This window comes from Streptomyces capitiformicae (assembly GCF_002214185.1).
GTDB lineage: Bacteria > Actinomycetota > Actinomycetes > Streptomycetales > Streptomycetaceae > Streptomyces > Streptomyces capitiformicae.
Genome location: NZ_CP022161.1, coordinates 4494969 through 4552213, shown reverse-complemented (window position 1 = coordinate 4552213; position 57245 = coordinate 4494969). Strand labels below are relative to the sequence as shown.

The following is a 57245-nucleotide window of genomic DNA, read 5'->3' as shown; positions in this document are numbered from 1 at the left end:
CCGAGCGTGCCCCCCGGCGGAGCGGGGCCTGGCCGTTCCGTTGTGGCTCAGTCGCCCCCGCCACCCCCACCGCCGCAACCGAAACCGCCCCCCGAGCCGGTGTCCGAAGCCGAGGAGGAGTCGTCGTTGTCGTGGTCCAGGGCCCTGCCCATGCGGATCAGCGCACGGCCCAGGCCCGAAGGAATCGGCTGGACGCCGACCACGCCACGTCGGACCGGTCCGCTCGGGAGGACGGCGGGGCCGTCGAGGACGTACGCCGGGACGTTCCCGTCCCGTTCCGCCGCCCGCAGTCGCCGCCTCCCCGCACGGGTCAACCGGCGGCGGGATCCCGTCACCAGGCCCTCGGCCGCGAGTCGGCGGCCGATCTCCTCCACCGCCGGGGAACGCTGCAGGGCCGTGTGTACGGCCACGACACTCCTGCTGTGCAGGCACGACACGATCACCGCACGCTCGACCGGATGCCGGGGCCGATCCCCGCCCATGGAACTCACGGCACCCCCGGTCGCACGTATGTGCGAGGCGCGCACCTTGAGCAGCCCGCGCTCGGCCAGCGCGATCACCGCGCTGTCGGCCACCCGATGCGCCCCGCCCGCCAGGAACGCGATGTCGTACGTGTCCAGCGCCCGGGTCCCCGCACCGGCCGCCATGGTTCGCCGAAAGCCCACTCTCATCTCGGACCCACCCCCTGCCCGCCCCTTCGAACACCCCGCCTGCCCGCAGTGTCACCGGGCGGAACGGCCCACAACCCTCTCCCGCCCACTTCAGAGCAACACTTGAGCTTCCCGGCCGACAGCGCCCCAGCCCCGGTCCCCACTAGTGAATACGGAGGTATTCAGCGCGCGCACCTGGCGGGGATCTCGCCCGTCCCGCAGCTGGGAATCTCCCGAGGAGTACCCTGTGCCGGGACCCCGGCCCGATTGCGGCGAGCCGGGGTTCCAATGCTGCGAGGAAGGTATTTCCTCCCCCATTGCCGGACGCGGTCGGCGTCAGTGCTTGTCGTGGTTGTTGTGGTGGTCGTGGTCGATGGTGCGGAAACTTCCCACGATGATTGCGCCCGCGGGCACCCCGGGGATTGCGTTGCTGGAGCTTCGAGGGCCGACCGTGGCAACGGCGGGACCGTTGTCGCAGGTAGCCCCGGTGAAGAATTCGAGAGTCTTGTCGCTTTCATTTCGGATGTTGAAGCTGATGGCGCCGAATGTGTTGCTGATCACGTTGACGACGGTGATGCAGGAGCCCGGCGCGGCGGGATACGAGCGCTCGTTGATGTGAATCCTGCCGTGGTGGTGGTGCTCGTCGTCCTTCCTCCTCGGGTCGTGCTCCTCGTGCGCTCCCGTACCGCCGAGCGGCGCTGCCGCGGGGGCGCCGGCGGCGGGGGCGGGCTTCTCGACGACGACCGGGGCCGACTTGGGCGGGGTCGACTTGGGGGTCGATTCCAGGGCGGAGCTGGCGTAGGTGACACCTGTGGCGGTCGCTACCGCCACGCCGACCGAAGCGGCGATCACTGTGATCGTACGAGTGCGCAATGCACTTCTCCTTCTCTCCGTGACGTCGGCTGGAGCCGCCGACGATCACGAACGTAAATCCGTGGATTTCCGCTGTCATCTCGGAGAAGTCCGGGGGTGGTATGAAAATAGGACTGAATGGCCCTGTCGATAGTCACCCTGGCGGATGACGGACCCAGTGGCCTGGTGGACCGTCAAAGTCCCTGAATCGCCGGGTAATTCGGGGGTGGAGAGCCGCTAACCACGCCGAGCTGACATGTCGTCACCCCATCGGATGTGCCGTTGGCGAAATCCGGGGCCTGATTTGCCGTCAGTCCGGTCGGTCCGCGTCGGTCTGCGTCGGTCTGCGTCGGTCTACGTCGGTCCGCGTCAGCCCGTGCCCGCATCTGACGGCCTGTCGACGGCCTATCGTGGAGGGCATGGCCACTCCCGAGCTCATCCGCATCGTCTCCCGTGACTCCCCCATGGCCCTCGCCCAGGTGGAGCGGGTGCGTGCCGAACTGGCTGTGCTGCGTCCAGGGATCCGGACGGCCGTCGTGCCGGTGAAGACGACCGGGGACAAGTGGCTGGGCGACCTGGCGAAGGTCGAGGGGAAGGGGGCGTTCACCAAGGAGGTCGACGCGGCGCTGGTCGCGGGGGAGGCGGACCTCGCGGTGCACTGCGTCAAGGACATCCCCGCCGACCGGCCGCTGCCGGCCGGGACCATGTTCGCCGCGTTCCTGAAGCGGGACGACATCCGCGACGCGCTCGTGCACCCCGGCGGGCTCACCCTCGACGAGCTGCCGGCCGGCACCCGGATCGGCACCTCCTCGGTACGCCGCGTCGCCCAGCTCGCCGCCTCCCACCCGCACCTGGACTGCGTACCGTTCCGCGGCAACGCCAACCGGCGGCTGCAGAAGCTCGCCGAGGGCGAGGCGGACGCGTTGCTCCTCGCCGTCTCCGGGCTCGAACGGATCGGGCGGCGGGATGTGATCAGCGAGGTCCTGGACCCGGAGACGATGATGCCGCCGATCGGCGCGGGCATCCTCGCGCTCCAGTGCCGCGAGGGCGACACCGGCCTCATCGAGACCGTCGGCGGCCTCGGCGACCCCGACACACACCGCGAAGCCACGGCCGAACGCATGTTCCTGCACGTCCTCCAGGGCCACTGCAACAGCCCCATCGCCGGCTACGCCCGTACCGAGCGGGGCGGTGAACTGTCGCTGCGCGCAAGCGTGTTCACGCCGGACGGCAAGACCGTGCTCAACGCCCATGAATGGGCGGGGCGCCTCGACCCGGCCACCCTCGGCACCTCGGTCGCCGTCGCCCTGTTGCGTCAGGGCGCCCGCGACCTCATCGACACCATCCCGCACTGAGACGTCGGGGCCTTCGGGGCCTTCGGGGCCTTCGGGGGCCAGGGCCTGTCGTCACCTTCCCCTCTGCCCCCCGACGCCACGCACCTACGCGGACATCAGCCGCTGCCGCGGCGGGCGCGGGGCAGCCCTCCGGGCGACGACGGGAAGGTGACGACAGGCCCTGAGCAGATCGGACGAAGTCCGCTGCGGTTCGGCCGCGCCCTGAAGGGGCGCGGGGCGGAACATTCTGCGGCTCCGCCGCGCGGAGGCGCGACCAGCCACGACGGCGCCGCAGACGATCGACGGCGTGTCTCGGTACTTCCAGGCGTGTCTCGGTACTTGCAGCGGAGCGCTTAGCGCTCCTTCGTCTCCTCCAGCACCGTCCGCCCCAGCAGCGCGTACCGCTCCGGTGCCCGGCGCTTCAGGTACTGCGCGTACGCGATGCCGCCGACCGCGATCAGCGCGACGATCCACGGGGTGGCCCGGAGGACGAAGGACCCCGACTCCGGGCCCGCCGCGACCCCCATGTTGGACACCAGCAGCACGACCACCGCGAGCATCGCCACGCCGCCCACCAGTGGAGCGACCAGCGTCCTGAACCAGTGGCGGCTCTCGGGGTGGTGCGAGCGGAAGTAGGCGAGGACGGCGAAGGAACAGACCGCCTGGACGACGAGGATGGCCATCGTGCCGAGGATGGCGAGCAGGACGTACGTACCGGTGTACGGGTCCTTGCCGGCCAGGGCGAACGCGGCGAGGAGGGCGCCGGTCACCGCCGTCTGGACCAGGCCGGCGATGTGCGGGGAGCCGTGGCGGGGGTGGGTGCGGCCGATGGTGTTCTGCAAGCCCGGGACGGCACCTTCGCGGCCCAGCGCGTACAGGTAGCGCGCCGCGCAGTTGTGGAAGGCCATGCCGCAGGCCAGCGAGCCGGTGATCATCAGCCACTGCATGACGACGACCGCCCAGTGGCCGACGTACTGCTCGGTGGGGTTGAAGAACATCGCGAGGGGATTGGCGGAGGAGGCGGCGGCCACCGCCTCCTGCTCGCCGTTGCCGATGATGGCCATCCAGGAGACGAAGACGTAGAAGACGCCGACGCCGAGGACCGAGATCATCGTCGCCTTGGGGATGATCTTCTTCGGGTCGCGGGACTCCTCGCCGTACATGGCCGTCGACTCGAAGCCGACCCACGACCAGAAGGCGAAGAAGAGGCCGAGGCCGGCGGAGGTGCCCTGGAAGGCGTTCACGGGGTTGACCGGGCCGAAGGTGAAGCCGTGCGGGCCGCCGCCGTGCAGGGCGACCGAGATCGCCATCGCGGCGAGGATCGTCACCTCGGTGGCCAGCAGGACGACCAGCAGCTTCTCCGCCACCGACACCCCGAACCACGTCCCCATGGCGTTGACGGCCAGCATCAGGACCGCGAAGGCCCACCACGGGACGGCGACACCCGTCTGGTCCTCCAGGGTCGTCGTCGCGAAGACGGAGAAGATGCCGATGAGGGCCGGTTCGAAGACGACGTACGCGAAGGTCGCGAGCAGCCCGGAGGCGAGGCCCACGGTGCGGCCGAGGCCGTAGGAGATGAAGCCGTAGAAGGCGCCGGTCGAGGTGATGTGCTTCGCCATCGAGGTGAAACCGACGGAAAAGATCGCCAGTACGACCATTGCGACGAGGTAGCTCGCGGGGGCTCCGATGCCGTTGCCGGACGACACCATGAAGGGCACGTTGCCCGTCATCGCGGTGATCGGCGCGGCCGTGGCGACGGCCATGAAGACCACGCCCAGCAGTCCGACCGCGTTGGGCTTGAGCCGGTGAACGGCTCCGTGGCCGGCTGTTCCCGCCTCCGGGGCTACGCCCTCCTGAACCGCCATCGGGTGGCCCCTTCCTGGTTGCCGTGATCGCCGCGCGCCGCACTGCCGCTGGACCGGAACTCTCTAGCCCGAATGAGTCGGCCAAGAGTCTCGGGGCGTTAAATGTTTGTCAACCAGACCTTTAGAAAATTTGCCCGGGGTCCAGGGGGCGCAGCGCCCCTGGCGGGGTCCGGGGCGGAGCCCCGTGTCGGTGCGGGGTCGAAGGGGCGGCAGCCCCTGGGACGGGACGGGTAGGGGCGGCGGGGGCGAGAGAACACCGCCCTCACTCGGGCGGCAGCGTCAGCCCCCACGCGCCCTCCCGTACCGTCCACGTCCGCGTCCGTACCGGGCCCGCGACCAGCCAGTCCGCCCGGTAGCGGAAGTCCGCGCCGGACACGGTCACGCGCTGCCCGACCGCGTGCAGCGGCGCGGCCTCGGCGCCCACCGACGCCGGCCGGACCTCGACCTCGGCACCGCCGTCCGCGTCGGGGCAGATGGACACGGCCTCCACGGGCTGGTCCAGGTCGACGAGGGTCGCCCCGTCCACCTCCACCCGCAGCCGTGCCGGCCCCACCCCGGCGGGAGAGGTGACCCGTATGCGGGACGGACGCGAAGACCGCGAAGGACGAGAAGCTCGCGAAGGCCGCGAGGGACGCGTGGACAGCGTGCGGACCAGGGACTGGGGCCAGGCGCGCAGCCACGAGTGGTGGTGGGCGGCGGAGCCGTCGGCTTCCGCTTCGTCCGGCCCCGGATTCTCCGGATTCTCCGGGCTCTCCGAGGCACCCGGCAGCGCCGGGATCCGCAGCCGCCCCAGCACCACCCCGTCGCTGTCGTCCACGAGCAGATCAAGCCGTCGCTCGACCCCGTCCAGGGCGGCGCGGGCCGCGGCCACCGCGTCGGTCGGTACGCCGAGCGACCGGGCGAGCCCCAGCGCCGGGCCCACCGGGACCAGCGAGAGCGCGCACGCGGCGAGCTCCCGCTGCCGATGCAAAAGAGCCACGGTCCGCAGAAGCGCGCGGTCGTCCCCGACCACCACCGGCCGCCGCGAACCACGTCGGACGAGCGCTCGCGTGAATTCCTCGGGCCCGTCGGGAAGGCACACTTTCGTGCTCGCCGCACCCGCGCTGAGCACGTCTTTCGCGATCCGCACCGCCTCACCGTCCGTGCGACGGGCAAGGGGGTCGATGACCACGAGGAGCTGGTCGGGAGTCGCCACCTCGGTCCTGCCTCGCTTCCTCGGGTAGCATCTTTGTGCAAGAGCCCCTTGCGCTATTGCGCCAGGGGCTTCGTCTATTCCGGGGCATCCGGGTCCGACAGTCAGCGACCGACGACGACCAATGACGGTCGACGACGGTCGCGGTGCACACGATGGATATGAGCCACCGTATGCGCCCCCGACCTTGGACATGCCCCGCCCGGAAGGGGTGTACGCGCGTGCCCGCACTTGTGCTGCTCGGTGCTCAGTGGGGTGACGAAGGCAAGGGAAAGGCGACGGACCTGCTAGGCGGATCCGTCGACTACGTGGTGCGCTACCAGGGCGGCAACAACGCCGGCCACACGGTAGTCGTGGGTGACCAGAAGTACGCCCTCCACCTCCTCCCTTCCGGGATCCTCACTCCGGAGTGCACTCCGGTCATCGGCAACGGAGTCGTCGTCGACCCGTCGGTCCTGCTCTCCGAGCTGAGCGGTCTGAACGAGCGCGGCGTCGATACGTCCAAGCTCCTGATCAGCGGCAACGCTCACATCATCACGCCGTACAACGTGACGGTGGACAAGGTCACCGAGCGCTTCCTCGGCAAGCGGAAGATCGGCACGACGGGCCGCGGTATCGGCCCGACCTACGCCGACAAGATCAACCGCGTCGGTATCCGCGTCCAGGACCTGTACGACGAGTCGATCCTGACGCAGAAGGTCGAGGCGGCCCTCGACGTCAAGAACCAGCTCCTCACCAAGCTCTACAACCGCCGCGCCATCGCGGTCGACCAGGTCGTCGAGGAGTTGCTGGGCTACGCGGACAAGCTCGCCCCGTACGTCACCGACACGGTCCTCGTCCTCAACCAGGCCCTGGAGGAGAACAAGGTCGTCCTCTTCGAGGGCGGCCAGGGCACCCTGCTGGACATCGACCACGGCACGTACCCCTTCGTGACCTCCTCGAACCCGACCGCGGGCGGCGCCTGCACGGGTGCGGGCGTCGGCCCCACGAAGATCAGCCGTGTCATCGGCATCCTCAAGGCCTACACGACCCGCGTCGGCGCCGGCCCCTTCCCCACGGAACTCTTCGACGCGGACGGCGAGGCCCTGCGCCGCATCGGCGGCGAGCGGGGCGTGACGACGGGCCGCGACCGCCGCTGCGGCTGGTTCGACGCGGTGATCGCGCGTTACGCGACCCGGGTGAACGGCCTGACGGACTTCTTCCTCACCAAGCTCGACGTCCTGACGGGCTGGGAGGAGATCCCCGTCTGCGTCGCGTACGAGATCGACGGCAAGCGCGTCGAGGAGCTCCCGTACTCCCAGTCGGACTTCCACCACGCGAAGCCCGTCTACGAAACCCTCCCCGGCTGGTCCGAGGACATCACCAAGGCGAAGTCCTTCTCCGACCTCCCGAAGAACGCCCAGTCCTACGTCAAGGCACTGGAGGACATGTCGGGCGCCCCGATCTCCGCGATCGGCGTCGGCCCGGGCCGCGACGAGACGATCGAGATCAACTCTTTCATCTAGTGCGTTGGCCTGCAGGCGAGGCGGTCGGCCCGGTGAGGTGCCGGCCGCCGTCGCGTATCCGCTACGGCGGCCGGATGGTCTGACGGTGGCTGCTGGTGCGCCACTCACGTTCCTTGCGGAGATCGAGAAGAAGGCCGACGAACTCGTCAGAGCCGCCGAAGCCCTGTATCTGCAACGGGCCTGGGTACCAGGACGCCGACGAGAGGGCGAAGCACGCGTTCGTGAGCGGCGGCTTCTTCGTCTACATGATCACGCCGCGCTCGGAACTCGTCTCCATCTGGCAGATCACACCCGATCCCGACCCGCATGTCTGACCTCCCGGCCGACTCAGCCGGCCTCCGCCAACCGGCGTTCGAGGCTGTCGCGTGCAGTCGTCGCGCGTGGGTCGTCGAAGTCGGCCAGCAGTCTCAGTGCCTCTGCCCAGTGCCTGCGGGTTGCCTGAGGGTCCTCGTCGAGCAAGGCCGAGCCCAGGCCGTCGAGGGCCAGGGCCTCGTGCCAGGCGTCGCCGAGTTCGTGGTGGGTGGTGGCGGCCTGGCGGTGGAAGTCGGCGGCCTCCGAGTGGCGGTCGAGCCGGCGGTAGACCTCGCCCGTACGGTGCCACGCGAGGGCCTGTTTGCTGCGGTCGCCGAGGTGGAGTTCGAGTGTGGCGGAGCGCTGGTAGGAGGTCAGGGCGTCGGTCAACCGGCCGTCGGCCCGCTGGGCGTCGCCGAGGGCGAGCAGCCAGTAGGCCTCCAGGCGGAGGTTGCGGAGGCCGAGGGCGATGTCGACGGCCAGCTGGGCCGAGATCAGCGCTCCCTCGACATCGCCCTGTTCACGCTGTAGTCCGCTCAGCAGGCGCAGGATGTTGCCCTCGCCGCGCTTGTTGTCCAGGGCGCGGTGTGCTCCCAGCGCCTGCTCGAAGGCTGTCGCGGCTTGTGAAAGGCGTCCGGCTCTGTAGTGGGTGGTCGCGAGGTTGGACAGCGCGGTGGCGGCCCAGTGGGCCGAGCCCTGTTCCTCGAAGACGGCGATGGCCTGCTCGAAGTGGTGGGCGGCGGTGTCGAGTCGCCTGCGGTGGAGGTGGTTCAGCCCGATCAGGTTGAGCGAGTGCGCCGTGTTGAGGCGGTTGCCCAGTTCGTTCCAGAGCTCCAGCGCGTTCCGGTGGCATTCGAGACTCTCGGCCAACTGGTTGACCCGTGAGTGGGCCATACCGAGGTTCGTGAACAGGAGAGCCTGCCCCGCACGGTCGCCGGCCCGGCCCGCCGCTTCCAGTCCGACACGGCCCACGCCCAGCCAGTCGGCGCCCGCCGCGGAGGGGAACTGCGCGTGCCAGAGGGCGGCGCACAGCTGCCAGGCGAGCCGGTCGTCCTCGGCTGCGGCCGCCGTACGGACCGCCTGCAACAGGTTGGTGTGTTCACGCTCGGCCCAGTCCACTGCGGCGTCGTAGTCGGCGAAGGAGAAGGGGCGCACTCCCTCCGGAGGCGATGCGAGGTTCAGGCGGTCCTCGTCAGGGCTGATCCAGCTCTGGGCCGCGTCGGCCGTGTGGAGATACCACTCCAGGACGCGGCGCAGCGCGGCTCTTCGGCCTTCCTCGGGCTCCTCGTGCTGGGCCTGGTCAAGGGAGTAAGCGCGTAGCAGGTCGTGAAACTGGTATCGGTCCGGGGCGGTCTGTTCCAGCAAGTGAGCTCCGACCAAGGAGTCCAGCAACTGGCGGGCCCGGATCATCGTGACTCCGGCGAGGGCCGCGGCGGCAGCCAGGCTGAACTCGGGCCCGGGATGCAGGCCCAGCAGACGGAAGAGCCAGGCGGCCTGGTCGGGCAGGGCGCGGTAGGACCAGGCGAAGACGGTGCGGACCGCCTCGGCCTCGTCGTCGTCACCCGTACTCAGGGCGTCCCACAGGGCGGATTCGTCCCGCAGATCGGCCGTCAGGTCCTGCAGCCGCATGTGGGGGTGGCTGGCGGCCCGCTCGGCGGCGATGCGCAGGGCCAGGGGCAGCCGCGCGCACAGCTGGGCCAGCTCGGCGAGTTGCCGCTCGTCGTCCTGCGGCCGATATCCGGCGGTCACGGCTCGCAGCAGCGCGATGGCCTCGCGCTCCGGCAGTGTTCCCAGGGTGAGCCGACGTGCTCCGTCCCGGACGGCGAGGCCGGACAACCGGCTGCGGCTGGTGACCACGGCCAGCGAACTCGCGCCGCCGGGCAGCAGCGGACGGACCTGGGCCACCGTGGCAGCGTTGTCGAGGACGACCAGGATCCGGCGATCCGCCAGCAGTGAGCGGTAGAGCGCGGCGGCCGCGTCGAGGTCCTGCGGTACGGACTGCGCGCGGACCCCCAGCGAGGTCAGGAAGCGGTGCAGGGCCTCCTGCGCGGTGACCGGTCGCCCCGGATCGTAGCCCCGCAGATTGACGTAGAGCTGGCCGTCGGGAAAGCGGTCGCGGACCTGGTGGGCCCAGCGCAGCGCCAGCGAGGTCTTGCCGGCGCCGGCGGTGCCGGCGATCACGTAGACCGAGACGACGAGAGGATCGTCGCTCTCGCCGGTCAGTACCGCGTTCAGCTGGTGGAGCTCCTCGGTCCGGTTGACGAAACCGCGCACGTCGGCGGGGAGCTGCCGTGGTGTGGGGGCTGCGGAGCCGCGGTCCGGTACCGCCTGTTCGTGGAAGTGAATCCCTCCCGCGATGTCCCTGGCCTGTACGACGTCGCGGGAGGACGTACCCGTTATTTCGGAGTGCGTGCTGCCTGGGCGCTTGTCATCGTCGGCGCTGGACACGGTGATCGCTTGCTCCGTCCTCCTCCGCGGCTGCTCCGGGGCTGTGGTGGATCACAGGGTCCTGGGCGGCGGCAGATGCGCCACCTCGCGCTCGAAGTAGGACCTCACGTCTTCCCCCGCCTCGTAGAGCCTTCTGATGTAGTTCTCCCAGCTGCCGACCAGATCATCGTCGGTGTAGCGGACCGAGCCGAGGGTGGCGCCGGCTTTGGAGTAGAGGACCTGGAAGAGGGTGTCGCCGCCGAGGACAACGATTTCCGGCAGTCGGCCTGCGCGCTCCACCGAAGCCACCTGCTCGGCGCCGACCACGCGAATCCGCTCTCCGTACTCGGCGCGCTGGCGATGGGAGTGCAACTCCCATTGCAGGTACGGCGACAACGGCTTCTCGACCACCCGCACACGGTGAAAGCGATGGCCCTTGCGGGTGTCCTCCCGGGCGGTGGCGAGCAGGGCGTCGCGCCGGTCCTCGAGCAGCCGCAGCGCTGTCGCCCACTCCCCTCGGCGCAGGGCGTCACGGCTGGGGCTGCCCTCCTCTTCGAAGTGCTGAAGTCGCTCCAACTTCCAGGAGTCCGCGTCCCGGATCGCCGCGTCACGTTCTCCGAAGTCACGCTTGTAGGCGTCGCGGGTGAGCCGTTCGCCGTGCTCCGGTACGAGAACCGGGGGAAGGAGGTCAAGCATCGGGGATGTCCGCCTTCGCTGCGCTGAGCATGCTTCCGGGAATGACCACCAGCCGCTCGTCCGGCGCGAGAGTCACGCCGTCGGGAAGGCGGGAGCCGTAGGCAATCGTGAGGTCTCTGCCGATGACCGCGATGTCGCCGTTGTCGAGCTGCCAGATGTCAGGGCAGTCGTCCCGGCCGTCCGAATTGCCCAGCTCCTTGGCCGACTTGCCCAGCCGCCGCTCGAATAACGCGGAGGGATCGGCCTCCCATGCGCGAGTCATCTTCAGCCCCCAGTCCATTTGGTTGCACGTTCAGCTACTACAGATTGTATCCGTATCGATACGCAGAACAACCGGGCATCGGGCCACCCCGGGGCTCGTTCCGGCCGCAATGGCGCCGTGAGCGCCCAGGCTCAAGCGGCTGAGGGCTCGTTCGACCTGGAATTCAGCCGACGGCACGCGCCGGCGGGCACAGCTCACCGCCGAGGCCGTACATCTGCGGGACGATCGTCTCCCCGTCGCCCGAGGCCTCGATGGCCACACGGCCGGCTCCGAGCCTGACGGGGGAGACGGTAGGTGCTCATGCTTGGGTTGTCAGCTGCTCGCCGGGGAGCGCATACGAAGGCGGTTTGACGCGATCGTGTGATGGTCGGCTTCTGGGCTTGCGGCGTCCTGGGCCGTTCGGGCCACGGTGATCGTGCGATCTGGGACGCCGGGCACGGCGCTGGCGTGCGGGGCCCCCGCTCCACCGGAGTGATGGTTCGGGGCCTCCCCGTCGCCTCTGGCCGTACCCACATGGCCAGGTCGTGAGGGCAGCGTTCATCAGCGGCCTCCGGCCGCGGGGGCCTCCCGGGATCGGACCACGCACAGGATCCGTGTCGCTGCCCCGGGGTCGAGTACGCCGGGGACCTGGGGGTCCCCCCGGACGAAGTCTGGGGGAGCGTCCAAGACCGTTCGGGGCGCGCGGCTGAGCGGACTCACTCCCACTCAGTCCACAGGAACGGTAGTCAGGGAGCAAGGGCGCGCGGCGGTAACCTGCCGATGCCGAGCGTGAGGGCCCCGGAGGGGCTTCGCAGCCGGGATCCGACCGGGTCGGGTCGTGTCGGGCGGGGAAGGTGAGCAGTTCGGCTTCGGCGGAGAAGACGACGCCTGTCCAGATGCAGCGCCGCCTCTCCGTCTCACGGGTACCGGTGACGGCGGCCGAGCCGATTGCTCCCTGGCTCACCGTGATGGTCCAGCCCTGCGCCCCGGCCATGAACGCGGAGGATCTTCCGGAGGGCCTCTCGGTGCTGGGCCGCTGACCCCTCAGCTGAACACGATCATCGACCCCTGGGCCAGGCTTCGGGTCGCTGCCGCGTGGAGGCCCAGCCAGACGTGGCGTTCGCGGGCGAAGGGGCTGGGGTCGTAGGGGGCGGGGACGGCTGGTTCCTCCAAGTCCGTGGGGAGGAGGGGGGCTTCGGGAGGAGCCGGGGGGTTCGCCGGGTCGATGCCGATGGACGGGGCCACGAACTCCAGTTCACGGAGGAGGGCCTGGGAGGAGCCGAGGGGGCCGCCGCCGGCGAGGAGTTCGTCGTCGGAGAGGGGCTGCGGGAAGTCGACCGGGACATAGGCGCCCGCGTGGTCGTAGTGCCAGACCAGGTGCGACTGCTGGGCCGTCGTCTCGAACATCTCCAGGAGTTGCTCGTAGTCGCCGCCCAACTCGTCCACCGGGGTCACCGCCAGGCCGCACACCTGGAGCAGATACGCCCGGCGCAGGAAGTGCAGCGCGTCGTAGTCGAAACCCGCGACCGGGGCGACGTCCCCGGTCAGCCCCGGCATGTACTGGAACACCGGCACCGGCGGCAGCCCGGCCTCGCCCAGCAGCTTGTTGTAGAGCGCGAGTTCCTCGGCGAAGGGATTGTCGGGCGTGTGGCACAACACGTCGACGAGCGGGACCAACCAGAGGTCACAGGCCAAAAGAGAGCTCCTCACTCACATCGTGGTCAGGGAAGCGTAGTCGCTGGGCGCGGCTTTCAGTCCCCCTCGTGCAGGTCCCATACCCATACACCGCCCACCCACTTACCGGGGCGCCCGACCAGCTTGTCCACCGTCTCCCGCAACTGCTCGTCGTACAACTGCGGGACCAGGACCAGCGCGCCCGCCCGCCAGTACGCGAAGTCCCGGCGGGCCTGCGCCTGCCAGTTCTCGCCGATCACCGGAAGCCGGCCGCTGTAGCGGACGTCACGCAGGAGGTGGGAGGTGTGCCGGGGGGCGGCGCCGTAGATGCCGGTGCGGTCCTTGCCATAGGGGCCGTTGAAGTAGCCGCCGGGCATCCGGAAGCCGAAGTCGGCGGTGGTCTGCCAGTGCAGCGCCTCCGCGTTGCCGGGGTCCGGCAGCGGAACGGGGACCAGGGTCTCGCCGGCCCCGGTGTCGACGTACGACTTCCAGGTGCCGTCCGCGATGAACGCCGGGACCTCGGGCCGCTCCACCGACCTCAGCGGGGCCGGGACGATCGGCAGCAGCGCGAGGGCGATCGCCATGAAGCCGATGTACGGGGTGCCGATGCCCTGCACCGCCGCCAGGCGTTCCCAGGCGAGGGCGACGAGCATGCCCAGCACCGGGGCGCAGATCATCGCCACGCGGCCCTCGATGACCGACTCGAAGAGGGGTTTCTCGGCGAGCAGGGCCCAGGGGCCGGGAAGGATCAGGTCCGTCTGGGGGAGGCGGATCCTCGGGCCCAGGGAGAGGACCGCCGAGGCCAGCGCCGTGAAGGCCAGCGCCTTCACCAACGGGCGTTCCCAGAGGCGTACGACGATGCCGAGGGCCAGGAGGACCAGCGGCCAGCCGTAGAAGGCGTTCTGCTCGGTCGGGTTGAGGGAGAGCGCGTCGGCGCGTTCGCGGTCGCCCGCGAGGAGGGAGCGTTCGGCGAAGGAGAGGAGGGCGAGCGGGCTGTTGCCGGCGTGGTCGCCATGGCCGATGCTCGTGTAGCTCTGCGGGCCGAAGAACTGCCAGGAGAGCGGGAAACCGACCAGGGGGAGAGCGACGAGGGCGGCGATGCCGAGCCCTTTCAGCAGCGGCCGCCAGGCGTACTGGGCCATGTCCCGCCGCACGAGCCCGTACGCGACGGCGAACAGCAGCATGCCCATCGCGGCGAGGAGGAGGGGCTCCTCGCCGAGGAAGATCTGGTACGCCGCCATCAGGCCGAGGACGACACCGTCCCCTACGGTTCTGGTGTTCGTGCACAGGCGTAGCGCCCGGTCCACGATCAGCGGGATCATGAACAGGACGATGAAGTTCGGGTGCGCGTTGGCGTGGCTGACCATCGGGGGCGCGAAGGCGGCGAGGGCCGCTCCGGCGAAGGCCGCGCCCCGATGCCGTACGACTCTCTTGACCAGCAGCCAGTACCAGGCGGCGGCCGTGGCGGCCAGGCCCAGGGTCATCGCCAGGGCGAGGCTGATCGAGGGGCCGAGGGCGAGCGTGACCGGGGTGAAGGGGACCGACAGGCCCAGCATGACCGTGTTGGCCATCAGGTTGACGCCGTCGGGGAAGCCCTGGAAGTCGGTGAAGAGGGGGTTTTGCAGGTGGACGACGTTGTCGGCCGTGACCGCGAAGAACCACTCCCACTGGTTCTGGTCCTGGAGGGAGTCCGGGAGGTAGCGGCCGTTCGGGTCGAGCCAGCGGCCGGCGTAGAGGGTCACCGACATCAGGAGGAAGACGACGACCGCGAACGCGTCGGCGGGACGGGTCGAGCGGAGGGTGCGGCGGGCCGAGCGGGCCTTCAGGGCGGCGAGTTCGCCCAGGACGCGGGCGTAGTCACGGCACCGGATCTTCGAGCCGGGCTGATGCGACCAGCGGATCGGCACCTCGGCGACGGGCCAGTCGTTGCGCCGGAAATGGTGGAGTATCTCCACGTCTATCCCGAACCCGTTGAGGCGGGACGCGGCGAAGGCCTCGCGGGCGCTGTCGCCGTCGAGCAGCTTGAAGCCGCACTGGGTGTCGCGGATGCCGGGCACCGCGAACCCGCGTATCAATAAGTTCCCGGCGCGGCCGAGCGTCTCGCGCAGCCGGTGCTGTCGGCGCCCGATGCTCGCGCCGGGGGCCTCGCGCGAGCCGATCGCGGCCGTGTGCCCGTCGGAGAGCGCCTTGTCGAGCAGCTCCAACTCATCGATGGGCGCGGCGAGATCGGCGTCGGTGAGCAGCACACGACGGCCGCCCGAGGCGCGGACGCCGAGCCGCAGGGCGTGGCCCTTGCCCAGGTTGCGGGGGCCGCCGGTGAGGAGCTGGACGCGCGCGTCGCGGGCGGTGACGGCGGCGACGACCTCGCGCGTACCGTCCGTCGAGCCGTCGTCGACGACGATGATCTCCCAGGTGGCGGCCGCCTGGGTGGCGGTGAGGTGGTCGATGATCGCGTCGAGCGTGGGGGCGAGGCGGTGCTCCTCGTTGTAGGCGGGGATGACCACCGAGAGGTCGACGCTCACCGACGACCCGGGCGTGCCGCTCATCCGCCGCCCGCCCCGGGTTCCACCAGGGTCAGCGAGTGTTCGTCGTACCCGGCGACGATCTCCCGCGCGGTCCGCGCGTCCTGACGGCCCAGGGCGTCGACCAGATCGGTGTAGCCGGCCCACAGCCGGCCCCGGAGATCGCCCGCCCGGCGCAGCCGCTGCACCGCGCACACCCAGGACTGCAGACGCAGCCGGTGCAGGAAGTCGGTGAGGTACGGGTTGCCGAACAGGGTGGTCAGCTCGCGCCAGAACCGCAGGTCGTAGCCGATGAGGATGTCCAGGTCACCGGAGGTCGCCGCCCGCCGAGCCTCCTCGCCGCGCCGCCGCACCCCGGCGAGAGCGGCGGCCGTACGGGGGTCCACCTTGCGGTCGCCGAGCCGGTGGAACATGCCGTCGGTGACCATCAGCCGGGCCTCGACCATGTACCGGTAGTCGGCCGCCGAGTACTCGTGGACCTCGAAACCCCGGTGCTGCACGGCGTCCAGCAGCCCCTGCGCGGACAGGTCCACGAGCGCCTCACGCACGGGCGTCGCCGACACCCCGTACTGCTCGGCGATCTCCTTCACCGTGAACTCCTGCCCCGGCTTGAGTCTGCCGGCCAGCACCTCGTAACGGAGCGCGTCCGCGAGCTGCTGCCGCAGGGTGCTACGGGTCACGGCGCCATTGCCGCCGCCGGTGCCGGTGCCGGGCATCGTGGTCTGGGTCCCCCATCCGCGTACGGGTACGCATCCCTGTGCGTGCTGTGCGTGGTCTCTGTGTTGTCTTACGAGCGTGTCACCTTACGCGTTCGGCTTCGGCGCAAGGTGTTTTGGGCCCGCCGCCTTACGGCCGCCTTCCGGCTGTTGGCGACCGCGTACGCACCTGGGCGCGGGCCATCGGGGCAACTGCCCTTTGGGGCGCTGCCCGAAGAGACAATTACGCCTCTTGCTGCCCAACCATACGGTTCTCGTTGGGAATACAGACAACCCGCTCACCCCGCGCCCCGAGAAAGGACCGACGCGTGACCATCCGCACCTCGACACGCAGGGCCACGATCCTCGCTGTCTTCGGCTCCCTGTTCCTCGGCAGTCTCGCCGGTACCGGCGTCGCGGCCCCGAGCCAGTCCGGCACCGCGCAGGAGGCAGTTGCCGCCAAGGCCAAGGTCTCCGCGTGCAAGGGGACCTTCAAGCACGCCGTCTCCAACGTGAAGTTCGCCCGGCTCCCCAACGGCCGGCTCACCTGGAGCTTCAAGCTGACCGCCGGCGCCAGGAAGAACCTCGGCTCCCTGGTCAGGGTCTCGATGCCGCAGGCCTTCGTCTCCGGCTACGAGATCAACCCGCCCTACGGTCCCCACACCCGCGCGAGCAACTACGACTTCCACTCCAGCATCAAGGGCTACCAGCGCAAGGGGAAGAAGTGGAAGGGCCGCAACTTCACCATCAAGACCAATGACGAGATCAGCTTCTTCTGGCTGATCAAGAGCATCAGCTACCCGAAGAAGGGCGCCTACCGCACGATCACCTGCAAGGTACCCTCGGTCTGACCAGGCATACGGTGCGGGGGAGATGAGGTGAGTCCCATGGAGCCCATGGATCCCGTGGAGCCCGTGGAGCCCGTGGAGCCCATGGAGAACATCCCCGTCCTGGGCGGGCGCCACAAGCTGAGCATCGAGAGCTTCGCCGTCACGACCGAGCGCATGGAGCTCCGTTACCGCCTCACTCCCCCGCTCCCGCAGACCCTCTCCGACTCCGACTCCGACTCCGACGACGGCGACGACGAGGGCCCGTACGTCTTCCTCGCCCTGGAGGCGGACGACGACGTCGGCAACGAGTACCTCGACTCCGGCGGCGCCTTCGGCCCCTCCGCCGACGGCGCCGCCACCGAAGGGTCCCTCTCCGTACAGCCCGGCCCGTACGCGGACGCCCGCTCGGTCACCCTCCGCCTGACGCTGTTCGACGGCACACACGAGGAAACGCGTTCGTTCACCTTGCCGGTCGACTGATGCGGGCGGCGATGGTTCGCGCGCACACCAGGGACTCGGCGTGGGTGGTGTCCACCTCCAGGTCGTAGATCACGCCCTTGTGGACGAGGTCGGCCTGCGAGGCGGCCATGCCCCGGGCCCGGTCTCCCCGGGCGATCTCGCGACCCGCCGCGACCCCGGGCTCGCACTTGACCCCGACCCACAGCACGGGCAGGTCGCCGAGGGCCTTCTGCCAGCGCCGCTGGGACGCCGTTCCGCCGAGGAAGACATCGTCGATGATGATCCTGGCGCCCGCGCGGGCCATCGCGACGACGCCCTCCGTCCAGGCCGCCTCCAGCACCCGGAAGTCGGACCCGATAGTCACCGTGCCGTCCGCCGCGATGCCGATACCGTCGTCCGACGCCTGCATCCTCGCGGGCAGGGCGTCGACGAACGAGTCGCACCCGAACGCCAGCCACGGCTCCGGCAGCACGTCCTGCAGACACCGTACGATCCCGGACTTCCCCGAGCTGGAACCACCGTTGAGAATGATCATCCGCGTCCGCATCGGGGCAGGGTAAGGCGCTTCGCGGGGGTCGCGCGACGAATTTCGGGGGAGGGTGGCTGGTGAGGGCTGCTGGTGACGGGTGCGGGTCGCGGGCCCTGCGGCACGCGATGCCGAGAGGCTACGGGGTCCTGCCGGCCGAGGGGCTGCGGACTCGTCGCCGCTGAGCTGCGCGCTCCGGGCCCGCCGGCCCGTCCGCGGGCGGGCGATTGGCAGCTGCGTCTCGTCCGTGCGCCTCGAACGGGGAGTGTCGAGCCGTATCTTCGAGACGGAACTGCCGATGACCGAGGGCTTATGGGCCCCGCCCGTCCAAGGGGCTGCCGGGCCCCTCCCCTCACTGCGTGTACTCGTCCGCCACCGTCAGCGCCGCGTCCAGGGCCGCCAAGCCCTCCTTCGCCTCGGCCTCCGTGATGTTGCAGGGCGGGACGACGTGGGTGCGGTTCATGTTGATGAAGGGCCAGAGACCGGCGGCCTTGGCGGCGGTGGCGAAGGCGAGCATGGGGGTGTTGGACTCGCCGGACGCGTTGTAGGGGACGAGGGGTTCGCGGGTCTCCTTGTTCTGCACCAGGTCCAGGGCCCAGAACATGCCCACGCCTCGGACCTCGCCCACGCAGGGGTGGCGGTCGGCGAGTTCGCGCAGGGTGGGGCCGATGAGCGTCGCGCCGAGGTCGGCCGCGTTCTGCACGACGCCCTCCTCCGCCATCACGTTGATCGTCGCCACGGCGGCGGCGCAGGCCAGGGGGTGCCCGGAGTACGTCAGGCCGCCGGGGTACGGTCGCCTGGCGAACGTCTCCGCGATGGCGCCGGAGATCGCGACGCCACCCAGCGGGACGTAACCCGAGTTCACGCCCTTGGCGAAGGTCATCAGGTCGGGGACCACGTCGAAGAGGTCCGCCGCGAACCACTCACCGGTCCGGCCGAAGCCCGCCATGACCTCGTCGAGGACGAAGACGATGCCGTACTTGTCGCAGAGGGCGCGGACTCCTGCCAGATAGCCGGGCGGCGGGACCATGATGCCCGCCGTGCCGGGGATCGTCTCCAGGATGATCGCGGCGATCGTCGACGGGCCCTCGAAGGCGATCGTCGTTTCGAGGTGCTCCAGCGCGCGGGCGCACTCCTGTTCCTCCGTCTCGGCGTAGAAACGGGACCGGTAGAGGAAGGGCGCCCAGAAGTGCACGACTCCGGCCGTACCGGCGTCGGAGGCCCAGCGGCGCGGGTCGCCGGTGAGGTTGACGGCCTGCTGGGTGCCGCCGTGGTACGAGCGGTACGCGGAGAGGACCTTGGGGCGGCCGGTGTGCAGCCGGGCCATGCGGACGGCGTGCTCGACCGCGTCGGCCCCGCCGTTGGTGAAGAAGACCTTGTCCAGGTCGCCCGGTGTCCGTTCGGCGATCAGCCGGGCCGCCTCCGAGCGCGCCTCCACCGCGAACGCCGGCGCGAACGTCGTCATCGTCGCCGCCTGCTCCTGGATCGCGGCGACGACCTTCGGGTGCTGGTAGCCGATGTTCGTGTAGACGAGGCCACTGGTGAAGTCGAGATAGCGCCTGCCGTCGTAGTCCCAGAAGTACGACCCCTCCGCGCCGGCGACGGCGAGCGGGTCGATGAGTTCCTGCGCGGACCAGGAGTGGAAGACATGGGCTCGGTCCGCCGCCTTCACCGCGGCTCCGACCTGGGGATTCGGCTGAGGAGTCATGAGGGTGAGGCTACGGGTGCGCGGGGCGGGCCCGGAATCGGCGTCCTGTCTGCGGTCGGGGCGTGAACGCGACAGTGTGTCGCCCCCGCGAAGGGCTGCGCCCGTGCTTTTCAGCGGCCCGCAGGGCCGTGCTTCCAGGGGGGGGCGGGGAACTGCGCGAGCAACGGCCGCGGGGGCGAGGAACGTCCGGCCGCTGCAATTGACAGCATGCTGGCGAAGTGGCAGCATACTGTCAATAGAGGGCTCCAGGGAACGCAGCTCAGGAGGAGTCATGAACGTCATGAACGTCATGAACGACGGTCGCAAGCCCGTCCACCTCGCCGTCTACGACACCTACGCCGACTGGGAGACCGGGCACACCACCGCCTGGCTGGCCCGCGCCGGGTATGAGATCCGTACGGTCGCGCCGAGCCCGGCGTCCGTGCGGACCCTCGCCGGCGTACGTATCCAGCCCGACCTCGCCCTCGCGGACCTTCGGCCCGAGGACAGCTCGCTGCTGATCCTCACCGGTGCCGACCTCTGGGACGCCGGCGACGACCTGGCCCCCTTCGCCCGCAAGGCGCGCGACTTTCTCGACGCCGGTGTGCCCGTGGCCGCGATCTGCGGAGCCACCGCCGGGCTCGCCCGGGAGGGGCTGCTGGACGACCGCGACCACACCAGCGCGGTCTCCTTCTATCTGGCGGCCACCGGCTACCGGGGCGGCGAGCGGTACGTGGACGCGGACGCCGTGACCGACAAAGCCGGCCTTCTCGTCACCGCCGGTCCCACGGAACCCGTCGCCTTCGCCCGCGAGGTCTTCCGGCTCCTCGGGGTCTACGAGGGCGAGGTCCTCGACGCCTGGTACCGCCTGTTCCACGACTCGGACCCGGAGGCGTACGCCGTACTGGAAGGGGCGGCCAGGTGAGCGAAGAGCGGCAGGACCTGCTCAGCCGCACCGCGCTCGGGGTCTTCCGCCTCAACGGCCAGTTCCTCTCCGTGGCCGATGAGTTGGCGCGGCCGGCCGGGCTGACCGCCGCCTGGTGGCAGGTCCTCGGCGCGGTGCTGAGGGAGCCGCTGTCCGTCTCCGGGGTCGCCCGGGTCATGGGGATCACCCGGCAGAGCGTGCAGCGCGTGGCCGACCTCCTCGTCGAGCGCGGGCTCGCCGAGTACGTCCCGAACCCGGCCCACCGCCGTGCCAAGCTCCTCACCCCCACCCCCGACGGCCGTGCCGCGATCGCCCGGATCGACCCCGGCCACGCGGCCCTCGCCGACCGCCTCGCGGCGGCGCTGGGGGAGGAGGGCTTCGCGGAGACCGTACGCGTGCTGGAGCGGCTGTCGGCGGTGCTGGACGACCTCGCGCAGCCGTCCGAGGACGAGTTCGCGCAGCCGTCCGAGGACGAGTTCGCGCAGCCGTCCGAGTCGGGGCCGACGCCCCCGGCCGCTGTTACGGAACCGTAGACACCGCTCCACCCTCCTCCCCGTGGAGCCGCACTACGATCAGTCCGTTGTGCACGCAAGTGCGTGCAAGTGGGGGAGAGTACGGGAAGACGGGGGACGGCGGCCATGGAGAAGCTCGGGCCGGGGGATCCACAGCGCATCGGGGCGTACCGGCTGCTCGCGCGGCTGGGTGCCGGCGGGATGGGGAACGTGTATCTGGCCCGGTCCGACCGCGGCCGTACCGTCGCCGTCAAGCTCGTACGGCAGGAACTGGCCGAGCAGGAGGAGTTCCGGGCCCGGTTCCGGCAGGAGGTGCAGGCCGCGCGGCAGGTGGGCGGGTACTGGACGGCGCCGGTGCTGGACGCGGACACCGAGGCCGGCATCCCGTGGGTGGCCACCGGTTACGTCGCCGGGCCTTCCCTCCAGGCCGTGGTCGGGCGGGACCACGGTGCGCTGCCCGAGCGGTCGGTACGGATCCTCGCCGCCGGGCTCGCCCACGCGCTGGAGGACATCCACGCCGCCGGGCTCATCCACCGCGACCTCAAGCCGTCCAATGTGCTGGTGACCATCGACGGGCCGCGCGTCATCGACTTCGGCATCGTGCGGGCGCTGGAGACCGTCACGGACGGCGGGCTCACCCGCACCGGCGCGATCGTCGGCTCGCCCGGCTTCATGGCCCCCGAGCAGGTGCGGGGCGACCGGATCACCCCGGCGTGCGACGTCTTCTGTCTTGGCTCGATCCTCGCGTACGCCGCCACCGGCAACCTCCCCTTCGGCGCCGCCAACTCCGGTGTGCACGCGCTGATGTTCCGCATCGCGCAGGAGGAACCCGACCTGACGGGACTGCCGGAGGGGATCGCCGACCTCGTACGGGACTGTCTGCGCAAGGACCCCGCCGCCCGGCCGACGCTGGGGCAGATCCTGCAGCGGACCGGAGCCGAGGACACGGTCTTCGCGGGGCGCTCGCGCGACCCCTGGCTGCCCAGCTCCCTGGTGGCCCAACTCGGGCGCCATGCGGTGCGGTTGCTCGACACGGAGGATCCGGAGGAGACGGGGGGAGCGGCGGGAGGGGAGGGCAGGCCGGAGGGTGCGGCTGTGCCTCCGGCCGCCGTGGCGGCTTCGGGAGGCCCGGCCGAGGGCGGTCGGGCGGGGGCCGATCAGGCGGGGGCGCCCGACCTCACCAAGCGGCCGGTCTCCGGCGCGCCCTCGACTCCGGCCGGGGCCCCGGCCGCGCCGTCGGCCCCGCCCGCGTACCCGCCCGGCGCCCCCGCCTCCCCGTACGCCGGGCACCCGTCGCCGTACACCGGCCCGGAGGCCCCGCCCGAGCATGCCGCCGCCGCGCCCGATGGCGGAGTCGTACTGCCGCCGGGCGGCGGGGCGCCGCTGGACCGGGCGCCGACGCAGATCGCGGGGGCGGACTCCCCGCCGCCACCACCCGCCCCGCCCGGGCCCGCAGGGTACGGCTTCCCGCAGCAGCATCCGCAGCAACTCCCCCAGCCCCCCGCCGGTTACGGCTATCCGCAGGGCGCGCCGCAGGGCCCGTACGGTCAGGCGCCGTACGACCAGGCGCCCGGAGTCGCTCCCGGCCCCAGCTCGACCTTGCCGTACGGAGCGGCCCCCGTATACGTCCCCGGCGCTCAGCCCGAACCCCCGCGCGGAAACAACCGCTCCACCGTCCTCCTCGTCATCGTCGCCCTGGTCGTGGCGCTCGGCGCGGGCGGTTCGGTGTACGCGCTGATGAAGCAGGGTGAGAACGGCGGCACGGCGGACGACGCGAAGAACGGGCCGGCGACCAGCGCGCCCGAGACCCCCGGCCCCACGACCCCGCAGCCGTCCGACCCGGCGACCTCACCGGACCCCACCACCGAGTCCCCCGGCGCGGGCGCGATCCCCGAGGGGTTCCTCGGCACCTGGAACGCCACCGTGGACGGCTCCGCCGCCGCGGACACCCGTGAACTCGTCATCCAGCAGGGCGAGGTCGGCGACACCGTGCTCTCCCTCACGGCCGACGGGCCGCTCGAAGGGGGCGGCACCTACCACTGCGTGTTCGAGGCGGCGCTGACGGCGGAACCGGCCGACGGCGGCCCCCTCCGGATCGGCCCCTCGACCGTCACCGTCGGCGAACCGGCCGCCTCCTGCACCCCGGGCGCCGCCACCACGGTCACCCTCCTGCCCGACGGAACCCTGCGCCGCGTCGACACGACGGGCAAGTCGCTGACGTACACCAAGGCCGACTGAGCGGAGGGGCGAAAAGGTCGGCTGATCCGCAGGCCCCGAAGCCGACTGAACTCCCGCTGAACTTCCGGCGTCGTGTCCGGAATGTCCCCCCCTGGCGCCGTACCGTGTATCCGCTTGACTGCGCAGTGTGAGGCTCGGGGGAGTGGTCAGTGTGCAGGAGTGGCTGAGCGCGGAGAACGTGGTGGCGGTCGGGACCGCCGTGGTCGGTGTCGTGGCGTCCGCGATGATGGTCTGGTACGAGCGCCGGGTGCCGCGTCGCAAGCGGATCGGCTACCGCGTGCAGATGGACAACCCGATAGGCCACGACGTGCGTTCGGGGCGCGCCAACGTCAGACTCGGGCTGTTCGACGAGGGCCCGGACATGGCCGACGCGACGCTGGTGCTGCTGCGCGTCGAGAACGACGGTTCGCAGAGCATCGCCGACAACGACTACACGGGGCGTGAACTCCACGGCCTTACCGCCGTGTTCAGCGGCCGCGTCATCCGAGGCGTGTCCGTCACCCAGCCACCCGGCACCGACCATCTGATGGACCACTTCACCCCGTCCGCCGGCTTCGGCTACCGCGACGGCGTGCTCCGCATCCCCCGCGTCCCGCTCAACCGCGGCGACCACTTCAAGCTGCTCGTCCTCCTCTCCGGCGGTGACGTCGACAGCCCGATACGGCTCATCGGCGGCATCCTCGACGGCGAGGTCCACCCCAACCGCAGCGCGACCCCCGACGAGAAGCCGCCGCTGTTCAGCCGCGCGGCCCGCCTCATCACCGTGCTGCTCACGCTCTGCGTGATCGCCCTGGCCGCGATCATCGTCGTCCGGGTCGACACCCCGCCGCCCATCGAGTGCGCGACGGGCGAGCTGACGCTGACCGGGTCGACCGCGTTCGCACCGGTGCTGCGCGGACTCGCGGAGGAGTACGAGAAGGACTGCGCGGGCGCCGAGATCAAGGTGGACGCGCGGGGCAGTTCGGCGGGCGTGGGCGAACTCGCCGCCCTGGGCGCCGCCCAGGCGAAGAAGGGCTCCCCGGCCGTCATCGCGTTCTCCGACGGCCCGAGCACGAGCGCCGACCCCGAACTGGTCGGCCACCGGGTGGCGCTCTCCGTCTTCACCCTGGTCGTCAACGACGGCATCCGGCCACGCGGCGCGAGCCTGACCCTCGACGACGTACGCCGTATCTACCGGGGCGAGATCACCCGCTGGCGACAGCTCGACGCGTCCCTCCCCGACATCCCCGTCGTGCTTGTCAGCCGCGACGCCGACTCCGGCACCCGCCAGGTCTTCCAGCGGACCGTGCTGGACGGCTGGGAACAGGTGGCCAGCACCTCGCTCGACTGCCGCCGCGACGACCTGTCGGCCGCCTCCGTCACCCGCTGCGAACTCGACTCCACGGAACAGGTCCTGGCCAAGGTCGCCGACACCCCCGGCGCCATCGGCTACAGCGAACTCACCCTCGCCACCAGCCGCGCGGGCCTGCACGCCCTCGCCCTCGACGGCCACGAGGCCTCCGTCGAGACCCTGGAAAAGGGCGACGACACCTACCCCTACTACGGCGCCGAGTACGCCTACACCTACCGCCGCCCACCCGCCAACTCCCTCGCCGACAGCTTCCTCGCCCACATCCGCCGAGGCACCGCCCAGAGCGTGATCCGCCGCCACGGGCACGTACCGTGCGAGACGGCGACGGGGGCGAGGCTGTGCGACGAGAGGGCGCGGAACGACGAGAGGGGTTGAGGTTCGCGCCCCTTTAGGGGCGCGGGGAACTGCGCGACAAGCCACGAATCACCCGCACCCGCCATGCAAACCGCCCCCCCCCGAGCTCTCAGGCGTAGCGGGGTCGAAGGGTGCGCAGCCCCTGGACGGGGGTCCCCCCGCTCGAGCGAAGCCGAGAGTGGGGGAGGGACGGGTAGGGGCGGCGGGGGCGAGAAAAACCCGAGACGCCCCCGGCAGGGTCACCGCGCCTCCGGCGGCCGCTGACGCGGCATGTTCGCCCGTGCCGCCCCCGGCAACATGGACAACCGCCCACCCGACCCCCCCTCGGGCCGCCCGACAGACGCCCCGCTCTGGATCCCGAGCGGCGCACCCCCCGTCCGGAACTCCAGCATCCAGTCAGCCGTCTCCGCCCGCACCAACTCCGTCACGTCCTCACAGAACCGCCGCAGCACTCCAAGACACCGCTCAGCCGCCTCCCCGGCCGTCCCCTCCGTCGGCCCGAGCACCTCCCGCGCACTCTCCGACGCCCAGTCGAACTGCAGCACCTGAAGCCGCCGCTGCACCGCCTGCGCCGTAGCCACATCCCTCATCCACCCGGACGTGACCCCGAAGAACCGATCCACCGCCACACACGTCGCACACGACAACAGCGCGAGATACCCCCAGGGAGCCGCGCCGGCGATCACCCCGGTGAGATCGAGCAACGGCAGCGCGGCCCCGACCAGTGCCCCCGCCGCCGCCCCGACCCGCAGCAGCCGCGCCCCCAGCCGTTTCCACACCCGGTCCGCGAGATACCACGCGACGGTCTCCAGCGCCGCCCGCTCGACCCACCGGTACAACTCGTCGAGCCGCTCCGCCGGCGCCCCCCAGTCCCCGTGCGGAAACGGCCGCCCGGCCAGCTCACCCGCCCACGGCCCGCCCGCCGCCGACCACGGCTCCGCCCACAGCCCGGCCCCCTCACCGCGCCCGTCCTGCGGAACTCCGTCGGGCTGCATCTCCGCCTGGCTCACCCGGCACTCCCTACTGACGACGCTGCTGACGACAGTGCGAGACGCACATACTCACGTGCACATACACGCGTACACACGGCGCTGACGCGCTGTCGTCACGGCCGGACCCTTCCTACCCTCCAACGGGTGGCGAACACCCCGTTTTCGACGCTTTTACCCCTGGAAGGGGCCCTTGATCAGGTATACGATTCCCCGCCGACTCGCTCGAAAGAGTGACGGAGCACGGCCGGGGCCGACCACGTAGGCTCGTGGGCGACCGCAAGTACGAGACCGCGTACGACCCTGTACGACCGCAAGACTCATGACGAGGCGAGGGAGCTGATCGTGATCCCCGGTGGTGGCCAGCCCAACATGCAGCAGCTGCTCCAGCAGGCCCAGAAGATGCAGCAGGACCTGGCGAGGGCGCAGGAGGAGCTCGCGCACACGGAGGTCGAGGGTCAGGCGGGCGGCGGCCTGGTGAAGGCGACCGTCACCGGCTCCGGCGAACTGCGCGCCCTGCAGATCGACCCCAAGGCGGTGGACCCGGAGGACACCGAGACCCTCGCCGACCTGATCGTCGCGGCCGTCCAGGCGGCGAACGAGAACGCCCAGACCCTCCAGCAGCAGAAACTGGGCCCCCTCGCCCAGGGCCTCGGCGGCGGTGGCATGGGCATCCCCGGCCTCCCCTTCTGAGCCCCGCCCGCCCCCTGAACGCACTCATCCCCCCGCCGAGCCCCCCGCCGAGCCCATCCGTGCCCCGTCCCGCCTTCCTCCGACCGGCGGCGGCCGACTACGGTACGTACTGAAAGACACCAGGAAGGACGGCAGTCCGTGTACGAAGGCGTGGTCCAGGACCTCATCGACGAGCTGGGGCGGCTGCCCGGCGTCGGTCCCAAGAGCGCGCAGCGGATCGCCTTCCACATCCTGCAGGCGGAGCCGACGGACGTACGGCGCCTCGCGCAGGCCCTCCTCGAAGTGAAGGCGAAGGTCCGCTTCTGCGCGACCTGCGGCAATGTCGCGCAGGAGGAGCTGTGCAACATCTGCCGCGACACCCGCCGCGACCTGTCGGTCATCTGCGTGGTGGAGGAGCCGAAGGACGTAGTGGCGATCGAGCGCACCCGCGAGTTCAGAGGCCGCTACCACGTCCTCGGCGGCGCGATCAGCCCGATCGAGGGCGTGGGCCCCGACGACCTGCGTATACGAGAACTTCTCGCGCGGTTGGCCGACGGTACGGTCACGGAGCTGATCCTGGCCACCGACCCGAATCTCGAGGGCGAGGCCACGGCGACGTACCTCGCCCGCATGATCAAACCCATGGGCCTCAAGGTCACCCGCCTGGCCAGCGGCCTCCCGGTGGGCGGCGACCTGGAATACGCGGACGAGGTGACCCTCGGCCGCGCCTTCGAGGGGAGACGATTGCTGGATGTCTGACGCCACGCTGCACGCGACCGGCCAGAACCCGGACGACTTCGCGGTCCAGATCGCGGACCAGATCGAGAGCTTCATGGTCGCCGTCACCGAGGTGGCCAAGGGCGACGAGCCGGACTCGGCCGTCCCCTTCCTCCTCCTGGAGGTCTCCCAGCTCCTCCTGGCCGGCGGCCGCCTCGGCGCGCACGAGGACATCGTGCCGGACGAGCGCTACGAGCCCGACCCGGGCCCCGAGCCGGACGTCGACGAGCTGCGCGAACGCCTGGCCAGGATGCTCGACCCGGTCGACGTCTACTCCGAGGTCTTCGACCCCTACGAGCCCCGCAAGGCGCCCGTCCCCGCCCGTATCTCCGACGACCTCGCCGACGTCATCACCGACCTCCGCCACGGCATGGTCCACTACCGCGCCGGCCGCCACACCGAGGCCCTGTGGTGGTGGCAGTTCTCCTACTTCTCCAACTGGGGCTCCACGGCCTCCGCCACCCTGCGCGCCCTCCAGTCCCTGGTGGCACATGTGCGGTTGAACCAGCCCTTGGCCGAACTGGACGGCCTCGACACCGACCAGCCGATGATGGGCGACGAGACCCTGGAGTTCGAGGCCGGCAAGGTCATGGCAGAGGAGATCGCGGGGCCGTTGGGCCTCGGCCGCAAGAAGGTCAAATGACGCCGGGTCACCTGCCCGCTGTCACTCGATGGGCTGAAGATATAAGGATTTCCTTTTGCTGCTGTCCGGCCTAGGCTGGGCTACGGAGCATGAACTGGGAGATCAACCTCCATCCGTCGGTGGAGTCGTGGTTGCTCAAGCTCGCGGAGGAGGACCCGGCATCGGCGGACCTCGTCGAAGCGGCGGTCGACAAGCTCGCGGAGAGTGGCCCCGCGTTGGGACGCCCGCTGGTCGACAGGCTGACCGACAGCCGTACACACAACCTCAAGGAACTACGGCCGGGCAGCTCGGGGCGGACCGAGATCCGCGTACTGTTCGTCTTCGACCCCAGACGGCAGGCGATTCTGCTGGTCGCCGGAGACAAGGCCGGACGCTGGAGTGCCTGGTACCGAGAGGCGATCCCGCTCGCGGAGGCTCGCTACGACGAGTATCTGGCCACTGTGGACGACGCAGGAGAGGACGGGACCATCCGATGAGCCGATACAGCAGCTGGACCGAGGTCAAGCGGCAGATGCGGGAGGCCCGCCCCGAGGTGTCCGACGCGGAGTGGGAGCAGCGCAAACAGGCCGCACGCGCGTCCACGGAGGCGTACGTCGTGGGACACCACCTGCGAGAGATCCGCGAGGAGCAAGGGCTGACTCAGGCGCAGGTGGCCGAGTCGGTGGGCATCTCCCAGGCGCGCGTCTCCCAGATCGAGCGGGGCGAGATCCACAACCTCGAAACCATGCGCGCCTACGCGACCGCGCTCGGTGCGAGGATCACTGTGACGATTGAGTACGGGGACCGGAGGGTCGGGGCGGCCTGACTTGGCAGATCGCTGCTGAGCCGTTTCGACCCCACTGGATTTCCTGCAAGTTGACCCAGGCGTTCACAGGCCACAGAAAAGTGTGAGTACCGGCGGTAGCGTAGGCGCCATCGTACGTATGTTTCCCGCACCCCCGCCCGCCTCGACAGGAACCGGACCCGCCGACGTGACCGTCCTCCTGCTCCTTCTCATCGCCGTGGCCCTGACCGCCGCCGTGCTGGGCCCCCGTGCCCTGCTGAAGGCCGGGTGGCCCGAGCGGGAACCCGTGGTTGCTTTGTGGGCGTGGCAGTGCCTGGTCGCGGCGGCGCTGCTGAGTTGCCTGGCGGCGCTTGTGCTGGGCGCAGCGGCGGTGTTCGAGACGGTGAGGACGCACGCCTTCGCTCCGGCGCCCGCCGCCGTGACAGAGGCGTACGATCTGACGGCCGCGCCGCCCTGGACGGCCGTACTGACGCTGCTGCTGGCCTGCGGGGCCGCGTGGAGCGGGGCCATGCTCGTGCGGGAACTGGTCGAGGCCCGGCGCCGCCGCACCCTGCGCCGGGCCCATCTGCGGGAGCGCGCCCCCGACCTCCCGGCGGGACTCCCTCGGGCCGAAGGACCGCTCCTCGTGCTGGAGGACGAATACCCGGACGCCTGGCTGATGCCGGGTTCCCCGCCCCAACTGGTCGTGACCACCGGCGCGTTGGGCAAGCTCACCGACCGTCAGCTGGACGCCGTACTGGCGCACGAGCTCGGCCACGCCCGCGCCCGCCACGACTGGCTGCTCCACCTCTCCACGGCCCTCGCCACCGGCTTCCCCGGCATCCCGCTCTTCGCCCACTTCGCCGACCAGACCCACCGCCTCGTCGAACTCGCCGCCGACGACACGGCCTCACGCCGCTGCGGTCACCTCACCACCGCCCTCGCCCTCATCGAACTCAACCAGCACCGGGGTGTGTTGAGCTGCTCCAACACCCGTCGGCTGTTGGGTGACAGGGTGGAGCGGTTGCTGGAACCCCCGCCCCGCCTGGACCGGGCCCGCCGCGCGGCGACCACGGCCGCCGCCGCGCTCCTCGCCCTGCTCCCGCTGCTCATCGCGTTCGCCCCGGCGCTGGGGACGTTGTAGCCGACGGTTCCTGGACGTTCTGGACGTCGATGATGGCGTCGAGCAGCAACTCGGGTGCCACGTACGGAGTTTCGCGCGTCGGCTTCGACCACCAGCGCAGGGGCCAGGTGTTTCCCTCCAGGGCCGGGACGCCGACGAAGGTGGTGGTACGGAAGTGCGTCATCCCGAAGCGGTGCACGCCCAGCGGCCAGTCGTGTCTGTGCACCGAGCCCGGCCGCAGCAGGAAGTACACCCACCGGCCCCCGGTCATCTCGTACACGATCGGCCCGGCGTCCCCGCCCGCCGCGTCGACGAGCCCGCGCGCGACCAACTGGCCGCGCCCGTCCTCGATTCGTACGGCGTCGAAGTGCACGCCGATCACGCGCAGCCGGTGTCCTGACTCCGGTACCCAGTGGGGGCGGTGAATTGCGTTCGTCATGGTCACACGGTGGCGATGTGAGGGCTACGCTCGGTAGTGACTGAGGTGATACACGCCGGTGTGTATCCGTCGGAGGTGCGCGCTGTGTCGGGCCAGTACAACTCCCACTCCCACTCCAACTCCCAACCCCCGGTCGCCTGGCGCTACGGCGGCAACCAGATGAAACGCTGGCGCACGAAGGCGAACGTCAGCCGGGAGGAGCTGGCCGAGGCCGCCAACTACTCGCCGGACACGATCAAGTCCATGGAGCAGGGGGTGCGGATGCCGACCCCGCGTGCGCTCGATGTGGCGGATCAACTGTGCGGGGCGGAGGGGTTGCTGAGTTCGGCGAAGGACTACTTGCAGAGGGAGAAGTTTCCGGCGCGGGCTCAGGACTTCATGGAGCGCGAGCGGGAAGCGATCAGTCTCTGGTGGTACGAGGTCGCGCTGATCCCGGGCCTGTTGCAGACGGAGGGGTACGCACGGAGGTTGATCGGCAGCCACTGGCCGCCTGTGGACGAGGAGACGGTGGAAGAGCGTGTTGCGGCACGCATGGAGCGCCAAGAGATTCTCACCAGGAAACCGCCGGTGGCGTGCAGCTTTGTCGTGTTCGAGGCCGCGCTGCGCGTACCGCAAGTGGATGCCGCCCAACTGCTGTGGCTCGTAGGGGCGGGCCGCCTGAATGGCGTCTCGATTCAGGTACTGCCATTCGCACGGGCCAACTCGGCGGCACTCATGGGGCCGATGGTGCTGCTGGAAACCCGTGACCGTGAGCGCTTCGCTACTCAACCGGACAGTCCGCGAGCCAGCTGACTGCGGACCCGGAGATCATCAGCTCACATGCTGAGCGGCTTAGCATGATCCGGATGGAGGCCCTTAACAGTTCTGAGTCGGCCGAGTTCCTTGAACATATGGCGGGAGAGCTATGAGCGAGCAACTGACCTGGTTCAAGTCGAGCTACAGCGACTCCGAGGGCGATGCCTGCGTGGAGATAGCGCTGACGTGGTTCAAGTCGAGCTACAGCGATGGTGAGGGCGGCGCATGCGTTGAAGTCGCTTTCCCTGCCCCTCGGTTGACGGCGGTCCACGTACGCGACTCCAAGAACCCCACAGGCCCCACCCTCACCCTCGGCGCCCCCGCCTGGAAAGCCTTCGTTTCCGCAGGTCAGCCCGGAGCTTGAGCTCCGGGACCCGAACCCCGGGACCCGAGCTCCTCCCATGGGTTTTCTGGGTTCTGGGATGGTTGAAAACCAACCCAACCAACCAAGTCTGAACGTGAGTTGAGGCGGCGTACCTCGAAAGGGTGACGATCCGTGATCGGCTTGCTTCGGAAGGTAAAGCCGCTCTAGGTTCGCGGCAAACGACCAAATAGTTCGGCCCCGGTCGGTGCGCCAACACCGGCTCCGGGGCCTGGACCTCGAATCGACTGGACTCGATCGTGGCTTACGCCCAGCCTAGTGCCGCCCTGCCTGCCCGTTCCCACCCCATGGCCAAAACGGGGTACGGAAAGCGCTCCGTAGGTGACGAAGACCCGCACGCGGACCCGGACTTCGCACACCTGAGCCCCCGTGACGCCGAGATCGCCGTCTTCATCGACCACATCGAAGACGGCCGCGCGAACGCGACGGGCTGCAAGGCGCTCGCGGCGGAACAACCCCATTTCGTCCAACAGGCCGCGCGCTCGTCGCGGGAGCGCCGCACGGGTGGCCCTGTGCCGGACACGTTCCGCCCGGTCCCGATTGACGACCTCGTCATGTACCACTTCCGCGACAACCGAGACCGCATCGCGAACGGGCTCGCGCCGAGGCGCTGGAACTGGTGACGGCGCTGACACCCGCCCCCGCGCGGGCACCTCCGCGCGCCGCTGGTACCAGCGCAGACAGCGGATTACATTTGTAATATGGCAGAGAAGGTGAAGTTCAGCGTGAGTCTCGATGCCGAGCTCGGCAAGGCGCTCCGGCAGTACGCGGAGGCCCAAGGCGAGCAGATTTCGGCGGTGGTCAGCCAGGCTCTGGAGAAGTACCTGGACGATCGTCGCGTCATCCGTGAAGGGCTGCGGGCGATGGAGGAGTACTTCGACGAGCACGGGTGGCCCACCCCCGATGAACAGGCGGAAGCCCAGGCGTGGGTCGACGACCTGTTCAGCGAGGAGCGACAGGAGCGGCGCAGCGCATGAAGCATGTCGTGTACGACACCGGCGCGCTGATCGCGGCGGCCAAGAACAACCAGCGATTCTTGTGGCGGCACAGGCAGGTGCTCGCGTCGGGTGTCACCGTACTGGTACCTGCGGGAGTGCTCGCTCAGTGCTGGGACGAGCGGCCATCGGCGGCCCGTCTGCACGCGGCGTTGAACGGCTGCAGTGTGCTGCCGCTCACCGAAGCTGCTGCGAAGGCATCGGGAGCACTCTGCCGACGTAACGGGACGACGGATGTGATCGACGCGAGCGTCGTAGTCACGTCGGTCACGTACGGCGGTGCGCCGATTGTCACGGATGACCTGAAGGACATCCGCGGCCTCGTCGACTGTGCGAACCGCGGGCGCATCCGCGTCGAGCGGCCGTGAGGCGAACAGTCGCGGCAGCGGCCTTCCCGGGGGCTCCCTGCCCTCCGGGTGGCCGCCGCCCCCAAATGCCCGTCGAGGACTTCGAGGAACTCGCCCGCCGGGCACCGGAAACGGTGTGGCTGGAGTTCATCGGAGGCCGACTGGCGGTCAAGCGCGGCCCGGACGGCGACCGGAGCGAGATCATCGCCTGGTTGCAGAGGCTGTGGGCAGGACAAGCGGACGGCCCATGGCTCTACGGGCACCGAGGGCTGCGCACGGAAGCCGACGGCAAGGGGCGGGCACGACCTGACGGCGTGCTCGCGCCTGCTCGGCATTTCGTCGGGCATGGCGAGTGGAGCGATCCTGCCGGAGTGCTCATGGTGGTCGAGGTCACCGCCGACGACCCGGACACCGACTGGTATACGCGCATGGAGAAGCCTGACGCTTATGCGGCCGTCGGCATTCCCGTCTACCTCTTCATCGACCGTGACGACTGCTCGGTTGTCGTCTTCAACCAGGTGGAGGACGGCCGTTATCGACACGAGGAGAGGCTGGCCATCGGTGCCGCCGTCAGAATTCCCGACCCGGTGAACATCACGTTGGACACTGAGCCGCTCAAGGAGTTCGTCGACTGAGCCGACCTCCCCGCGAGGGGGCCGGGCGCCTGAGCATGGTGCGCCCCGCGCGGCCGGTGGGCGACGCGGTCAGATGCCGAACGGCGCGGCGTACCGAACGGTGCCGCTGGGCAGTGGGTGGGTGGGGTCGAGGGTGAGGGCCATCAGGGCCTCGTCCGGGACGTCGATGGGGATCCTGATGCCGTGGGCGGAGGCGCGGGTGAAGCCGAAGCGCGGGTAGTACGGCGGGTGTCCGAGGACGACGACGAAGTGCTCGCCGATGTCCTCGGCCGCCCGCAGCGCGGCGCGGACGGCCGCGGAACCGGCGCCGGTTCCCTGGTACTCGGGGAGTACGGCGACGGGACCCAGGCACAGCGCCGGAGTGTCGTCGATGTGGCAGCGGGTGAGGAGGGCGTGCCCCACGACGTTCTTGCCGTCCTCCGTCGCGGCGACGATGGACAGCCCGTCGATCCAGGCGGCGTCATCGTCGCGCAGGGCCTCGACGAGGTCGGCCTCCAACGGGGTGTCGAAGGCCGCCAGATCGATCTCACGGATGGCGGGGATGTCTGCGCCGGTCTCGGCACGGGTGATCCAGCCGGTGCGAAGGCTCATGACGGCAGGATGGCTTGGGCGGCCGGCCAATTCGAGCGAGTATTGTCGACGGGCTTCGCGCCCGGGAACCGTCGGCGTTTTCGAACGAGGGGGAAGACGCGTGAACGAGGAAGCGGGGGAGACGACCGGGGAGCGTTCCGTGGCGGCGTCGGGGGAGCGGGCGGTCGCTGCGGGGCGGGACATCGGCCAGGTGGCCACCGGTGATTTCGTCACCCAGGCCGAGCGGGCGACCGTACTTCCCGCGGAGGCGCTCGCCCTCGGGCCGGTCACCGAGGCGGTGCGGTACCTGCCCGAACGTACGGCTCAGTTCGTCGGCCGTGAACGCGAACTGTTGCTGCTGGACGAGGCGTTCGACAACCCGGGCGGCGTTGTCGTCCACGCCGTGCACGGTCTCGGCGGCGTCGGCAAATCCACCCTGGCGGCACACTGGGCCGCCGGCCGCACCGCCGTCCTCAACCCGGTCTGGTGGATCACCGCCGGGTCTAGGGCCCACCTCGAGGCGGGCCTCGCCGATTTCGGCCGTGCCCTCCATCCCAGCCTGGTCGGCATCCTCCCGGATGAGGCCCTTCGCGAACGTACGATCCAGTGGCTCGCCTCGAACGACGGCTGGCTTCTCGTCCTCGACAACGTCTCCGACCCGGCCGATATCAAGTCGCTGCTGGGCCGGGCGCCGCACGGGCGGTTCCTGATCACGACGCGGCTGGGTGCGACGAGTTGGCGGGGGCTCGGAAGAACATTGGACCTGGATGTCCTCCAACTCACCGAGGCCGTCGAGCTGTTCACGCGTGTCTACGGCGGCCCGGCCGAGGGTGTCGAGGAGTTGTGCGGTGAACTGGGCTGCCTGCCCCTGGCGATCGACCAGGCCGCCGCGTACTGCCGGGAGGCGGGGATCACCCCCAGGGCGTACCTGGATCTCCTCGCTCGGTACCCCGCCGAGCTGTACGCGGCCGGTCCGGAGGGCGGCGACGCGGAGCGGACGATCGCGCGGATCTGGCGGGTGACCCTGAACCGGATCAAGGACACACCGCGCGCGGAGCAGATCCTGCGGATCATCGCCTGGTGTGCACCGGACGGGATTCCCCGTCGGTACCTCGACGTGCCGGGCAGCACCCCCCTGGAGATCACCGAGGCGCTCCGGCGGCTGGCCGCGCACAGCTTGATCACCCTGCGGGACGGGACCATCGCGGTCCACCGGCTGGTGCAGGCGGTGGCCCGTACGCCGGTTCCCACGGATCCGCCCCGGATGGCGGACCTGATCGCCCTCTATCGCCGCTTGGCTGTCCTTGTGCTGGTCATGGAGGAGGAGCGGTTGGACCAGAGAGCGGAGGGGAACGGCCACAGGGGTTACCTGAGCGCGGAGGACCAGGTCTGGGCGACGCATGTGGAGGCCCTGGCCGCCTGCTCTCCGCGGGAGCAGGACACGGAGGAAACGGCGGAACTCTTCCGCGGAGCCGGCATGCAACTCGGGTTGCACGGGTTCACCGGACGCGCCATGGCGCTGTGCGAGCGGGCGCTCGACGCCGCGCTCCACGCCTGTGGACCGGACGACGAGGTGACCAGGGACACGCGGACCGTGCTGGCGACGTTCTGTGCGATCCAGGGTGACTTCGACCGGGCCCAGGCACTGTTGGCCCAGGTGGTGGCCGACTGTGAGCGACTTCTCGGGCCGGATCACGAGGAAACGGTCGATGCGCGTGAGGAGTTGGCCCGGGTACTGGAGAACGCGGACCGGATCAAGGGCCTTCTCGCCCGCCTCAACGCCCAGAAGACGGAGCCTGCCGGGGGCGAGAGGCGTCCGGCACCTCCGGCCGCCGGGAATCCGGACGGCGCGAGCACCGGTGCGTCGAGGCCGGCGGGGCGCGACCTCGACGGCGCCGAATCCGAACCGTGGTCGGGAGACCCGGAGGACCTCTATCAGTTGATGGACCTCGTCAGCACCGTGTCAGGGAACGGCGAGACGGAGAGGGCCGTCACCCTCATCGGGGTTGCCGTCGCCCGGGCCCGCCGCGCCTTCGGCGACACCTCGGTCCACACCCTTTTCGCCCGGGCGGGCCAGGTACTGTACCTCCGCAAGGCCGGGCAACATGAACGTGCCGACGAACTGGCCTCGGGCGTGCGCGATGATGCTTCGCGCTTTCTCGGGGACACGTGGCTCACCGGAATGCTGAGCGCGATCGTCTCCGGACTCACCGACGACGACGCCTCCTGACCCACCGGTCAAAAGACGTTGTACGAACGTTGCCCGACGCCTGTACGTCTCCTGCACAGCCCCTAACCGGCGTCACGCGAATCTGGAGTCACTTCCACCGCAGAGAACGCGGAGGCAGTAACACCCCAACCTCGCACGGGAGATCGCGATGACCCGCAAGAACCGCATACGCGCCGCCATCGTCACCGCCACCGCCCTCGTCACCGCCGGTACGGTGACCGCCGGAGTCAGCATGGCCGGCGCCGAGGCCGCGCCGAAGAAGCCCTCCAAGAAGGAGATCGCGGCTCTCTTCGACGGCTGGAACAAGTCACTGCAGACCGGCGACCCGAAGAAGGTCGCGAACCGGTACGCGAAGGACGCGGTGCTCCTGCCCACCCTCTCCAACAAGGTCCGCACCAACCGCGCCGGCATTGTCGACTACATGGAGCACTTCCTGGAGAACAAGCCGGTCGGCAAGAAGGTCGAGACGCACATCAACGTCCTCGACAGCAACTCGGCGCTCGACGCCGGCGTGTACCAGTTCACGCTCACCGACAAGAAGACCGGCACGAAGCGCGTCGTCAAGGCCCGCTACACGTACGAGTACGAGAAGCGGAACGGCGTGTGGAAGATCGTCAACCACCACTCGTCCGCGATGCCCGAGGGCTGATCACCAGCCGACGGCCACAAGGGCCACGGCTGAGCCCTCCACCCCCCGGCTCAACCACTCCCGTGTCGCGCCGCCCGCAGCGTGAGCGCGACGCACAGGCCGCCGCCGGGCGCGTCCTTGAGGGTCACGGTTCCGCCGTCGTCGGTGACGAGTTGCTTGACGACGGCGAGGCCGAGGCCGGAACCGGACTTGCCGGTGAGGCCCTGACCGCGCCAGAAGCGGTCGAAGGCACGGGACTTCTCGGCGTCCGACATACCGGGCCCCTCGTCCAGCACCGACAGCACCACCTCGTCGCCCCGGGACTCCACCCGCACGGTGATGGTCGCACCGTCCGGTGAGACCTCCAGGGCGTTGGAAAACACGTTGTCCAGGACCTGGTCCAGATGACCGGGACTGGCCAGCACAAGCGGCCGGCCGTCGGCACTCCCCCTGAGCGTGATGGTGACTCCGCGCTCGTCGGCGGCCGGTCTCCACACGTCGAGACGTTCCTGGATGACATCGCGCAGGGACAGCGGTTCCGCCGCCGTCACCTTCGCCTCCGCCCGGGCCAGCACCAGCAGCCCGTTGACGAGGCGGCTCATCCGGACCACCTCGGCGGTGGCCTGCTCCACGTCCTCCCGTACGAACTCGTCGTCCACGCCGTCCGCGATGTTGTCCAGCGACAGGCGAAGGGCGGTCAGCGGGGTTCGCAGTTGGTGCGAGGCGTCCGCCACGAAGATGCGTTGCGAGGCGATCAGGGTGTCCAGGCGTTCGCCCGCCTGGTTCAGGGTGCGGGCCAGGGTCTGGGTCTCCTGGGGGCCCGTGACGGGGGAGCGGGCGGTGAGGTCGCCGTCGCTCATCTTGCTCGCCATCTCGTTGAGTTGGCGGAGGGGGGCGGTCAGGCGACGGGCGGCGAAGGCGCCGATGATCGCCGCGGCCAGGAGTACCAGGACGGCCAGCCCCGCCCGGAAGCCCCAGATCTGCCAGAGCCGGGCCGTGAGGTGATCGGTGGAGAACATGATGCGGACGGCGCCGACGACCTTCTTCGTCTCGGTCTTCCCGTCCGGCGAGCGCTCGAAGGCGGGAACGGTGACCACCAGGTTCTCGCCCCAGATGAAGTCGGAGCCCCAGTCGACGGTGTTTCTGCCACGCTCCAGAGCCTCGGCCAGCGCCGTGTCCGCGCTCGGTTCCCGCAGGCCCTCCATCGCGCACCTGTTGGTCGCGGTGACCTCGACCTTCTCTTCGTTGGGCGGGTACGCGCCGGCCATCTGCGCCAGGGCCGCGCAGGAGGCGGAGTCACCGGTGCCGAGCAGCCGCGCCATGGTCTCGGCCTCACGCTTGACGGCTTGGCTGGTGTCGCCCCGCAACTGATTGGTGAGCGTGAACGCCACCGGCACGGTGAACAGGGCGATGGCCACAGCCACGAGGAGCACGTAACTGCGGATGAGCTGACGGATCATGACGCGCTGCTGTCCTTGTCCGTACCGGCGTCCTCCGTCACGATCAGCCGGAACCCGACCCCCCGTACCGCCTCGATCGTGATCGCCCCGGCCAGCTTCCGGCGCAGCGCGGCCACGTGCACGTCCAGCGTCTTCGTCGGCCCGAACCAGTTCGCGTCCCAGACCGCCTCCATGATCTGCTCGCGCGACATCAGCGCGCCCGGCTCCTCGGCGAGGAACGCCAGCAGGTCGTACTCCTTGGGGGCGAGCCCCACCTCCGTACCGTCGAGGTGGACGCGCGCGGCCTTGCGGTCGATGGTGAGCCGGGAGCCGTACCGGTCGGGGCCGACGGCGGGCACGTCGGTGGTGCGCGGCTGTATCCGGCGCATGACGGCCCTTATCCGGGCGATCACCTCGCGTACGCCGAACGGCTTGGAGACGTAGTCGTCGGCGCCGAGTTCCAGGCCGACCACCCGGTCCGTCTCGTCGCTGCGCGCGCTGATCACGATGATCGGCACGGCACTGCGGTCCCGCAGCACCTTGCAGACGTCGAGGCCGTCGGTGTCGGGCAGCCCGAGGTCGAGCAGGACGACGTCGTACGGCCCCTGGTACGACAGCGCCGCGCCGCCCGTGGTGACCCACTCCACCTCGAACCCGTATCGCAGGAGCCCACGTCGCAGGGACTCGGCGACCGGCTCGTCGTCTTCCACCAGAAGTACGCGCACGGCACCGACCTTAGTGCTTGAAAGTTGGGCTTCCTTCGGCGAGGGGCCCCTTGGTGTGACTCGGGGCACTTTTCCGGTCTCTCGTCGACTGTTCGGCGGGGAGGTGGGCAGAGACGTTCCCGGAGCGGCCGGATGTCCGGGCGAGAAGCCGGGTGAAAACCGGTGGACTCCCGGAGAAATCCGAGGTGATCAAGGGGTGAGCGGGACATCTCACCATGCGGGAGCCGGGAAGGGAATTTCGGCCGCTCGTTAGACTGAGCCGACCGCCGCAGTACGTGTGTATGTGCGGATAAGGGACTGAAACGGAGCGAGGAGCGCACGTGGGCCTTGTCGTGCAGAAGTACGGAGGCTCCTCCGTAGCCGATGCCGAGGGCATCAAGCGCGTCGCCAAGCGGATCGTGGAAACGAAGAAGGACGGCCACCAGGTGGTCGTCGTCGTTTCCGCGATGGGCGACACGACGGACGAGCTGATCGATCTCGCCGAGCAGGTATCGCCGATGCCTACCGGCCGTGAGTTCGACATGCTGCTGACCGCCGGAGAGCGTATCGCCATGGCTCTGCTGGCCATGGCGATCAAAAACCTGGGGCACGAGGCCCAGTCGTTCACCGGCAGCCAGGCAGGCGTCATCACCGACTCGGTCCACAACAAAGCCCGGATCATCGACGTCACACCCGGCCGTATCCGTACGGCGCTGGACGGCGGCAACATCGCCATCGTCGCCGGGTTCCAGGGCGTCAGCGCGGACAGCAAGGACATCACCACGCTGGGTCGCGGCGGATCGGACACGACCGCCGTCGCGCTGGCCGCCGCCCTGGACGCCGAGGTCTGTGAGATCTACACCGACGTCGACGGCGTCTTCACCGCCGACCCGCGGGTCGTGAAGAAGGCGAAGAAGATCGACTGGATCTCTTCCGAGGACATGCTCGAACTGGCGTCGTCCGGTTCGAAGGTGCTGCTCCACCGCTGTGTCGAGTACGCCCGCCGCTACAACATCCCGATCCACGTCCGCTCGTCCTTCTCCGGACTGCCGGGCACCTGGGTCAGCAACGAGAAGCCTGAGTCGCAAGGGGACAACAAGGTGGAGCACGCCATCATCTCCGGAGTCGCCCACGACGTCTCCGAGGCCAAGGTCACGGTCGTCGGCGTCCCCGACAAGCCGGGCGAGGCCGCCGCGATCTTCCGCGCCATCGCCGACGCCGAGGTCAACATCGACATGGTGGTGCAGAACGTCTCCGCCGTGACGACCGGCCTCACGGACATCTCCTTCACCCTCCCCAAGACCGAGGGCCGCAAGGCGATCGACGCCCTGGAGAAGAACAAGGACGGCATCGGCTTCGACTCGCTGCGCTACGACGACCAGATCGGCAAGATCTCCCTCGTCGGCGCCGGCATGAAGACCAACCCGGGTGTCACGGCCTCCTTCTTCGAGGCCCTGTCCGACGCCGGCGTGAACATCGAGCTGATCTCGACCTCCGAGATCCGTATCTCGGTCGTCACCCGCGCCGACGACGTCCCCGAGGCCGTGCGCGCCGTGCACACCGCCTTCGGGCTCGACTCCGACAGCGACGAGGCCGTCGTCTACGGAGGCACCGGTCGATGAGCGTCCGTTCCGCCACTGCCGGAGACCGCGTCGCTGATGGCCGCTGACGCCGGGCGCACCGGCAGGCCGACGCTCGCGGTCGTGGGTGCGACCGGGGCCGTCGGCACGGTCATGCTCCAGATCCTGTCCCACCGCGCGGACATCTGGGGCGAGATCCGTCTGATCGCCTCCCCCCGCTCGGCCGGCCGCAAGCTGGCCGTGCGCGGGGAGGAGGTTGAGGTGACGGCCCTGTCGGAGGAGGCCTTCGACGGGGTCGACGTCGCCATGTTCGACGTACCGGACGAGGTCGCGGAGCGCTGGGCGCCGATCGCGGCGGCCAAGGGCACGGTCGTGGTGGACAACTCGGGCGCCTTCCGGATGGACCCACAGGTGCCCCTCGTCGTCCCCGAGGTCAACCGGCACGCCCTGCGGGCCCGCCCGCGCGGCATCGTCGCCAACCCCAACTGCACCACCCTCTCCATGATCGTGGCGCTCGGCGCGCTGCACGCCGAGTTCGGGCTGCGTGAACTGGTGGTGTCCAGCTATCAGGCCGTGAGCGGCGCGGGCCGCGCGGGCGTCGAGACCCTGCGCCGGCAGATCGCCCTCGTTGCCGGTACGGAGCTGGGGACCAGCCCCGGTGACGTACGACGGGCCGTGGGCGACCACACCGGGCCGTTCCCGGAGCCGGTGGCGCTGAACGTGGTGCCGTGGGCCGGATCGCCGCGCGCGGACGGCTGGTCCTCGGAGGAGATGAAGGTACGGGACGAGTCCCGCAAGATCCTCGGCCTGCCGAACCTGCCGGTCGCCGTGACCTGCGTACGCGTCCCGGTCGTCACCGCCCATTCCCTGACCGTCCACGCCTGCTTCGAGGGCGAGGTCACGGTCGCCAAGGCGCGCGAGATCCTCGCCACCGCCCCAGGGGTCGTGCTGTACGACGACCCGGGCGCCGGGGAGTTCCCCACCCCCGCCGACGTGGTGGGCACCGACCCGACCTGGGTGGGGCGCGTACGCCGGGCCCTGGATGACCCGACGGCCCTCGAACTCTTCGTCTGCGGCGACAATCTGCGCAAGGGTGCCGCGCTGAACACGGCGCAGATCGCGGAGTTGGTGGCGGCGGAGTTGGCGGCGTAGGGCGCCGCTCCGTGCGGGGGATGGCTCGTTGCCCCTGGGGGCACGGTCCGTTGGCCTACGGTGCACTGTTCCGCGAATCCGGTGCGGGTCGGCTGCCCGCGGTGTAGACCGGCTGTTGCCGCCTGCTGTGGGTGATATCCACTGCTGTGGGCCGTTGTCGGTGGTGGCGTGTAAGTTCTTCGAGTCGGCGGTTCGGCTGGGCGGAGGATTTCCGGCCGAGTCGTCGAACGATTTCCGGGTTGATTCAGGCCTCCCGTGGATCGAGGATTTTGCTCCCCGTCCGCCGCAACCGCGCGGCGGACGGGGAGCGTCTTTAACAGGCGCCCTTCGGCGGGGCTGGGCGTCGCACACTTGGGGCATAGGGGAAGAGCTGGTACGCATGAGAGCGTTCGACGCGCTGTCCGTTGTTCGGAGGGTCGTACCAACGGGTGCGGGGGGTGCCGTAGAAACGGGTGTGCGGACGAATGTGCGGTCTGACGCAAAAGTGATGCCTGTCGCGTACAACCCCGACGGGGGGATGCGGGTCCAACAGGCGTGGCAGAGGTACTCGACTTCACCGCGGTACAGGCGAGGGGCGCCGCCCTTCGTCCACCCCGCCGTCCCCGCATGCCCGGTTCGGCCGGCGGCATGCCGGTGATCGCGCCGATGCCCGCGGCGCGGCCCACCCGCATACCCAGTCAGCGTGACGGCGCGGACGACACGTCCACGGTGCCGGCTTCCGGTACGACGGTCGACCATCTCACCGAGACCTATCGCGCCCACTACCGTTCGCTCCTCGGCCTCGCGGCCCTCCTCCTCGACGACACCGCCTCCTGCGAGGACGTCGTCCAGGAGGCATTCATCCGCGTGCACTCGGCGCGCAAGCGCGTCCGTGACCCCGAGAAGACGCTCGCCTATCTGCGCCAGACGGTCGTGAATCTCTCGCGCTCCGCCCTGCGCCGCCGCATCCTCGGTCTGAAGCTCCTCTCGAAGCCGATGCCCGACATGGCGAGCGCGGAGGAGGGCGCGTACGACCAGCTGGAGCGCGACTCCCTCATCAAGGCGATGAAGGGCCTGCAGCGCCGTCAGCGCGAGGTCCTCGTGCTGCGCTACTTCGCCGACATGACCGAGGCCCAGGTCGCCGAGACGCTCGGCATATCGCTGGGCTCGGTCAAGGCGTACGGCTCCCGCGGCATCGCGGCCCTGCGCGTCGCCATGGAGGCGCCGGCATGAGCGGGTCGGCCAGGGACGACGGGCACGATGAGCTCGCCGCCCGGAGGCGGGCCTCCTGGGGGCGCAGGGACGACGAGCACGAAGAAACGCAATCGCACGCTGGGAACGGAATTGTGAATCACGGCCCCGAAGAACAAGGCCCCACCAAGGGCCAGGGTCTCGAAGGCCGCGGTCCGGACGATACAGACGGTCCGGACGGTCTGGACGGTCTGCGTTCGGACGCCTCCGGGACGGACGACTCCGGCTCCGGGACGGACGACCCCGGCTCGGGGACGGATGGTGTCGCCGGGACGGGGGGCTCGGGTTCGAGCCTCTCTGGTTTGAGCCTCTCTGGTTCGAGCGGCTCCGGTTCGAGTGTCTCGGGTTCGGATGACCGGCGCTCGATGGACCTGGGCCCGGACAGCGTGAGCCCGGACAGCGTGAGTCCGAACGGCCGGGGGCCGGTTGGGTTCGGCTCGGACGAGCTGGTGCTGCGGAATCTGCTGCACCAGGCCGTGGCGGAGATCGAGCCGCGCGAAGGCACCTTGCAGCATCTGCGGCGAGCGGTACCGGCCCGGCGGGCGCGTAAGCGTCAGGCCGTCGTCGGCATGGCGGCCGCCGCGCTCTTGATGGGCACGGCCGTCCCGGCCCTCGTCCATGTCTCCAAGTCCACCGGCTCAGAAGTCAACCCCTCCGTCGCCGGTCACGGCTCGGAGACCCAGGACGGCGAGGGCCAGTCCAAGGGGCAGACCGGCGGAAGCGGTTCGTCGGGCGGTTCCTCCGGCGGCTCCACGGAGTCCGGCAAGGGCAACGGCAAGGACAAGGACGAGAAGGACAAGGGCGAGAGCAACGGCTCCACCGGCACTGCTCCCGAGGCGGCGTCGACCCCAGCGAGCGCGCCGGCCTGTACGGCCGCCCAGCTCGGCGGGACCGGAAGCGTGGGCGCCCCGGACTCGGTCGGCGCCGTCTACGGCAGCTTCCACGTGTCCAACATCTCCGGCAGCAGCTGTACGGTCGCCGGCGCGGGCGCCGTGAGTACGACCGCGCAGGGCGCCGCGGACGCGACCAAGATCAGCGTGGTGAACCATGTCGCGGGCGACGCGGCCGCCTCGCTGCCCGACCCGTCGCTGTCCCCCACCACGCTGGTGCTGGCGCCGGGCAGCTCATACCAGGTGCAGTTCGCCTGGGTGCCCTCGGAGCCCTGCCCGTCCAGCGGTGGTGACACGACCGGCGGCACCAGCGGCGGCGGCGAGCCGACCCCGGACCCGACCCCCACGGAGAACGGGACCGGCAGCACCACCACCACCTCGGACGGCAGCAACTCCGTGACCACCCAGATGCTCACCGAGGACGGCGTCGTCGACGGCAGCGTCCTGGTCTCCCACATTGCGGAGGGCGGCGTGGCCACGTTCAGCACCGCCGTGAGCAACGCCTGCGCGGGCGTGGTCTACCGGACGGGGTTGCTGACGACTTCGTGACGGGGGCCTGTTCTGACGGGGCCCGTTCTACTGGGCGGGCTCGGCTTCCCGGGACCGGTCCTCGGTGGCACGGCCCTCGGCGGAGCCGTCGCCGTCCTCGTCCGGGACCAGGCCCAGTTCGGCGTCCCGGATGAACTCCACCTCGCGGCGGAACAGGCGGAACCACATGAAGACGACGAAGCCGGCGAAGACGAACCACTCGCCGGTGTAGCCGAGGTTCTGGAACGCCTTGAGGTCGAGTCCGGTGTCCTGCGGGGCGGTGGCGGGGACGGCCTTCATCCCCGAGTCGCCCTTGTCGAGCGTGATCCAGGCGTCGTACAGGTCGTCCGGCACCAGGTTCACGAGCGTCGCCGCGCTGATCGCGCCGGTCTGCCCGGCAGGCAGACCGCCTTGTACGGCCACGCCGTTCGACCCCGGGGTCTCGGACGCCTGGAGCACGCCGGTCACGGTGACCTCGCCGGTGGGTGCGGCCGGAGCGCGGTCCGCGTCCGCGGTGCCGGGCAGCCAGCCCCGTACGACGGGCAGGCTCTTGCCCCCGTCGGTGCGCAGCAGCGTCAGTACGTAGAAGCCGGTCCTGTCGTCGAGCGTCCGGTTCGGCACCAGGAGCTGCTCGCCGTACCGTCCGCTCACGGTGGCGAGCTCGCCGGAGGTCTCCTTGTCCACCGGCAGCAACTCGTCCAGCGGACGCGCCGGAGCCCGGTCCGCCGGGTCGACCTTCTCGGTCGCCGCGCGATGGTCCGCCATCCGGTCCTCGAACCGGCTCAGCTGCCACGACCCCATGAACACACAGAAGGGGATGGCGAGCAGCACGAAGACGTTGATCCCCCACCATCGGGGCGTCAGCAGAAACCGGTACACGCCTTCCACTGTACGGTGCCCACGCCGGACGCCCGGCCGCGGGGTCGGTCCGCCGAGCCCATCGCGGCGGGCTGCTCAGTACCGCTCGACGAGGTGCTCCCGGCCGGTCGGAGGCTCGTACGGCTCGGGCCAGAAGTCGGTGACGGCGGCTATCCGGCCCTGCTCGTCGCCGGTGAAGAACGAGATGGCGTGCATCTCCTCCAGCCCCACCGTGACATGCATCCAGCTGACGACCTGCCCGGGTTCGGCGACGATCCGCACGACCCGCGCCTGCCAGTCGCCCGGATACTCCCTGTTGAACTGGACATATCGCTCCCTGCCGTGGATTCGCTCACGCGTCTGCGGCAGCTCGTACACCACGTCCTCGGCCAGTGTCTCGGCGAACGCGTCCCAGTCCCGGGCCTGGGCGGTGGCCCAGAAAGTCTCGACGGTGCCGCGCAGCTCGGTCATGGAAGTCCTTGAAGTCCTTGAAGTCCTTGAAGCCATTGAGGTCATGGGGCGAGTCTGCACCCGGCCACTGACAATCGGCCCTGACCTGGACATCCGGCGTCGGCCCGCAGCTGTTCGATGGCTGCCCGAACGCGGTCGGCAGGAAGTTTTCCACAGGCTGGGGACCTCGGCGGCGCGATGTCGGACGGTCGGGGCAGTATGGGGCCATGACTGAGAGCAACGGGTCCACCCCGCAGGAGCAGAGCGGGTCCATGCCCGACTGGGAGAAGAGGTTCCGGGCGCCGAGGGTGTCGCTGCCGGACTGGGCGGAGGACGCACCGCACCGCTCGCTGTTCGTCTCCAACGCCACGGGCACATACGAGTTGTACGCGTGGGACCGCACGACCGGCGAGCAGCGCCAGGTCACGCACCGGGCCAACGGTACGACGGACGGTGTGCTCTCGCCGGACGGCGAGTGGATCTGGTGGTTCGACGACAAGGACGGTGACGAGTTCGGGGTGTGGCGCCGCCAGCCGTTCCACGGCGGCCCCGACGAGGAGGCGACACCCGGCCTCGACCCGTCGTACCCCGCGGGCCTGGCGATCGGCCGTGACGGTGCCACGGCGATCGTCGGCCGCTCGACGGACGAGGACGGTTCGACGATCCATCTGGCCCGGCGGGGTGTGGCCCCCTTCGAGATCTACCGGCACCGGGAGTCGGCCGGCGTCGGCGACCTCTCGCACGACGGCACGCTGATCGCGATCGAGCACACCGAGCACGGCGACGCGATGCACTCGGCGCTGCGCGTGGTCCGCCCGGACGGTACGACGGTCGCCGAGCTCGACGACACCAAGGGCGGCACGGTCGAGCTGGGCCTGGAGGTCATGGGTTTCGCGCCCGTCGACGGCGACACCCGCCTGCTGATCGGCCATCAGCGCGGCGGCCGCTGGGAGCCCTTGGTCTGGGACGTGTCCACGGGGGAGGAGACGGACCTCGGACTGGCCGACCAGTTGGAGGGTGACCTGAGCGCCGAGTGGTACCCGGACGGTTCCGCCCTCCTCGTCGCCCACAGCTTCGAGGCCCGCAGCGAGCTGTGGCGCTACGACCTCGCGACCCGCCGCCTGGAGCGCGTGGAAACCCCGAGAGGCACGGTCTCCGGGGCCACGGCCCGCCCCGACGGCAGCGTCGAGTTCCTGTGGTCCTCGGCCGCCGAACCGCCGGTCGTCCGCTCGACGACGGGCAAGGTGGTGCTGGACCCGCCGGGCCTGAAGTGCCCCGGCTCGGTGCCGGTGGAGGACGTCTGGGTGGAGAGCCCCGGCGGCCGGGTGCACGCACTCGTCCAACGCCCCGTCGGCGTGTCCGGCCCCTACCCCACCGTCTTCGACATCCACGGGGGCCCGACCTGGCACGACAGCGACGCGTTCGCGGCGGGACCGGCGGCGTGGCTGGACCACGGTTACGCCGTGATCCGCATCAACTACCGGGGCTCGACCGGTTACGGCCGCGCCTGGACCGACGCCCTCAAGCACCGTGTCGGCCTCATCGAACTGGAGGACATCGAGGCGGTACGGGAGTGGGCGGTGAGCTCCGGCTTCGCCGACCCCGACCGGCTGATCCTCACGGGCGGTTCCTGGGGCGGTTACCTCACGCTCCTCGGCCTGGGCACCCAGCCGGACGCCTGGACCCTCGGCATCGCCGCCGTTCCCGTCGCGGACTATGTCACCGCGTACCACGACGAGATGGAGGCGCTCAAGGCGATGGACCGCACGCTGCTGGGCGGCACGCCGGAGGAGGTCCCCGAACGCTTCGAGGCGTCCTCGCCGCTGACGTACGTGGACGCGGTCAAGTCACCCGTCTACATCTCCGCCGGGGTCAACGACCCCCGCTGCCCCATCCGGCAGATCGACAACTACGTCGACCGGCTGGCCGGCCGGGGTGCCGTCCACGAGGTCTACCGCTACGACGCCGGCCACGGTTCCCTCGTCGTCGACGAACGCATCAAACAACTCCGCCTGGAACTGGACTTCGCCGCCCGCCACCTGGCTCCACGACACTAGGTTTTTCGCCCCCGCCGCCCCTACCCGTCCCATCCCTGAGGGCTGCCGCCCCCAGACCCCCGAGTGCGTTTGTACGCGCGGGTTGTGTTGGGTTGCTCGCGCCCACGCGGCGGAGCCGCACATCGATACAGCCCCGCGCTCCTTCAGGGGCGCGGGGGTAGGGGCGGCGGGGGCGAGGAAGACCCCCGGCTGCCTCAGGCCGCGGCCATCACCAGGTCCACCAACGTCGCCCGAGCCCGAGCCACACGAGACCGCACCGTACCGATGGGGCACCCGGTCAACCCCGCCGCGTCCTCGTACGACAACCCCACCACCTGCGTAAGAACAAACGCCTCCCGCCGCTCACCGGGCAACGCCTCCAACAGATCGGCCAACGCGATCCCGTCGTCGAACCCGGGCAACCCCCGCGGCTGCGCCCGCTCCACGGCGACCCTCCAGTCCGCCACATCGGACACCCGAGGCCGAGCCGCCGCGTACCGAAAGCTGTCGATGACCGCCCGCCGCGCGATGGACAGCAGCCACGTACGAGCGGAGCACCGCCCCTCGAACCGATGCAGGCTGCCGAGCGCCCGCAGAAACGTGTCCTGGGCGAGGTCATCGACGACCTGCGGATCGGCGCAGAGGTGGGCGACGAACCGCTGGACGTCACGGTGCAGGGCACCGACGAACCGTTCGACGGCCTCGGCATCGCCACCGCGCGCGGCGAGAGCCCAGGCGGTGATGGACTCATCGCTCGACGCGGCCGCGGCAGCAGCCGTATCCACAGACGGGGACGCCGACGTAGTAAGGGTGATCACCTGGTGTCCTTCTCGGGTCATCCGGGATCCGAACCACCGACACGGCTCGCGGGCACACGTCGCAGGTCCGGTGAGGAAAGGCGGCCGTACGGCAGCGGCGCCCGGCGTGGGGCGGCGTACGTACGACCGGAGCCGGAGGCGCGCACCGTCACGACGTGGCGGCCTCGGTTTCACCGGCTGTCGTCAGACGACAGCGGTCCCGGCGGGCGGACCCCGAGAGGTGATCGCATGGACGAGGAGCAGCCGTCGCGGCGAACGGTCGGAACGACCGCGGCGTACCCGCGGCCGTGGCCGCTCGGGCGGCAGCGGCAGCGCGAGCGGCAGCCGCAGCGGCGCGGCCAGCCACCCGGCCACGGCCCGCAGCAGATCGAAGGCGGCCCGCTCCCCGTACGCCAGCCACAGACCGCACAGCAGCGCGGCCAGCAGATGGGCGGCGAGCATGCCGGACGAGGACGCGAACGAGCCGTCCAGGAGGTACCCGGTGTGGTCCACATGACCCATGTGACCCGTCGGATCCATGGAGACCGTGTGATTCACGTGGGCGGAGCCCATGTCCATGGTGCCCACGGCCGTGGAAGACGGCTGCGCCAGCGAGAAGCCCGTGTGGAGGGCCGTCTGTGCGGCGACCACGACGGAGACGATCAGCGGAAGTCCGCGTTCACGACCAGCCAGGCACCAGCCCACGGCACCGGTCGCGGCGACCCCGGCGGCCATCGTCCACCAGGGGACCGGGCTGCCCGACATCAGCACATGGCCCAGGGAGGCGAGCAGCACGCAAACGGCCGCGAACATCGCGGCCCGCCCCGTGCGTAAACACCACCCTGCGGTCATGGCGCCCCATCCTCGCATCCGGACACCGGTCGTCACCCCGTCCCTCTTGAGTACGGATTTCCACCCGCCGTCGCACTCACACAACCAACTGTGATCCGGATCACGCAGGAACCGGTCATAGTGTGAGGCAGTCTTCTGCCTCGTGGGGAGCCCTTCGCAGCAGAGCAGCCAGAGCAGCCAGAGCAACCAGACAGGTCTGGGCCGGCAGCGCACATCAGCCAATTCCGGGGCCGGTTCCGGCGCGCACATGGTCGTGTGCGGGGACGACGGGCTGGCGCATCGGCTCGCCGCCGAACTGCGCAATGTGTACGGGGAGCAGGTGACCCTCGTCGTACCGCCCACTGTACGGATCGCACCGCGCCCGGTGGTGGGGCGAGCCCGAGCCGTCGCGCTCCTCGACCGCGTGTCCGCGGCGGTCAACCGAGCCGCCGGCAACGGCGATTCAGCGACCAACGACCGAACCGCCCCACGCCCCGACCGGACCAACGAACAACCTCTCCTGGAGGCGGCCGAAGCCACCGAGGCCGTGCTCGCCGAGGCCGGGGTGGAGCGGGCCACCGCGCTGGCGCTCGTGTACGACGACGACGAGACGAACATCCGCGCCGCCCTCACCGCCCGCCGCCTCAACCCCCGCCTGCGGCTGGTCCTCCGGCTCTACAACCGCCGATTGGGCCAGCACATCGAGGAACTCCTCGACCAGGCCTCGGCGTTGGCCACGGGCGGCGCCGCCCACGGCGGGGTCGACGGCGGAGTCGACGGCTTCGGCGCCTCGACGACCGTTCTCTCCGACGCGGACACCGCCGCGCCCGCGCTGGCCGCCACCGCCGTCGTCGGGACCACCAAGGTCGTCCACGCGGACGGGCTGATGCTGCGGGCGGTGGAACGGCCACCGGGCCGGGCCGGTCAAGGGCCGGGCCTGTGCACGCTCGCGCTGCTGTCGGCGACCACCAACGACCCCGCCGGGGCCGACGGTTCCGAGAGCAGCGGGGAACGCGGTCCCCAACTCCTGCCCGACGAACGGCAGGTGGCCGAGGCCCCCGGGCGCGGCACCGTCGTACTGGACACGGTGCGTTACACAGGGCCCGCGTTGCCGCAGGGCCGGGCGGCTGCCGGGTCGCTGGGGTTGTTCAGGTCCTTCGGATTCTTCGGCTCCTTCGGGTCGCTGTTCTCGCGCCGACTGCGCCTGTCGCTCGCGGGGCTGGTGACGTGTGTGCTCGGGCTGGCCGTCGCCCAGATGGTGGTCACCGGGCAACATCCGCTGCGGGCGACGTACGTGACGCTCCTCGACCTCTTCGCGATCAACGACCCGGCGACCGAGGGCAGCGACTCACGGAAGATCCTCCAACTCCTCTCCGGCCTGATGGGATTGTTGCTCCTGCCGGTCCTGCTGGCCGCGGTCCTCGAGGCGTTGGGCACCTTCCGCAGCGGTTCGGCCCTGCGGAAGCCGCCGCGCGGGCTGTCCGGGCACGTCGTCCTCCTCGGCCTCGGCAAGATCGGCACCCGGGTCCTTGCCCGGCTGCGGGAACTGCACATCCCCGTGGTGTGCGTCGAGGCCGACCCCGAGGCCCGCGGGCTCGCGGAGGCCCGGCGGCTGCGGGTGCCGGTGGTGCTGGGGGACGTCACGCAGGAGGGCGTGCTGGAGGCCGCCAAGATCCACCGTGCGAACGCGCTGCTCGCCGTCACCAGTGCCGACACCACGAACCTGGAGGCCGGGCTGTACGCGCGTTCCGTACGCCCCGATCTACGGGTCGTCCTCCGCCTCTACGACGACGACTTCGCGACCGCCGTGTACCGCACCCTCCGCGCCGCGCACCCGCACGCCCTCACCCGGAGCCGCAGCGTCACCCATCTCGCCGCGCCCGCCTTCGCCGGGGCGATGATGGGCCGGCAGATCCTGGGCGCGATCCCGGTCGAGCGGCGGGTACTGCTCTTCGCGGCCGTGGAGGTCCGGGGCCATCCCCGGCTGGAGGGACGCACGATCGCGGAGGCGTTCCGGGCGGGGGCGTGGCGGGTGCTGGCCCTGGACGAGCGAGGCACCACAGGTACGGCGCCGGGACTGATCTGGGACCTGCCCCCCACGTACGTGCTCGGCGCCGAGGACCGCGTCGTCCTGGCCGCCACCCGACGAGGCCTGGCGGAACTGCTGGGCCGCCGAGTCCCACCCCCAGGGGCTGCGCCCCTTCGACCCCCGCATCAGAGCTCGGCTGGATGAGGTTGGTTGGCGGGTGCGGCTTGTGTGTGGTTGCTCGCGCCCACGCGGCGGAGCCGCACATCGATACAGCCCCGCGCCCCTTCAGGGACGCGGGGCGAGAAACTCCCCGGTCACCCCACCCCGCACACATCCCACGCCGGAAACGGATCATCCCCCTCGACAACGATCTCGCCCTCGCCCACCAGACACCCCGCCAACGCCGAACGCAGAGCGTCCGCCCGCAACCCCGTCCCGATGAACACGAGTTCCTGCGCGTACGGCGCCTCCCCGTCCCGCGCCGCGGTCGGCTCGAAGCGCGCGACGGACCCCGCCTGCGACCAGAGCCCGACGACCAGCGGCCGGCTGCCCAGGGTGAAGAAGCCCTTGGACCGCAGGACCTGCCCGAACTCCCCACTGTCGAGGCCTTCCGTCACAAAGGTCCACAACCGACCGGGATGGAAAGGCAGTTCGGACCGGAAGACCGTCGACGAGATGCCGTACTCCTCGGTCTCGGGCACATGCTCCCCGTTGAGCTCCCGCACCCACCCCGGTGCCTGCTGAGCCCGTTCGAGGTCGAACCGTCCGGTACCGAGCACCTCCGCGACCCGCACCCGCCCCCGGCTGACCGGGACGATCCGCGCGGCGGGGTTGAGCCGGGCGAGCGTCGCGGCGAGCCGCTCGGCGGTGGCCGCGTCGACGAGGTCGAGCTTGTTCAGCACGATCACGTCGGCGAACTCGACCTGGTCCATCAGCAGATCGCTGACGGTGCGCTCGTCGTCCTCGTACTGGTCGAGCCCGCGTGCGACGAGCTCGTCGCCGCCCGCAAGCTCGGACAGGAAGTTCACGGCGTCGACGACCGTCACCATGGTGTCGAGCCGGGCGAGGTCCCCGAGGGTGGCCCCGTCGTCGCGCGCGAAGGCGAACGTGGCCGCGACGGGCATGGGTTCCGAGATGCCGGAGCTTTCGATCAACAGGTAGTCAAAACGGCCTTCTCGTGCCAGCCGGTCCACCTCTTCCAGCAGATCGTCGCGCAGGGTGCAGCAGATGCAGCCGTTGGTCATCTCGACCAGCCGCTCCTCGGTGCGCGACAGCGCCGCCTCGCCGCCGCGCACCAGGGCGGCGTCGATGTTGACCTCGCTCATGTCGTTGACGATGACCGCCACCCGCAGCCCCTCACGGTTGGCGAGGACATGGTTGAGCAGGGTGGTCTTGCCGGCCCCGAGGAAGCCGGAGAGGACTGTGACGGGCAGCCGGTCCCGGACCATGGCCATGGTCTCAGCCCTCGGGCTGGATCAGCCCGCGCTCGTACGCCTTCAGCAGCCGCTGCGGTACGAGGTACGTGGCGCCGTCGACTGTGAACGGCACCAGGGGCGGCGTGCTCGCCTTCCACTGGGCGCGGCGGTGACGGGTGTTGCTGCGGGACATCTTCCGCTTGGGTACGGCCATGGGGTCCTCCTCGGTCGAAGCATCGGTCCGGATCGAAGCATCGACACGTTACATGAAAATGGATCCCATTATGCAAAGGGGGGAGGGCTGCGGTCGCTGAGCAGTCGCTCCCCCGTCGCCGTATGAAAGGGGAGGCCGTCGAGGAACCGGCCCCCGCACCACTGCCGTACCCGTACGGAGGTACCGTCCCCCGTGGCCATATCCCAGGAAGCAGAGCCCCAGGAAGCGGTATCCAAGGACGCCGAATCCAAGGAAGCCGAATCCAAGGACGCCGAACCCCACAGCCGGCACCTCAACTCGCCCCTCCTGCTGACGATGCTGCTGGTCCTGGCCGTCGCAGCGCAGGGCCCCCTCCGCCGTGTGCTGGCCGCGCCCGTGACGCAGAGCTGGATGACGGTGTTCGTGGCGGTGGTCGTACAGGCGCTGCCGTTCCTGGTGCTCGGGGTGCTGCTGTCGGCGGTGATCGCGGTGTTCGTGCCGGCGTCGTTCTTCGCCCGCGCGCTGCCGAAGCGGCCCGCGCTCGCGGTACCGGCGGCGGGCATGGCCGGGGTGGTGCTGCCGGGGTGCGAGTGCGCGTCGGTGCCGGTGGCGGGCGCCTTGGTGAGGCGAGGGGTCACCCCCGCCGCCGCGCTCGCCTTCCTCCTCTCCGCCCCCGCGATCAACCCGATCGTGCTGACCGCGACCGCCGTGGCCTTCCCGGGGAACCCCGAGATGGTGCTGGCCAGGTTCGTGGCGAGCCTGCTCGTGGCGTGTGCGATGGGCTGGCTCTGGCAACGGCTGGGGCGCGGCGCGTGGATGCGCCCACCGGAGCGCCCGTCCTACGAGGGGCAGAGCAAAGGCGCGGCGTTCTGGGGCTCGGTGCGCCACGACGTGATGCACGCGGGCGGCTTCCTCGTCGTCGGCGCGATGGCCGCGGCCACGCTCAAGGCGGTGGTCCCGGCGAGCTGGCTGAACGCCGCCGCCGACAACTGGATCGTCGCCATCCTCGCCCTCGCCGTCCTGGCCGTCCTGCTCTCCATCTGCTCCGAGGCGGACGCGTTCGTGGCGGCCTCGCTGACCCAGTTCTCCCTGACCTCCCGGCTGGCCTTCCTGGTCGTCGGCCCGATGATCGACCTGAAACTCTTCGCCATGCAGACCGCCACCTTCGGCCGCGCCTTCGCCCTCCGCTTCGCGCCCGTCACCTTCGCCCTCGCGATCCTGGTGTCGGCCCTCGTCGGGACGGTGCTCCTTTGAACCCTCCCCCGGCTGAAGCAAAGGGATTCCTGGCTCAGGAAGCCCCGCAGGTCAGCGACCTGAAAGGTGTTACTCCCCCAACACCAGGCGGGACGGAACCTGCCCGGTTCATAAAGCAAAGTCGGGTGGTGCTTGTGCCGGCTTGGTTCTCGCTCAACACGTTCTACGCGCTCGGCTCTCGCACCGCACAGCGCGCAGCTTCCCCGTTCCCTGCCCTGCTCCGCAGGGGTCCGATTCCTTCCCGCCCCGGAGGGCGGGGCATCCTCGGAGGTGCCCGGTGAACCGCCAGGCCCAGACCGTCCTCCTCTTCCTCACCGGCGGCGGCCTCCTGCACGCCGGTTTCACCGACCTCTACCTCCGTTACGTCAAGGCCGGGCTGCGCCCGCTGCTGATCGGCGCGGGTGTGGTGCTGATAGCGGCCGCGATGGCCACGGTCTGGTACGGCCGCCGGGCAGCCCGGCAGCAGGGCGACGAGCCGGCGCCCGGCGACGGGCACGAGGGGCACAAGGGGCGCGAGGGGCGCGAGGGGCACGAGGGGCACGCCCACCGCGAACCCCGGGTCTCCTGGCTCCTCGTCCTCCCGCTTCTCGCCCTGGTCCTGGTCGCCCCGCCCGCCGCCGGCTCCTACACCGCCATGCGCACCGGCACCGCCCTCCAGGAGCAGCCCTGGGGTTACCCCGAGCTCCCCGCCGACGGCCCCCTCCGCCTCAGCGTCGCCGACTACGCCGGGCGCGCCGTCTACGACAAGGGCCGCGCCCTCGCCGACCGGGAACTCAAGGTCACCGGCTTCCTCGCCCTCGGCGGCGACGGCACCCCGTACCTCGTCCGCATGGCTCTCAACTGCTGTGCCGCGGACGCCCAGCCCGTCAAGGTCGCCCTCTCCGGCGCCCTCCCCGCCGTCCTCCAGCCGGACACCTGGATCGAGGTGACCGGCACCTACACCCCGAAGCAGGCCAAGGACCCGGTCAACGGCACCGCCATCCCCTTCCTCGACGTCACCGCCACCAGGCCCGTCAAGGCGCCGCAGGACCCGTACGACGAGGCCTGGAACGGCTGACGGTCCGCCCCTGGATAGCTGACGGACCGTCAGTTATGGTCACCGGCAACGCCGTACGTGATCCTCATCCGAAGGGGTGGACGCCATGCAGACACCTTCCCCGAGCCCGCAGCCGCCCGGTGCTCCCCGCTGGGTCGCGATGTTCCACGAGCCCTCGTCGGACTCCTGGCGGGTGGGCGCCGAGTCGCCGTACCGCTTCCCCGTGCAGTACGCGGTGGGGGAGATGACCCAGACCCTCCGGGCGCGCGGCGACGACCCGGTGGTCGCGCTGTGGGGCCCGAAGGGCGGCGGTGGGTGGGAGCGGCACGAGGCGCCGGCCGCGGCCGCGCCGCCCACCGTGCGGGCAGAGGCCTCCGCCGAGGAGACCGGCAGGCTCGCGGAGCGGATGACCGACCGGCGGCAGCAGGTGCTCATGGCCGGGCTGGGCAAGGCGGGTGTCTACGACCTCTCACCGGACGACGCGGCGGCCGTCGAGGCGCTGGTGGACCGGCTCGACGAGACGACCGTCCGCCGGGTCGCGCACTGGCTCACCGTGGCTGGCGGCGGTCGTTAGGCCGCATGCGAACGCCCGGTCGCTGGCGACGGGGGATGCACCAGCGACCGGGCTATGGCCAAGGCTAACAAGGTCCCTGGTGCGACGGGAGCCGACTGTTCGATTGTGATGAGAAGTTGTGATCGGGATCACTCGCCGAGGCGCCCGGTGCCCGCCCGACCTCACTCGTCGCACGGCGGCTCGTACGACAGCCGCGGCAGGTACTCGTGCCATTTCTCCGCTGTCAGAACGCCCCGCGTGGTCGAGCAGATGTGCCGGACCGCCTCGTCCACGTCCAGGTTCCACAGCCGTACGGTGTCGGCGCCGCTGGAGACGCCGAGCATGTGGCCCCGGGGGTTGAAGGAGAGGAAGTTGCCGGTCCTGGCGTTGGGGCTCATGGACTGGCCGATGGGGGAGGCGTCGGCGGGGTCGGCGACGTTCCACAGCCGTACGGTGTTGTCGTTGCCGCCGCTGGCCAGGGTCCGGCCGTCCTCGCTGTAGGACAGCGACACGATCGCCTCGGTGTGGCCGGTGAGCGGGGAGCCCAGCAGGGTCGCCTCGCCGGGGTCGCCGACGTCCCAGAGCCGGACCTTGTCGTCGTCGCCCGCGCTGGCCAGCGTCTCGCCGTCCGGGCTGTAGGCGAGGTCGCTGACGGAGCCGTGGTGGTCGAGGAGGGGTTCGCCGACGCGGGTGGCGCGGGCCGGGTCGCTCACGTTCCACAGCCGGACGGTGCCGTCCGCGCTGCCGCTGGCGAGCGTGCGGCCGTCAGGGCTGAAGACGAGGGCAAGGACGTAACCCTTGTGGCCGGTGAGCCGCTTGTCGAACGGGACGGGGCGGGACGGGTCGCCGACGTTCCACAGCTGGACGGTGTGGTCGTCGTAGACGGTGGCCAGCGTGCGCCCGTCCGGGCTGTAGGCCAGCGCGTCGGTGTACCGGGTGCGCAGCGCGACGGGCGACCTGTGGCGGACCGGATGGGTGGGGTCGCTGACGTCCCACAGGTGCAGCGCCCGGTTGCTGGCCACGATGGCGAGGGTGCGGCCGTCGGGGGAGAAGGCCAGGGCGCGATTGCCGTCGTCCGCCTCCATGAACGGTGCGCTCAGCGCCACGGGGCGGCCGGGCTCCGCCACGTTCCACAGCCGGATCCGGCCGTCGCGCCCGGCCGTGGCGAGCACCATCCCGTCCGGGCGGAACGCTCCGTTCTGGCCGACCATGTCCGACGTCGGCACCGCCCACAGCCGGACCTTGCCGTCCCCGCTCCCGGTTGCGAGGGTCCGGCCGTCCGGGCTGAACGTGAGCGCGAACATCTCGCCGCTCGCCCCGGCGAGCGGCTCGCCCACCTGCGACGCGTACTCCGGGTCCGCCACGTTCCACAGGCTCGCCGTACTGTCCGCGCTCGCCGCGGCCAGCATCCTCCCGTCCGGACTGAACGCCACCGACCACACGGGCCCGGTGTGCC

General features: G+C 70.5%; 56 protein-coding genes (1 of these 56 only partly in view). 32 read left to right on the top strand and 24 right to left on the bottom strand.

What is annotated here, in order from left to right; translation table 11 throughout:
• Positions 1-47: 47 nt before the first annotated feature.
• Positions 48-671: a TIGR04222 domain-containing membrane protein gene (locus CES90_RS20235; RefSeq protein ID WP_189786133.1), complete on the bottom strand. Its 624-nt coding sequence runs from the start codon at positions 669-671 to the stop codon at positions 48-50.
• A gap of 315 nt (positions 672-986) precedes the next feature.
• Positions 987-1523 (bottom strand): hypothetical protein, encoded by a 537-nt coding sequence (locus tag CES90_RS20230; protein ID WP_229914186.1) that lies wholly within the window; start codon positions 1521-1523, stop codon positions 987-989.
• Positions 1524-1921: 398 nt separating this feature from the next.
• Here CES90_RS20230 and hemC point away from each other — a divergent pair, with 398 nt between their 5' ends.
• Positions 1922-2857 (top strand): hydroxymethylbilane synthase, encoded by a 936-nt coding sequence (hemC, locus tag CES90_RS20225; RefSeq protein ID WP_189786132.1) that lies wholly within the window; start codon positions 1922-1924, stop codon positions 2855-2857.
• 332 nt (positions 2858-3189) lie between these two features.
• Here the strand turns inward: hemC and CES90_RS20220 are convergent, their stop codons facing one another.
• Together CES90_RS20220 and CES90_RS20215 are read right to left on the bottom strand one after the other, a co-directional pair.
• Positions 3190-4701 carry an APC family permease gene (locus CES90_RS20220; RefSeq protein ID WP_189786131.1) on the bottom strand — a complete coding sequence of 504 codons (1512 nt, stop codon included), beginning with the start codon at positions 4699-4701 and terminating at the stop codon, positions 3190-3192.
• A 262-nt stretch (positions 4702-4963) separates the two neighbouring features.
• Complete coding sequence (locus CES90_RS20215) at positions 4964-5896, bottom strand: diacylglycerol kinase family protein (protein WP_189786130.1); 933 nt, start codon at positions 5894-5896, stop codon at positions 4964-4966.
• A 218-nt stretch (positions 5897-6114) separates the two neighbouring features.
• Between CES90_RS20215 and CES90_RS20210 the strand changes: the two genes are divergently transcribed.
• Positions 6115-7398, top strand: coding sequence for an adenylosuccinate synthase (locus tag CES90_RS20210; protein ID WP_189786129.1), 1284 nt, complete (start codon positions 6115-6117; stop codon positions 7396-7398).
• Between the two features lie 327 nt (positions 7399-7725).
• Here CES90_RS20210 and CES90_RS20200 read toward each other — a convergent pair whose 3' ends face one another.
• The 3 genes from CES90_RS20200 to CES90_RS20190 are packed head-to-tail and all read right to left on the bottom strand — an operon-like array spanning position 7726 to position 11074.
• The gene (locus CES90_RS20200; protein ID WP_308437901.1) at positions 7726-10137 is read right to left on the bottom strand and encodes an ATP-binding protein; all 2412 of its coding nucleotides are present in this window, start codon (positions 10135-10137) and stop codon (positions 7726-7728) included.
• Between the two features lie 51 nt (positions 10138-10188).
• Positions 10189-10812, bottom strand: coding sequence for a DUF6879 family protein (locus tag CES90_RS20195; protein WP_189786128.1), 624 nt, complete (start codon positions 10810-10812; stop codon positions 10189-10191).
• Positions 10805-11074, bottom strand: coding sequence for a hypothetical protein (locus CES90_RS20190; RefSeq protein WP_189786185.1), 270 nt, complete (start codon positions 11072-11074; stop codon positions 10805-10807). Before CES90_RS20190 ends, CES90_RS20195 begins: the two co-directional genes overlap by 8 nt.
• An 833-nt stretch (positions 11075-11907) precedes the next feature.
• Here CES90_RS20190 and CES90_RS20185 point away from each other — a divergent pair.
• The gene (locus CES90_RS20185) at positions 11908-12093 is read left to right on the top strand and encodes a hypothetical protein (RefSeq protein WP_189786127.1); all 186 of its coding nucleotides are present in this window, start codon (positions 11908-11910) and stop codon (positions 12091-12093) included.
• A 4-nt stretch (positions 12094-12097) separates the two neighbouring features.
• Here CES90_RS20185 and CES90_RS20180 read toward each other — a convergent pair whose 3' ends face one another.
• Genes CES90_RS20180 through CES90_RS20170 form a run of 3 tightly spaced genes read right to left on the bottom strand, consistent with a single transcriptional unit; the run spans position 12098 to position 15965 of the window.
• Positions 12098-12748: a hypothetical protein gene (locus tag CES90_RS20180; RefSeq protein ID WP_189786126.1), complete on the bottom strand. Its 651-nt coding sequence runs from the start codon at positions 12746-12748 to the stop codon at positions 12098-12100.
• A gap of 56 nt (positions 12749-12804) precedes the next feature.
• Entirely contained in the window at positions 12805-15273 is a 2469-nt protein-coding gene (locus CES90_RS20175) for a dolichyl-phosphate beta-glucosyltransferase (protein ID WP_189786125.1), read from the bottom strand.
• A complete protein-coding gene (locus tag CES90_RS20170; protein WP_189786124.1) occupies positions 15270-15965 on the bottom strand; it encodes a GntR family transcriptional regulator in 696 nt (231 codons plus the stop codon). The genes CES90_RS20175 and CES90_RS20170 overlap by 4 nt, the downstream gene beginning before the upstream one ends.
• Before the next feature lie 308 nt (positions 15966-16273).
• On the opposite strand from CES90_RS20170, the gene CES90_RS20165 reads away from it, so the two are divergent.
• Complete coding sequence (locus CES90_RS20165) at positions 16274-16795, top strand: hypothetical protein (RefSeq protein WP_189786123.1); 522 nt, start codon at positions 16274-16276, stop codon at positions 16793-16795.
• Between the two features lie 36 nt (positions 16796-16831).
• The gene (locus tag CES90_RS20160; RefSeq protein WP_189786122.1) at positions 16832-17254 is read left to right on the top strand and encodes a hypothetical protein; all 423 of its coding nucleotides are present in this window, start codon (positions 16832-16834) and stop codon (positions 17252-17254) included.
• Here CES90_RS20160 and cpt read toward each other — a convergent pair.
• Both cpt and CES90_RS20150 read right to left on the bottom strand, forming a co-directional pair.
• Complete coding sequence (gene cpt, locus CES90_RS20155; protein ID WP_189786121.1) at positions 17235-17780, bottom strand: chloramphenicol phosphotransferase CPT; 546 nt, start codon at positions 17778-17780, stop codon at positions 17235-17237. The two genes, CES90_RS20160 and cpt, sit on opposite strands and share 20 nt — an antisense overlap.
• Before the next feature lie 331 nt (positions 17781-18111).
• Entirely contained in the window at positions 18112-19467 is a 1356-nt protein-coding gene (locus CES90_RS20150; protein ID WP_189786120.1) for an aspartate aminotransferase family protein, read from the bottom strand.
• A gap of 280 nt (positions 19468-19747) precedes the next feature.
• On the opposite strand from CES90_RS20150, the gene CES90_RS20145 reads away from it, so the two are divergent.
• From CES90_RS20145 to CES90_RS20130, 4 genes are all read left to right on the top strand, one after another.
• A complete protein-coding gene (locus tag CES90_RS20145; RefSeq protein WP_373313532.1) occupies positions 19748-20371 on the top strand; it encodes a DJ-1/PfpI family protein in 624 nt (207 codons plus the stop codon).
• Complete coding sequence (locus CES90_RS20140; protein ID WP_189786119.1) at positions 20368-20904, top strand: MarR family winged helix-turn-helix transcriptional regulator; 537 nt, start codon at positions 20368-20370, stop codon at positions 20902-20904. Before CES90_RS20145 ends, CES90_RS20140 begins: the two co-directional genes overlap by 4 nt.
• Before the next feature lie 105 nt (positions 20905-21009).
• A complete protein-coding gene (locus CES90_RS20135) occupies positions 21010-23121 on the top strand; it encodes a serine/threonine-protein kinase (protein WP_189786118.1) in 2112 nt (703 codons plus the stop codon).
• A gap of 142 nt (positions 23122-23263) precedes the next feature.
• Positions 23264-24847, top strand: coding sequence for a PstS family phosphate ABC transporter substrate-binding protein (locus CES90_RS20130; protein ID WP_229914185.1), 1584 nt, complete (start codon positions 23264-23266; stop codon positions 24845-24847).
• A gap of 218 nt (positions 24848-25065) precedes the next feature.
• Here the strand turns inward: CES90_RS20130 and CES90_RS20125 are convergent, their stop codons facing one another.
• On the bottom strand, positions 25066-25836 hold the full coding sequence (locus CES90_RS20125; RefSeq protein WP_189786117.1) for an SLATT domain-containing protein: 771 nt from the start codon (positions 25834-25836) through the stop codon (positions 25066-25068).
• A gap of 324 nt (positions 25837-26160) precedes the next feature.
• Between CES90_RS20125 and CES90_RS20120 the strand changes: the two genes are divergently transcribed.
• The 6 genes from CES90_RS20120 to CES90_RS20095 all read left to right on the top strand — a co-directional run bounded on the left by CES90_RS20120 (position 26161) and on the right by CES90_RS20095 (position 29814).
• Positions 26161-26508, top strand: a complete 348-nt coding sequence (locus CES90_RS20120) for a YbaB/EbfC family nucleoid-associated protein (RefSeq protein ID WP_189786116.1) — start codon at positions 26161-26163, stop codon at positions 26506-26508.
• A gap of 138 nt (positions 26509-26646) precedes the next feature.
• Complete coding sequence (gene recR / locus CES90_RS20115) at positions 26647-27246, top strand: recombination mediator RecR (protein ID WP_189786115.1); 600 nt, start codon at positions 26647-26649, stop codon at positions 27244-27246.
• Complete coding sequence (locus CES90_RS20110; protein WP_189786114.1) at positions 27239-27907, top strand: DUF5063 domain-containing protein; 669 nt, start codon at positions 27239-27241, stop codon at positions 27905-27907. Before recR ends, CES90_RS20110 begins: the two co-directional genes overlap by 8 nt.
• 89 nt (positions 27908-27996) lie before the next feature.
• The gene (locus CES90_RS20105) at positions 27997-28383 is read left to right on the top strand and encodes a type II toxin-antitoxin system RelE/ParE family toxin (RefSeq protein ID WP_189786113.1); all 387 of its coding nucleotides are present in this window, start codon (positions 27997-27999) and stop codon (positions 28381-28383) included.
• Positions 28380-28712: a helix-turn-helix domain-containing protein gene (locus CES90_RS20100; RefSeq protein WP_189786112.1), complete on the top strand. Its 333-nt coding sequence runs from the start codon at positions 28380-28382 to the stop codon at positions 28710-28712. Before CES90_RS20105 ends, CES90_RS20100 begins: the two co-directional genes overlap by 4 nt.
• Before the next feature lie 166 nt (positions 28713-28878).
• A complete protein-coding gene (locus CES90_RS20095) occupies positions 28879-29814 on the top strand; it encodes a M56 family metallopeptidase (RefSeq protein ID WP_189786182.1) in 936 nt (311 codons plus the stop codon).
• Here CES90_RS20095 and CES90_RS20090 read toward each other — a convergent pair.
• The gene (locus CES90_RS20090; protein WP_308437900.1) at positions 29780-30232 is read right to left on the bottom strand and encodes a hypothetical protein; all 453 of its coding nucleotides are present in this window, start codon (positions 30230-30232) and stop codon (positions 29780-29782) included. The genes CES90_RS20095 and CES90_RS20090 overlap by 35 nt on opposite strands.
• A gap of 84 nt (positions 30233-30316) precedes the next feature.
• Between CES90_RS20090 and CES90_RS20085 the strand changes: the two genes are divergently transcribed.
• From CES90_RS20085 to CES90_RS20060, 6 genes are all read left to right on the top strand, one after another.
• Positions 30317-31024, top strand: a complete 708-nt coding sequence (locus tag CES90_RS20085) for a helix-turn-helix domain-containing protein (protein ID WP_308437899.1) — start codon at positions 30317-30319, stop codon at positions 31022-31024.
• 112 nt (positions 31025-31136) lie between these two features.
• Positions 31137-31391, top strand: coding sequence for a DUF397 domain-containing protein (locus tag CES90_RS20080; RefSeq protein ID WP_189786111.1), 255 nt, complete (start codon positions 31137-31139; stop codon positions 31389-31391).
• 305 nt (positions 31392-31696) lie between these two features.
• Positions 31697-32032, top strand: coding sequence for a hypothetical protein (locus tag CES90_RS49715; protein WP_229914183.1), 336 nt, complete (start codon positions 31697-31699; stop codon positions 32030-32032).
• A 78-nt stretch (positions 32033-32110) separates the two neighbouring features.
• Positions 32111-32386, top strand: a complete 276-nt coding sequence (locus CES90_RS20070; protein ID WP_189786110.1) for a hypothetical protein — start codon at positions 32111-32113, stop codon at positions 32384-32386.
• Between the two features lie 8 nt (positions 32387-32394).
• Positions 32395-32772, top strand: a complete 378-nt coding sequence (locus CES90_RS20065; protein ID WP_189786109.1) for a PIN domain-containing protein — start codon at positions 32395-32397, stop codon at positions 32770-32772.
• Between the two features lie 65 nt (positions 32773-32837).
• Positions 32838-33386 (top strand): Uma2 family endonuclease, encoded by a 549-nt coding sequence (locus tag CES90_RS20060; RefSeq protein ID WP_189786108.1) that lies wholly within the window; start codon positions 32838-32840, stop codon positions 33384-33386.
• Positions 33387-33455: 69 nt separating this feature from the next.
• Here the strand turns inward: CES90_RS20060 and CES90_RS20055 are convergent, their stop codons facing one another.
• The gene (locus CES90_RS20055; RefSeq protein ID WP_189786107.1) at positions 33456-33977 is read right to left on the bottom strand and encodes a GNAT family N-acetyltransferase; all 522 of its coding nucleotides are present in this window, start codon (positions 33975-33977) and stop codon (positions 33456-33458) included.
• Between the two features lie 100 nt (positions 33978-34077).
• On the opposite strand from CES90_RS20055, the gene CES90_RS20050 reads away from it, so the two are divergent.
• Positions 34078-36186 (top strand): tetratricopeptide repeat protein, encoded by a 2109-nt coding sequence (locus CES90_RS20050; protein WP_189786106.1) that lies wholly within the window; start codon positions 34078-34080, stop codon positions 36184-36186.
• A gap of 148 nt (positions 36187-36334) precedes the next feature.
• Positions 36335-36835 carry an SgcJ/EcaC family oxidoreductase gene (locus CES90_RS20045; protein ID WP_189786105.1) on the top strand — a complete coding sequence of 167 codons (501 nt, stop codon included), beginning with the start codon at positions 36335-36337 and terminating at the stop codon, positions 36833-36835.
• Between the two features lie 50 nt (positions 36836-36885).
• Here CES90_RS20045 and CES90_RS20040 read toward each other — a convergent pair whose 3' ends face one another.
• On the bottom strand, positions 36886-38274 hold the full coding sequence (locus CES90_RS20040) for a HAMP domain-containing sensor histidine kinase (protein ID WP_189786104.1): 1389 nt from the start codon (positions 38272-38274) through the stop codon (positions 36886-36888).
• Positions 38271-38978 (bottom strand): response regulator transcription factor, encoded by a 708-nt coding sequence (locus CES90_RS20035; protein WP_189786103.1) that lies wholly within the window; start codon positions 38976-38978, stop codon positions 38271-38273. The genes CES90_RS20040 and CES90_RS20035 overlap by 4 nt, the downstream gene beginning before the upstream one ends.
• 320 nt (positions 38979-39298) lie before the next feature.
• Here CES90_RS20035 and CES90_RS20030 point away from each other — a divergent pair, with 320 nt between their 5' ends.
• From CES90_RS20030 to CES90_RS20015, 4 genes are all read left to right on the top strand, one after another.
• Positions 39299-40579 (top strand): aspartate kinase, encoded by a 1281-nt coding sequence (locus CES90_RS20030; RefSeq protein WP_189786102.1) that lies wholly within the window; start codon positions 39299-39301, stop codon positions 40577-40579.
• Positions 40580-40615: 36 nt separating this feature from the next.
• On the top strand, positions 40616-41689 hold the full coding sequence (locus CES90_RS20025; RefSeq protein ID WP_189786101.1) for an aspartate-semialdehyde dehydrogenase: 1074 nt from the start codon (positions 40616-40618) through the stop codon (positions 41687-41689).
• A gap of 606 nt (positions 41690-42295) precedes the next feature.
• Positions 42296-42901, top strand: a complete 606-nt coding sequence (locus tag CES90_RS20020; RefSeq protein WP_078853469.1) for a SigE family RNA polymerase sigma factor — start codon at positions 42296-42298, stop codon at positions 42899-42901.
• 419 nt (positions 42902-43320) lie between these two features.
• Positions 43321-44358, top strand: coding sequence for a hypothetical protein (locus CES90_RS20015; protein WP_229914182.1), 1038 nt, complete (start codon positions 43321-43323; stop codon positions 44356-44358).
• Between the two features lie 27 nt (positions 44359-44385).
• On the opposite strand, the gene CES90_RS20010 is transcribed toward CES90_RS20015, so the two are convergent.
• Positions 44386-45216 (bottom strand): SURF1 family protein, encoded by an 831-nt coding sequence (locus CES90_RS20010; protein WP_189786098.1) that lies wholly within the window; start codon positions 45214-45216, stop codon positions 44386-44388.
• 75 nt (positions 45217-45291) lie between these two features.
• A complete protein-coding gene (locus tag CES90_RS20005) occupies positions 45292-45666 on the bottom strand; it encodes a nuclear transport factor 2 family protein (RefSeq protein ID WP_189786097.1) in 375 nt (124 codons plus the stop codon).
• Positions 45667-45872: 206 nt separating this feature from the next.
• Between CES90_RS20005 and CES90_RS20000 the strand changes: the two genes are divergently transcribed.
• Positions 45873-47702 carry a S9 family peptidase gene (locus CES90_RS20000; protein ID WP_189786096.1) on the top strand — a complete coding sequence of 610 codons (1830 nt, stop codon included), beginning with the start codon at positions 45873-45875 and terminating at the stop codon, positions 47700-47702.
• A 194-nt stretch (positions 47703-47896) separates the two neighbouring features.
• On the opposite strand, the gene CES90_RS19995 is transcribed toward CES90_RS20000, so the two are convergent.
• The gene (locus tag CES90_RS19995) at positions 47897-48520 is read right to left on the bottom strand and encodes a sigma-70 family RNA polymerase sigma factor (protein WP_189786095.1); all 624 of its coding nucleotides are present in this window, start codon (positions 48518-48520) and stop codon (positions 47897-47899) included.
• Between the two features lie 162 nt (positions 48521-48682).
• A complete protein-coding gene (locus CES90_RS19990; RefSeq protein WP_189786094.1) occupies positions 48683-49330 on the bottom strand; it encodes a hypothetical protein in 648 nt (215 codons plus the stop codon).
• Between the two features lie 247 nt (positions 49331-49577).
• Between CES90_RS19990 and CES90_RS19985 the strand changes: the two genes are divergently transcribed.
• Positions 49578-51542 carry an NAD-binding protein gene (locus tag CES90_RS19985; protein WP_189786181.1) on the top strand — a complete coding sequence of 655 codons (1965 nt, stop codon included), beginning with the start codon at positions 49578-49580 and terminating at the stop codon, positions 51540-51542.
• A gap of 110 nt (positions 51543-51652) precedes the next feature.
• On the opposite strand, the gene CES90_RS19980 is transcribed toward CES90_RS19985, so the two are convergent.
• Entirely contained in the window at positions 51653-52786 is a 1134-nt protein-coding gene (locus CES90_RS19980) for a GTP-binding protein (RefSeq protein ID WP_189786180.1), read from the bottom strand.
• A 10-nt stretch (positions 52787-52796) separates the two neighbouring features.
• Complete coding sequence (gene rpmF, locus CES90_RS19975) at positions 52797-52967, bottom strand: 50S ribosomal protein L32 (RefSeq protein WP_189786093.1); 171 nt, start codon at positions 52965-52967, stop codon at positions 52797-52799.
• A 306-nt stretch (positions 52968-53273) separates the two neighbouring features.
• Between rpmF and CES90_RS19970 the strand changes: the two genes are divergently transcribed.
• From CES90_RS19970 to CES90_RS19960, 3 genes are all read left to right on the top strand, one after another.
• Positions 53274-54200, top strand: a complete 927-nt coding sequence (locus CES90_RS19970) for a permease (protein ID WP_189786179.1) — start codon at positions 53274-53276, stop codon at positions 54198-54200.
• A 277-nt stretch (positions 54201-54477) separates the two neighbouring features.
• Positions 54478-55257, top strand: coding sequence for a TIGR03943 family putative permease subunit (locus CES90_RS19965; protein ID WP_189786092.1), 780 nt, complete (start codon positions 54478-54480; stop codon positions 55255-55257).
• 85 nt (positions 55258-55342) lie between these two features.
• Positions 55343-55810, top strand: a complete 468-nt coding sequence (locus CES90_RS19960) for a hypothetical protein (RefSeq protein WP_229914181.1) — start codon at positions 55343-55345, stop codon at positions 55808-55810.
• A 161-nt stretch (positions 55811-55971) separates the two neighbouring features.
• Here the strand turns inward: CES90_RS19960 and CES90_RS19955 are convergent, their stop codons facing one another.
• Positions 55972-57245 carry the 3' portion of an nSTAND1 domain-containing NTPase gene (locus CES90_RS19955; RefSeq protein WP_189786090.1) on the bottom strand. The gene runs 2776 nt beyond the window's last position, so only the last 1274 of its 4050 coding nucleotides appear in the window; its start codon lies off the right edge, out of view; the stop codon is at positions 55972-55974.

Coding starts and splice junctions, on each gene's coding strand:
- CES90_RS20195 (WP_189786128.1), bottom strand. CDS start 10,812: ATGCTTGACCTCCTTCCCCCGGTTCTCGTACCGGAGCACGGCGAACGG.
- CES90_RS19960 (WP_229914181.1), top strand. CDS start 55,343: ATGCAGACACCTTCCCCGAGCCCGCAGCCGCCCGGTGCTCCCCGCTGG.
- CES90_RS20135 (WP_189786118.1), top strand. CDS start 21,010: ATGGAGAAGCTCGGGCCGGGGGATCCACAGCGCATCGGGGCGTACCGG.
- CES90_RS20110 (WP_189786114.1), top strand. CDS start 27,239: ATGTCTGACGCCACGCTGCACGCGACCGGCCAGAACCCGGACGACTTC.
- CES90_RS20160 (WP_189786122.1), top strand. CDS start 16,832: ATGGAGCCCATGGATCCCGTGGAGCCCGTGGAGCCCGTGGAGCCCATG.
- CES90_RS20150 (WP_189786120.1), bottom strand. CDS start 19,467: ATGACTCCTCAGCCGAATCCCCAGGTCGGAGCCGCGGTGAAGGCGGCG.
- CES90_RS20000 (WP_189786096.1), top strand. CDS start 45,873: ATGACTGAGAGCAACGGGTCCACCCCGCAGGAGCAGAGCGGGTCCATG.
- CES90_RS49715 (WP_229914183.1), top strand. CDS start 31,697: ATGGCCAAAACGGGGTACGGAAAGCGCTCCGTAGGTGACGAAGACCCG.
- hemC (WP_189786132.1), top strand. CDS start 1,922: ATGGCCACTCCCGAGCTCATCCGCATCGTCTCCCGTGACTCCCCCATG.
- CES90_RS20020 (WP_078853469.1), top strand. CDS start 42,296: ATGCCCGGTTCGGCCGGCGGCATGCCGGTGATCGCGCCGATGCCCGCG.
- CES90_RS20045 (WP_189786105.1), top strand. CDS start 36,335: ATGACCCGCAAGAACCGCATACGCGCCGCCATCGTCACCGCCACCGCC.
- CES90_RS20055 (WP_189786107.1), bottom strand. CDS start 33,977: ATGAGCCTTCGCACCGGCTGGATCACCCGTGCCGAGACCGGCGCAGAC.
- cpt (WP_189786121.1), bottom strand. CDS start 17,780: ATGCGGACGCGGATGATCATTCTCAACGGTGGTTCCAGCTCGGGGAAG.
- rpmF (WP_189786093.1), bottom strand. CDS start 52,967: ATGGCCGTACCCAAGCGGAAGATGTCCCGCAGCAACACCCGTCACCGC.
- CES90_RS20090 (WP_308437900.1), bottom strand. CDS start 30,232: ATGACGAACGCAATTCACCGCCCCCACTGGGTACCGGAGTCAGGACAC.
- CES90_RS20145 (WP_373313532.1), top strand. CDS start 19,748: ATGAACGTCATGAACGACGGTCGCAAGCCCGTCCACCTCGCCGTCTAC.
- CES90_RS19985 (WP_189786181.1), top strand. CDS start 49,578: ATGGTCGTGTGCGGGGACGACGGGCTGGCGCATCGGCTCGCCGCCGAA.
- CES90_RS20235 (WP_189786133.1), bottom strand. CDS start 671: ATGAGAGTGGGCTTTCGGCGAACCATGGCGGCCGGTGCGGGGACCCGG.
- CES90_RS20100 (WP_189786112.1), top strand. CDS start 28,380: ATGAGCCGATACAGCAGCTGGACCGAGGTCAAGCGGCAGATGCGGGAG.
- CES90_RS20190 (WP_189786185.1), bottom strand. CDS start 11,074: ATGACTCGCGCATGGGAGGCCGATCCCTCCGCGTTATTCGAGCGGCGG.
- CES90_RS20080 (WP_189786111.1), top strand. CDS start 31,137: ATGAGCGAGCAACTGACCTGGTTCAAGTCGAGCTACAGCGACTCCGAG.
- CES90_RS20220 (WP_189786131.1), bottom strand. CDS start 4,701: ATGGCGGTTCAGGAGGGCGTAGCCCCGGAGGCGGGAACAGCCGGCCAC.
- CES90_RS20170 (WP_189786124.1), bottom strand. CDS start 15,965: ATGCCCGGCACCGGCACCGGCGGCGGCAATGGCGCCGTGACCCGTAGC.
- CES90_RS19990 (WP_189786094.1), bottom strand. CDS start 49,330: ATGACCGCAGGGTGGTGTTTACGCACGGGGCGGGCCGCGATGTTCGCG.
- CES90_RS20070 (WP_189786110.1), top strand. CDS start 32,111: ATGGCAGAGAAGGTGAAGTTCAGCGTGAGTCTCGATGCCGAGCTCGGC.
- CES90_RS20040 (WP_189786104.1), bottom strand. CDS start 38,274: ATGATCCGTCAGCTCATCCGCAGTTACGTGCTCCTCGTGGCTGTGGCC.
- CES90_RS20105 (WP_189786113.1), top strand. CDS start 27,997: ATGAACTGGGAGATCAACCTCCATCCGTCGGTGGAGTCGTGGTTGCTC.
- CES90_RS20060 (WP_189786108.1), top strand. CDS start 32,838: ATGCCCGTCGAGGACTTCGAGGAACTCGCCCGCCGGGCACCGGAAACG.
- CES90_RS20005 (WP_189786097.1), bottom strand. CDS start 45,666: ATGACCGAGCTGCGCGGCACCGTCGAGACTTTCTGGGCCACCGCCCAG.
- CES90_RS19995 (WP_189786095.1), bottom strand. CDS start 48,520: ATGACCCGAGAAGGACACCAGGTGATCACCCTTACTACGTCGGCGTCC.
- CES90_RS20175 (WP_189786125.1), bottom strand. CDS start 15,273: ATGAGCGGCACGCCCGGGTCGTCGGTGAGCGTCGACCTCTCGGTGGTC.
- CES90_RS19980 (WP_189786180.1), bottom strand. CDS start 52,786: ATGGTCCGGGACCGGCTGCCCGTCACAGTCCTCTCCGGCTTCCTCGGG.
- CES90_RS20025 (WP_189786101.1), top strand. CDS start 40,616: ATGGCCGCTGACGCCGGGCGCACCGGCAGGCCGACGCTCGCGGTCGTG.